Raw genomic sequence first — 57,671 nt, forward strand, 5'->3', positions numbered from 1 at the left:
GTGCACGTCGGCGCGGCCACACCGGGCGGACGGATGGCCTACCTGCTCGCCGGGCAGGGCAGCCAGCGACATGGCATGGGCCGGGAGCTCTACGAGACGTACCCCGTCTTCGCCGCAGCGATCGACGAGATCGACGCCTGGTTCGCGCCGCACCTGGACCGGCCGCTGCGGGAGGTGATGTTCGCCCCGCCCCGAGACCCGGTGGCGAGCCTGCTCAACCAGACCGGCTACACCCAGCCGGCGCTGTTCGCCTTCGAGGTGGCGCTCTTCCGGCTGCTGGAGTGGCACGGGCTGCGCCCCGACCACCTCATCGGGCATTCCATCGGCGAGCTCGTGGCGGCGCACCTCGCGGGCGTCTTCGACCTCGGCGACGCCTGCGCGTTGGTCGCCGCGCGCGCCCGCCTGATGCAGGCGATGCCCGCCGGTGGCGCCATGCTCTCGGTGCACCGGACCGCCGAGGAAATTGAGCCGCACCTGCGCGACCACGCCGGCCGGGTGACGATCGCCGCGATCAACGACCCGCGGTCCGTGGTGCTCTCCGGCGACGAGGAGGCGATCGCGTCGATCGGGCAGGCCCTGACCGACCTCGGGCACCGGACCCGCCGGCTCAACGTCAGCCACGCCTTCCACTCCCCGCACACCGACGGCATCCTCGACGATTTCGCAGCCGCGGTCGCCGCCACGCAACCGTCCGCACCCCGCATCCCGGTGATCTCGAACGTGACCGGCGAGCCGGCCACCGCCGAGCAACTGGCCTCGACGGAGTACTGGGTGCGGCACCTACGCGGCACGGTGCGCTTCCACGACGGGATACGGACGTTGCGGCAGCTCGGCGTGACGACGTACCTGGAGCTCGCGCCGACGCCGGCGCTGACGGTCCCGGCCGGGCTGAGCCTCGGTGAGGACGCCACCGTCGTCGCCGTCACGCCGTTCCGTCAGGCCGAAACGGCCGGCCTGACCGCCGCGCTGGCCCGCGCGCACGTCGCCGGCCACAGCCCCGACTGGAGCCGCCTGACTCCGGGCGCCCACCAGGTGCCGTTGCCGACATACCCGTTCCAGCACCGGCGGTTCTGGGCCGAGGCCCCCGGCGCACGCGACGACGAGGCGGCCGGCGACGCCGGCTTCTGGGCGGCGGTCGAGCGCGGCGACCTGGCCGAGCTCGCCAATTCGCTCGGCCTGGACGCCTCGCAGGCCGAGCTTTTCGGCGGCGTCCTACCGGCCCTGTCCACCTGGCGCCGGGCACGGCGCTGGTGGCATCGGATCAGCTGGAACCGGCCGCCGGCGAGCGGCGCCCCTCGCGGCCGTTGGCTGGTGGTCACGGACGGTGCGCCGGTCGGGCAGGTCGTCGCCGCCGCGCTCGACCGCGCCGGCGCCACCGCGGAGATCGTCGTCGTCGCCGGCGACGACGACGACGAGGCCGCCGACCGGCTCGTCCGGTCCCGGCCGGCCGGCATCATCGCCCTGGTCGGCCCGGCAGTCGCGCACCGGCTAGCCGACAAGGTACGGGCCACAGCCGCCGACACCACGCTGTGGTTCACCGGACCCGCCCGTTCCGGTGTATCGGAGCTGGTCGACGCGCTCCGCCGCGAGCGGAACGGCCGGACCGGCTACGCCGAACTGGCCCGGGACGCGGGCGCCGCGGAAGCCGCCCTGCTGGTGGGCGCGCTGACCGGAACCGCCGACCAGCTGTGGGTGCGAGCCGGCGAGGTGCTCAGCCGACGGGTGCTGCCGATGACGGCCCCGCGCGACGGCGACGGCTGGCGTCCGCGCGGGACCGTACTGGTCACCGACGTGAGCCACCGGATCGGCGCGGAGACCGCACGGTGGCTGGCCGACACCGGCGCGGAGCACGTCATCGTCGCGGGCACCGGCGACGCAACCGGGCTGGTCGCGGAACTGGGCGTACCCGCCACCGTCGCCGGCGACCTCACCGACCCGCAGGCGACGGCCGCGCTGATCGCCGCGGTACCGGCCGAACGTCCGCTGACCGCCGTCTTCCACACCACGGCCCTGCACGACGGCGGGACCGATCAGGCATGGGCAGTCACCGGCGTCCTGGACGAGGTGACGACCGCGACGGTCGTCGTCTTCTCCACGGCCGCAGGAGACGCCGGGACGCTGGCCGCGGCGCGCCGGGCCCGTGGTCTTCCCGCCGTGTCGGTGGCCTGGGCACCGGACGTCGCGCCGAGGCAGGCGTTGCCGGGAATGCCTGCGGCGATCGCGGCCGGCGGCGATTTCCTGGTCAGCGAGATCACCGACCGGCAGACCGCGGACGGCCCCGCGACGGCCGAGCCGAGCGGGTTGGACGCGCTGCTCGAACAGCTGGCCGGCGAAAACAGCGCCGAACGCGGCGCCACGGTGCTGGAGCTGGTGCGTAGCAGGGCCGCCCTGGTGCTCGGACTCCAGCCGCCCGCCACGATCCGGCCTGACGAAAAGTTCCTGGAGGCGGGATTCACCTCGCTGAGCGCGCTGGAGCTGCGTGACCAGGTGAGCCGGGCGACCGGGCTACCGCTGCCCGCCAGCTCGGTGTTCGACCTGCCGACGCCCGCCACGCTCGCCGCCCATCTGACGGCTGAGCTGGAGCGACTGCTCGCCAGTCCAGCCCTTTAGCGCCTGTGAAGGCCACGTTAAGCCGGGCTTCGGACGATGGCTGGCGTCGATCGCGGCCGTCCTGATCATCACGAACGCGGACAAGGACAAGGTGGAACATGGCGACAAGCGCGTCCGAGCACCTGCACCAGCCCACCAGCACCACCACCACCGCCGACGAGGCGATCGCGGTGACCGGACTGGCGTGCCGGCTGCCGTCCGCACCCAATCCCGCGTCGTTCTGGCAGCTGCTCCACGACGGCCGGGATGCCATCACCACACCCCCGACCGGCCGGTGGGAGGGCGTGCCGCAGGCGTACCGGCGCGGTGGGTTCGTCGACGGCGTGGACCGCTTCGACGCGGCGTTCTTCGGCATCTCGCCGCGCGAGGCGGCCATGATGGACCCGCAGCAGCGCCTCGTGCTGGAGCTGAGCTGGGAGGCGCTGGAGGACGCCCGGGTGGTGCCCGGCTCGCTGCGCGACAGCCGCACCAGCGTCTTCATCGGCGCGATCTGGGACGACTACGCCACGCTGCTGCACGGACGGAACCTCTCCGCGATCACCGCGCACACCCTCACCGGCCTGCACCGGTCGATCATCGCCAACCGGGTCTCGTACCTGCTGGGCCTGCACGGCCCCAGCCTCACGGTGGACGCCGGACAGTCCTCCTCGCTGATCTCGGTGCACCTGGCGTGCGAGAGCCTGCGGCGTGGCGAGTCGACGGTGGCGATCGCCGGGGGCGTCAACCTGAACCTCGCCCCGCAGAGCACCGTCGCCGCACACGAGTTCGGTGGACTGTCACCGGACGGGCGCTGCTTCACCTTCGACGCGCGCGCCAACGGCTTCGTCCGCGGCGAGGGCGGCGGCATCGTGGTTCTCAAACGGTTGTCACAGGCGGTGGCGGACGGCGACCACGTCTACTGCGTGGTGGCTGGCAGCGCGGTCAACAACGACGGCGCCACCGACGGCCTCACGGTCCCCGGTCAGGCGGCTCAGGAGGACGTGCTGCGCACCGCGTACCGGCGTGCCGGTCTCGCCCCCATCGCGGCCGACTACGTGGAGCTGCACGGCACCGGCACCCGGGTGGGCGACCCGATCGAGGCGGCTGCCCTCGGCGCAGTACTCGGCAGCGGGCGCAGCACGCCGCTGCTGGTCGGCTCGGTCAAGACGAACGTCGGGCACCTGGAGGGCGCGGCGGGCATCACCGGACTGCTGAAGGCGGCGCTGAGCCTCCACCACCGCCGGATCCCGGCCAGCCTCAACTTCGCCACGCCGAACCCGGCGATCCCGCTCAACGACCTGGGGTTGGAGGTCGCCCAGGCATCACGGCCGTGGCCGGAGCGTGGCGGTGTTGCCGTGGCCGGCGTCTCGTCGTTCGGCATGGGCGGCACCAACTGCCACGTCGTGATGACCGAGGCGCCGCCGAGCAGCGAAGAGCCGCAGCCGGAGCCCGACCGGGAGCGGCTCTGGGTGTTGTCCGGCCGCTCCGGCCCGGCGCTGCGGGCGCAGGCCGGCCGACTGCGGGAACACCTGGGCGAGACGGTCGACGCCGACCTCGCGGCCGTCGGGCGGACCCTGGCCGTCGGCCGGACCCACTTTCCGCACCGCGCGGCGATCGCCGCCGCCCCGGGCGAACTGGCCGCCGCCCTCGACGCGGTCGCCGCCGGTCTGCCCGCCGGAAACGTGTCGTACGGTCGGGCGCCCGGCCGGCCCCGCATCGTCTTCGTGTTTCCCGGCCAGGGCTCGCAGTGGGCCGGCATGGCCGGTGAGCTGCTCGAATCCTCGCCGCTCTTCCGGGAGGCGATCGCCCGGTGCGCGGCGGCGCTGCTGCCGCACACCGGCTGGTCCCTGCTCGACGTCCTCCGCGACCAGCCGGGGGCCCCGTCGCTGGAGCGGGTGGACGTCGTCCAGCCCGCACTGTTCGCGATGATGGTCGCGCTGGCCGACACCTGGCGTGGTCACGGGGTACGACCGGACGCGGTGGTCGGGCATTCCCAGGGTGAGATCGCCGCCGCGTACGTCGCCGGCGCGCTGACCCTGGCCGACGCGGCGCGCATCGTCGCCCTGCGGAGCCGGGCGATCAGCACGATCGCCGGCACCGGCGGCATGGTGTCGGTCGCGCTGCCGGTCGCGGCGGTCGAAGCACGGCTCGACGACTACAAAGGCGTGCACGTCGCGGCGGTCAACAGCCCCGGAACCACGGTCCTCGCGGGCGACGCGTCAGCCCTGGAACGGTTCGTGGCCGCCTGCACCGCGGACGGCGTACGCGCCCGCCGCATCGACGTGGACTACGCCTCGCACACCCCGCACGTCGACCCGCTGCGCGAGACCCTCCTCGAACAGCTGGCGGACGTCACCCCCACCGTCGGGTACACACCGTTCCACTCGACGGTGACCGGACAGGTGCTCGACGGGAACGAACTCGGCGCCGGCTACTGGTTCCAGAGCCTGCGCAGCCCGGTGCGGCTCCACGAGTCCGTCACGGCGCTCCTGGACGACGGGCACACCCTGTTCATCGAGGTCAGCCCGCACCCGGTGCTCACCACCCCGATCCAGGAGAGCATCGAGGCCGCCGGCCACACCGCCGCCGTTCAGGGGACGCTGCGGCGCGGTGAGGCGAGTCGCGCCCGGCTGCTGAGCGCGCTCGGCCACGCGCACGCCAACGGCGCGCTTCTCGACTGGGACGCGCTTCATCCGGCGGGCCGCATGACCGATCTGCCGACGTACGCGTTCCAGCGGCAGCGACACTGGCTCGACGAGGGGCCGGCCGCCGAGGCGCCGGCCGCCGTCCCGCCGGGCACCGACCGGGCACCCGAGCCGGCCACCGAGCAGCCCGGCGTCACCGAGGCCGACCTGGAGTCGATGGTTCTGGCGTACGCGGCCGCCGTGCTGGGGCACGCGTCGCCCGATGCCATCGATCCTTCGTCGACGTTCCGCGACCTCGGCTTCGACTCGTCGCTGGCCGTCGAGTTACGGAACCGGCTGAACGCGGCGACCGACGTGGTCCTGCCGACCAGCGCGCTGTTCGACCACCCGACCCCGCACGCCCTCGTCGCCCACCTCCGCGCCGAGCTGACCGGGACACACGCCACGGTGTCGGCCACCGGCACCCTGCTGGACGAGCCGATCGCGGTGGTGGCGATGGCCTGCCGCTACCCTGGCCAAGCGACCACCCCCGAACAGCTGTGGCGACTGCTGGCCGACGGCGTCGACGCGATCAGCGAGTTCCCCACCAACCGCGGCTGGGACCCCGACATCTACGACCCCGACCCGGGCCGGTCGGGCCGCACCTACACCCGGCACGGCGGGTTCCTGCACGACGCCGACCAGTTCGACCCCGAGTTCTTCGGCATCAGCCCGCGTGAAGCCACGGCTATGGACCCGCAGCAGCGGGTGTTGCTCGCCACGTCGTGGGAGGCGATGGAGTCCGCGGGCATCGATCCGGCGACGCTGCGCGGTGCCCGCACCGGAGTGTTCGTCGGCGCCATGTCGCAGGAGTACGGACCGCGTTTCAGCGAAGGGCTCGACGGATACGACGGCTATCTGCTGACCGGCAACACGGCGAGCGTGGCGTCGGGCCGGATCTCGTACGTCTTCGGTTTCGAGGGGCCCGCGCTGACCGTCGACACGGCGTGTTCGTCGTCGCTGGTGGCGGTGCATCTGGCCGCGCAGGCGCTGCGCAACGGTGAATGTTCCCTCGCCCTGGCCGGTGGGGTAGCGGTGATGTCCACCCCGGGGCTGTTCGTGGAGTTCGCGCAGCAGCGCGGGTTGTCGCCGGACGGACGCTGCAAATCGTTCGCCGACGGCGCTGACGGGACGGGCTGGGGTGAGGGCGCCGGGATGCTGCTGTTGGAGAAGCTGTCTGACGCCCGCCGTAACGGCCATCCCATCGTCGGGGTGATCCGGGGCAGCGCGGTCAACCAGGACGGTGCCTCCAACGGACTGACCGCACCCAACGGACCCGCCCAACAACGCGTCATCACCCAAGCCCTCGCCAACGCCCGACTCACCCCCGCCGACATCGACGCCGTCGAAGCCCACGGCACCGGCACCACCCTCGGCGACCCCATCGAAGCCCAAGCCATCCTCGCCACCTACGGCCAAAACCGTGACACCCCAGTCTGGCTCGGCTCCATCAAATCGAACATCGGCCACACCCAAGCCGCCGCCGGCGTCGCCGGCATCATCAAAATGCTCATGGCCATGCGCCACCAGCAGCTACCCCACACCCTGCACATCAACCAACCCAGCAGCCACATCGACTGGACCACCGGACACGTCGCGCTCCTCACCCAAGCCCAACCCTGGACGGCCGGGGAGCGGCCCCGCCGCGCCGCCGTGTCCTCCTTCGGAATCAGCGGCACCAACGCCCACCTCATCCTGGAAGAACCACCCGGATCTGACGCGGCCGCTCCCACCATCACCGACGGCCCGGTCACCGACAGCCCTGCCGGCCCGGTGCTGCTGCCACTGTCGGGTAAGACCCCGCAGGCCGTGCGGGACTACGCCACCCGCCTGCACCAGCACCTCACCGACCGGCCCGACCTGAACCTGCACCACGTCGCCCACACCCTGGCCGGGCGCACCCACTTCGCGCACCGCGCCGTCATCACCGCCTCACAGCTACCCGACCTGGCCGCGGGACAGTTGCCCATCACCCACGCGACCAGCGGTAAGACGGCGTTCCTCTACCCCGGACAAGGCGCCCAGCATCCGGGCATGGGCCAACGGCTCTACCAGCAGCACCCCGTGTTCGCCGACACCATCAACACCATCAGCGCCGAGCTCGGCCTGGACCTACCAGCGCTGATGTGGGGCGACCGCACCCACGAACTCGACCACACCATCAACACCCAACCCGTGCTCTTCGCCTACGAAACGGCTTTGCACCACCTCCTGACCCACCACGGTGTCACCCCGGACTTCCTGGCCGGCCACTCCATCGGTGAGATCACCGCAGCCCACACCAGCGGCATCCTGAGTTTGACCGACGCCTGCACCCTGATCACCGCCCGCGCCCAACTCATGAACAGCCTCCCCACCGGCGGAGCGATGCTCGCCGCCCACACCACCACCGACACGGTCACCGACTACCTCGACGACGTCACCATCGCCGCCATCAACTCCCCCACCTCACTCGTCCTAGCCGGCACCACCACCGCCATCGACGACGTCACCACCCGACTCACTCAAAACGGAATCCGCACCCAACGCCTCACCGTCAGCCACGCCTTCCACTCGCCCTTGATGAACCCCATCCTCGACGATTTTCGCGCCGCCATCGCCCACATCCACCACCACCCCGGCCGCATCCCGATCATCTCCACCCTGACCGGACAAACCCTGACCAACGTCACCGCCGACCACTGGGCCACACAACTACGCCACACCGTCAACTTCACCAACGCCATCACCACCCTGCAACAACACGACATCACCCACCACATCGAAATCGGACCCCACCCCACACTCACCCCCCACATCACCACGACCGCGACGATCGCCGCCACCGCGGTTCAGCACAAGAACCGCCACATCAACCTCACCGACGCCCTCGCCACCATCCACACCCACGGCACCACCATCAACTGGCACACCCTCCACCACAACCACCAGCACATCGCCCTACCCACCTACCCCTTCCAAGACCAGCGTTACTGGGTCATGCCGCGGCCGATCGCCGCACCGGCCACCGGACACGCGATCCTCAGCACGCACACGACGCTGGCGGAGACCGGCATCCACGTGCTGACCGGACGGGTGTCACGATCCGATCACCCCTGGCTCACCGATCACGAAATCGATGGCACGGTTCTGCTGCCCGGCACGGCCTTCGTGGACCTCGCGCTGTGCGCCGCGGACCGGGTGGGCGGGGCGATGCTGGCGGAGCTCATCCTCCAGGCGCCGCTCGTGCTCCCCGCATCAGCGGCGGTCACGTTGCAGGTCACGGTGGAGCCGAACGATGAGGACGAGCGGTACCGGTTCGCCATCCACTCGCAGCCGGCCACGGACACCGCCGGCGGGTGGACGCGGCACGCGACGGGCTTGCTCGCTTCGGCCGACCCGGCTCCGATGCACCTGCCGTGGAACGGTGACGGCGCGGAGGAGACCGATCCGGCGGACGCGTACGCGCGGCTGCACGACCGCGGCTACGGCTACGGTCCGGCGTTCCGGGGGCTGCGAGCACTGCGGCGGCGGGGTGACGACGTCGCTGCCTCGGTCTGCCTGCCGCAGGGCATCACGACCGCGGGCCACACACTGCACCCGGCGCTGCTCGACGCGGCGCTGCACCCCCTCGTGCTCCTCGGCGACGCGTTGCTCGTCCCGTACGCCTGGTCGGGTGTGCGTATCTTCGCGGCCGACGCGGTGGAGGTCGAGGTGCGTGCCGTCCCGATAGGGACGCACGCCTACCGGTTGTGGCTGACGGATCCGGCGGGCACGCCGGTCGCCACCATCGACGAGGTGGCGTTCCGGCCGCTCGCCCGGGACGCCATCGGATCGGCCACGGAAACGGACGGCCTGTACCGCCTGGAATGGGTCCCGGCGACCGACGCAGCCGTGCCGCGGACCGCGGAGACGTCGGAGGTCTCCGTCGCCCACTGTGCCGCCGAAGAGGGTGCCGACATGGTGGCGGCGGCACACGCGACCGCGCACCGAGCCCTCCGGCTGGTGCAGGACTGGCTGGCCGAGGACCGAACCGGGGCGCGGCTCGTGATCACCACCAGGCGTGCGGTCGCGGTGCGCGCCGAGGAGCGGATCGAGGATCTGGCGGCCTCGGCCGTCTGGGGACTGGTCCGCAGCGCTCAACGTGAGCACCCGGATCGTCTCGTCCTGATCGACCTGGACAGCGACCAGGCCACGCCCAGGATGCTGGCGGCCGCGCTCGCCACTGGCGCGCCTCAGCTCGCCTTGCGCGGCGAACAGCTGCTACGGCCCCGGCTCACCGGTGTGGCCGGCGCGGGCGGGCTCACTCTGCCGGCGGGCGACTCCTGGCGGCTGGCGGTGACCACCCGCGGAACGATCGAGGGCGTTTCCGTGGTGCCGCACGACGCGGTCGACCGGCCGCTGGGGCCGCAGGAGGTGCGCCTGTCGATCCGGGCAGCCGGGATGAACTTCCGGGACGTGCTGATCACGCTCGGCATGTACCCGGATCCCGAGGCGCCCCTGGGCTCGGAGGCGGCCGGCGACGTGCTGGAGGTCGGCGCGGACGTGACCGACCTGGCCCCGGGCGATCGGGTCTTCGGGTACGTGCCGGAGGCGTTCAGTCCGGTGGGGGTGACGGATCGGCGGCTGCTCGCCCCCATCCCCCACCACTGGACCTACCCCCAAGCCGCCGCCATCCCCGTCGCCTACCTCACCGCCTACTACGCCCTCACCCACCTCGCCAAACTCCAACCCGGCGAAAACATCCTCATCCACGCCGCCACCGGCGGCGTCGGCACCGCCGCCACCCAAATCGCCAAACACCTCGGCGCCACCATCTACGCCACCGCCCACCCCACCAAATGGCACACCCTCACCCCCCACCTACCACCCACCCACATCGCCAACTCCCGCACCCTCGACTACCAACACCAATTCCCCCACCAACACGTCATCCTCAACGCCCTCGCCGGACACCACACCGACACCAGCCTCAACCTCCTCCACCCCGGCGGCCGCTTCATCGAAATGGGCACCACCGACCTACGCCACAACACCCACCACACCCACCCCCACCTCACCTACCACCCCTTCCAACTCCCCCACACCCACCCCGACCACATCCACCACATGCTCACCACCCTGCTCAACCTCTTCCACCACAACCACCTCCACCACCCCCACACCACCACCCACCCCATCCACCACACCCACCACGCCCTACGCACCCTCCAACAAGCCACCCACACCGGAAAACTCGTCCTCACCCTCCCCACCCCACCCCACCCCAACGGCACCACCCTCATCACCGGCACCGGCACCCTCGCCACCCACCTCACCCACCACCTCACCACCACCGGACAAACCCGCCACCTCGTCCTCGCCAGCCGGCGCGGCGCCACCGCCGACACCGACCGGCTCCGCGACGACCTCGCCGCGCTGGGCGCCACGGTGACCATCGCCGCCTGCGACGCCGCCGACCCTCGCCAGGTCGCCGAGCTCATCGCCTCGATCCCCGCCGAGCACCCGCTCACCGCGGTCGTCCACACCGCCGGCGTGCTCGATGACGGCCTGGTCGGGGACATCGGGCCCGAGCAGCTCGACGCCGTGCTCAAGCCCAAGATCGACGCCGCCTGGAACCTGCACGAACAGACCCGGCACCTCAACCTCAGCGCCTTCGTCCTCTACTCCTCCATCAGCGGCACCCTCGGCGCACCCGGCCAAGCCAACTACGCCGCCGCCAACACCTTCCTCGACGCTCTCGCCCACCACCGCCACACCCAAGGCCTACCCGCCACCTCGCTCGCCTGGGGCCTCTGGGAAGAGACCAGCGGAATGGCCGGTGGCCTGTCCGCGGCGGACCTGGCGCGCATGCGGCGAAACGGCGTCCTGCCCATGTCCACCGAGCACGGCCTTGCGCTTTTCGACGCGGCAATGGCCGTCGGACACCCGCAGACCGTCGCGGCACGCCTGGACCGTTCCCTGTTGCGGAACACCGGACGGCCCGTGGCCGCAAGCGCGAGCACCCCGGCGAAGGACTGGGGTCAGCGCATCATCGCGCTGCCGGAGGTCGAGCGGCGCGAGGCAGTGTCCGCGCTGATCAGTGCACGGGTGACGGCGGTGCTGGGACATGGGCCGGCCGGCAGTGTCCATTCCGATCGGACCTTCAAGGACCTGGGACTCGACTCGCTGACCGGCGCCGAGTTGCGCAACGTGCTGAGCAGCGCGACGGGGATCCGCCTACCGGCGACGTTGATCTTCGACTTTCCGACCGTGGCCGCTCTCACCGATCATCTGCTCGCGGAGGTGTCCGGCGTCCGGCCAGCGGCGATCACGGCGACCCCGACCGCGGTGCGGTCCGACACCGAGCCGATCGCGGTGGTGGCGATGGCCTGCCGCTACCCCGGTCAAGCGTCGAGTCCGGAACAGCTGTGGCGACTACTGGCCGACGGCGTCGACGCGATCAGCGAGTTCCCCACCAACCGCGGCTGGGACCCCGACATCTACCACCCCGACCCCGAGCACACCGGCAAAACCTATGCACGCCACGGCGGGTTCCTGCACGACGCCGACCAGTTCGACCCCGACTTCTTCGGCATCAGCCCCCGCGAAGCCCTCGCCATGGACCCCCAGCAGCGCCTCCTCCTCGAAACCAGCTGGGAAACCTTCGAACAAGCCGGCATCCCCGCCGCAACACTGCGCGGCAGCAACACCGGCATCTTCACCGGCGTCATCACCCAGGAGTACGGGCCGCGGACGGCCGAGGGCGACGAGTCGCTGGACGGTTACCTCCTCACCGGGCTGACCAGCAGTGTCGCGTCGGGACGCCTCGCCTATGTCTTCGGGTTGGAGGGACCGGCGGTCACGATCGACACCGCGTGTTCGTCGTCGCTGGTCGCGGTGCATCTGGCCGCGCAGGCACTGCGCACCGGTGAATGTTCCCTCGCCCTGGCCGGCGGAGTGACCGTGATGGCCACACCCGGCATCTTCACCGAATTCAGCCGCCAGCGCGGGTTGTCGCCGGACGGGCGGTGCCGGTCGTTTGCCGACAACGCCGACGGCACCGGATTCTCCGACGGGGTCGGGATGCTGCTGCTGGAGAAGCTGTCTGACGCCCGCCGTAACGGCCATCCCATCGTCGGGGTGATCCGGGGCAGCGCGGTCAACCAGGACGGTGCCTCCAACGGACTGACCGCACCCAACGGACCCGCCCAACAACGCGTCATCACCCAAGCCCTCGCCAACGCCCGACTCACCCCCGCCGACATCGACGCCGTCGAAGCCCACGGCACCGGCACCACCCTCGGCGACCCCATCGAAGCCCAAGCCATCCTCGCCACCTACGGCCAAAACCGTGACACCCCAGTCTGGCTCGGCTCCATCAAATCGAACATCGGCCACACCCAAGCCGCCGCCGGCGTCGCCGGCATCATCAAAATGCTCATGGCCATGCGCCACCAGCAGCTACCCCACACCCTGCACATCAACCAACCCAGCAGCCACATCGACTGGACCACCGGACACGTCGCGCTCCTCACCCAAGCCCAACCCTGGACGGCCGGGGAGCGGCCCCGCCGCGCCGCCGTGTCCTCCTTCGGAATCAGCGGCACCAACGCCCACCTCATCCTCGAAGAACCACCCAGATCTAACCCAGCCCCTCCCAGCACCGACGGCCCTGCCACCGACGGACCTGCCACCGACGGACCTGCCACCGACAGCCCTGGCGTCGACAGCCCTGGCGTCGACAGCCCTGGCGTCGACAGCCCTGGCATCGACGGCCCCGCCGGCCCGGTGCTGCTGCCACTGTCGGGTAAGACCCCGCAGGCCGTGCGGGACTACGCCACCCGCCTGCACCAGCACCTCACCGACCGGCCCGACCTGAACCTGCACCACGTCGCCCACACCCTGGCCGGGCGCACCCACTTCGCGCACCGCGCCGTCATCACCGCCTCACAGCTACCCGACCTGGCCGCGGGACAGTTGCCCATCACCCACGCGACCAGCGGTAAGACGGCGTTCCTCTACCCCGGACAAGGCGCCCAGCATCCGGGCATGGGCCAACGGCTCTACCAGCAGCACCCCGTGTTCGCCGACACCATCAACACCATCAGCGCCGAGCTCGGCCTGGACCTACCAGCGCTGATGTGGGGCGACCGCACCCACGAACTCGACCACACCATCAACACCCAACCCGTGCTCTTCGCCTACGAAACGGCTTTGCACCACCTCCTGACCCACCACGGTGTCACCCCGGACTTCCTGGCCGGCCACTCCATCGGTGAGATCACCGCAGCCCACACCAGCGGCATCCTGAGTTTGACCGACGCCTGCACCCTGATCACCGCCCGCGCCCAACTCATGAACAGCCTCCCCACCGGCGGAGCGATGCTCGCCGCCCACACCACCACCGACACGGTCACCGACTACCTCGACGACGTCACCATCGCCGCCATCAACTCCCCCACCTCACTCGTCCTAGCCGGCACCACCACCGCCATCGACGACGTCACCACCCGACTCACTCAAAACGGAATCCGCACCCAACGCCTCACCGTCAGCCACGCCTTCCACTCGCCCTTGATGAACCCCATCCTCGACGATTTTCGCGCCGCCATCGCCCACATCCACCACCACCCCGGCCGCATCCCGATCATCTCCACCCTGACCGGACAAACCCTGACCAACGTCACCGCCGACCACTGGGCCACACAACTACGCCACACCGTCAACTTCACCAACGCCATCACCACCCTGCAACAACACGACATCACCCACCACATCGAAATCGGACCCCACCCCACACTCACCCCCCACATCACCACGACCGCCACCACCACCATCCAAAACAAGAACCGCGACATCAACCTCGCCGACGCCCTCGCCGCCATCCACACCCACGGCACCCCCATCAACTGGCACACCCTCCACCACAACCACCAGCACGTCGCGCTACCCACCTACCCCTTCCAACGCCATGCCTACTGGGCCTTGCCGCAACCCCGGAAGCAGGCCGAGGGCGCCGATCCGGACGGATTCTGGGAGGCCGTGGACCACGGCGACGTCTCCTCGCTCGCCGAGACCTTGGGCGCCGAGGTCGAACCGTTGGGCGCCGTGCTGCCCAGCCTCGCGGCTTGGCGCCGCCGGCGACGTACCGAGTCCGCCGTGAACGAGTGGTGCTACCGGACCGACTGGCAGCCGGCACGCGAGCCGGCCGTCCGCCCGGCCGTCCGCCGGCTGGTGATCGTGCCCAGCGGGTCCAGCAGCCCGTGGGTGAGTCCGCTCGCGGACGCGGAAACCCTCGTCACAGAGGAGGGCGAGGACCGGACGTCGCTCGCCGCCCGCCTCGCGGAGCTGCCACCGCTGGACAGCATCGTCGCGCTGGTCGCCGACGACGAGGACAGCGCCCTGGCTGGCTGCCTGGCACTCATTCAGGCTCTCGGCGACGCCGACGTGTCCGCGCCGCTCTGGTTCCTGACCTCCGGCGCGGTGAGCGCGGGCCGCTTCGACCCGATCCGGCGACCGGCGCAGGCAGCCGCGTGGGGCCTCGGGCGGGTGGCGGGACTCGAACATCCGGACCGCTGGGGCGGTCTCGTCGACGTGCCCGAGCAGCCGGACGACGCCGCAGTTCGGCGGGTGCTCGCTGCGGTCTCTGGCGACTGGCACGAGGACCAGGTGGCGGTACGCGACTCCGGGCTCTTCGTGCCCCGATTGGTGCGGGCGCCCCTGAACGGAACGCCGGCGCCCGGCTGGCGTACCAGCGGCACCGCGCTGATCACCGGTGGCACCGGCGCTCTGGGGGCGCAGGCCGCACGGTGGCTGGCCGGTCGCGGCGCCGAGCACCTGGTGCTGACGAGCAGGCGCGGCCTTCGTGCGCCGGGCGCGGCCGCGCTGGTGGCCGAGCTCACCGCGCTCGGTCCGTCGGTGACCGTGGAGGAGTGCGACGTCGCGGATCGAGCCGCCCTGTCCGCCCTGGTGTCCCGCGTGGAAGCCGAGGTCGGCGCGATCCGTACCGTGGTGCATGCCGCCGGGGTCAGCCAGCGGACGCCGATCTTCGAGACGACGCCCGCGGAGCGGGACCGGGTCGCCGCGAAGGCGGTGGCTGCGGCCCGGCTCGCGGAGCTCTTCGCCGACCGGCGCCTCGACGCGTTCGTTCTCTTCACCTCGATCGCCGGCGTGTGGGGCAGCGCCGGGCAGGGTGTCTACGGCGCTGCGAACGCCCACGCCGACGCTCTCGCCCAGCATCGGCGAAGCCACGGACTGCCCGCCGTCGCGGTTTCCTGGGGCCCATGGGCCGGAGGCGGTATGGCCGCGGAGGACGGGTTCGGCGAGCAGCTGCGGCAGCACGGCATCGCCATGATGCCGCCGGAATCCGCGGTCACCGCTCTCGCCGGTGCGCTCGACCGGGACGACACGCTGCTGACGGTCGCCGACGTCGACTGGACCCGGCTCGCGCCGGTGTTCGCCTCGGCACGACCGCGTCCGCTGCTCGACGGGATCCCGGAGGCCCGGGCGGCGATCGAGGCCACGCGGGCCGGCACGGTGAACGACGACGCGGCCGCATCGCTGCGCCGGGAGGTCCAAGCGCTGCCGGCCGGAGAACGGCAGGCTCACCTGCGGCGCCTCGTCGGCATGCACACCGCCGCCGTGCTGGGCCGCCTGTCCGGGGACGGGATGGACCTCACCCGGCCGTTCCGCGCGCACGGCTTCGACTCGATGACCGCGGTGGAGTTCCGCAACCGGCTGGCGGTGGTGACCGGGCTGGCACTGCCCACCACCCTGACCTTCGACCATCCGACGCCGGCGGCGGTCGCCGCGGTGCTGCACGCCGAGCTGACCGGCGACTCGACGCAGGACGCCGCACCGGTAGCCGGTCCCGCCACGACCGACGAGCCGATCGCGATAGTCGGGATGGCCTGCCGCTACCCGGGCGGGGTGGAGTCACCGGAGCAGCTGTGGCGGCTGACCATCGACGGAATCGACACGATCTCGGGGTTCCCGGGCGATCGCGGGTGGGACGTGGACGCGCTCTACCACCCGGACCCCGACCATCCCGGCACGACCTATGCCCGCGACGGCGGCTTCCTGAACGACGCCGCCGGCTTCGATCCGGAGTTCTTCGACATCAGTCCGCGTGAGGCACTCGCCATGGATCCGCAGCAGCGCGTGCTGCTGGAGGTCGCCTGGGAGGCGATCGAGGCGGCCGGCATCGACCCCGCGTCGCTGGGCGGCACCAGCACCGGGGTGTTCGCGGGCGCGTGGCCGCAGGAGTACGGCGGCGGCCTCAGCCGCCCGCGGGAGGAGATCGGCGGGTACGCGGCCACCGGCAACGCCGCCAGCGTGACGTCCGGCCGGATCTCGTACACGCTCGGCCTGCAGGGCCCCGCGGTCACCGTCGACACCGCCTGCTCATCCGCGCTGGTGGCGATCCACCTGGCCGCGCAGGCACTGCGCAGCGGGGAGTGCACCCTCGCCCTGGCGGGTGGGGTGACCGTCATGGCGCATCCCGGCGCTTTCTTGGAGTTCAGCCGCCAGCGTGGGTTGGCCCCGGACGGGCGCTGCAAGCCGTTCGCCGCGGCGGCCGACGGCACCGGCTGGGGCGAGGGCGCGGGCCTGATCCTGCTGGAGCGCGTGTCCGACGCCGAGCGCAACGGTCACCCGGTCCTCGCCCTCCTGCGCGGCTCCGCCGTCAACCAGGACGGCGCCAGCAACGGCCTCACCGCCCCGAACGGCCCCTCTCAGGAGCGGGTGATCCGCGCCGCGCTGGCCAGCGCACGACTCACTCCGTCCGACGTGGACGTGGTCGAGGCGCACGGCACCGGCACGACGCTGGGCGACCCGATCGAGGCACGGGCGTTGCTCGCCACGTACGGACAGCGGGGTCCGGAAGAGGATCCGTTGTGGCTCGGCTCGATCAAGTCGAACATCGGCCACACCCAGGCGGCGGCGGGCGTGGCCGGGGTCATCAAGATGGTCGAGGCGCTGAGGCGCGGCCGCCTGCCCCGGACGTTGCACATCGACGCGCTCACCCCGCACGTCGATTGGACGGCCGGACGGGTGGCCCTGCTCACCGAGGAGGCCGCCTGGGCAGACAAGGGGCGGCCGCGCCGGGCCGCGGTGTCGTCGTTCGGCATCAGCGGCACCAACGCGCACGTCATCCTGGAGCAGGCTGCGCCGGCCGGCGACGAACCCGGTGCGGGCGCCGGCGGGGACGGCGACGGCATGGTGCTCTGGCCAATCTCGGCCCGCACGCGGCCCGCCCTGCGCGCCCAGGCCCGCCGACTCGCGACCTGGCTCCGGGACCGCCCGGGCAGCTCGGCGGCCGAGGTCGGGCACGCGCTCGCCACGGCGCGGCATCCTTTCCCGCATCGCGCGGTGGTCTCCGGCCGCCGAATGCCGGAGCTTCTGGACGGTCTTGACCGGCTGGCCGAGAACGTCGAGCCGGAGCCCGCCGAGGTCCACCACACCGGGGGCACCGCGTTCCTGTTCACGGGGCAGGGCAGCCAGCGCCCCGGCATGGGGCGCGAGCTGTACGCGGCGGACCCGGACTTCGCCGCGGCGCTGGACGAGGTGTGCGCCCATCTCGACCCGCATCTCGACCTCCCGCTGCGCCGGGTGCTGTTCGCCGAGGACGGCGACGATCTGCACCGCACCGGGTACACGCAGCCGGCGCTGTTCGCCCTCGAGGTGGCTCTCTACCGCCTGCTGGAGCGGCACGGCGTACGCCCGGACTACCTGATCGGCCACTCGGTCGGCGAGATCGCCGCCGCGCACGTGTCCGGTCTGCTGACCCTGCCGGACGCGGCGGCCCTGGTCGCCGCGCGGGCGCGCCTCATGCAGGCGCTGCCGCCCGGCGGGGCGATGTTGTCCGTGCAGGCCACCGAGGAGGAGGTCCGTGCCGGCCTGGTCGGTGTGCCGGACGTGGACGTCGCGGCCGTGAACGGGCAGGACGCGATCGTGGTGTCCGGCGACCACGACCGACTTGAGGACCTTCGGACCAGCTGGCAGGCGCAGGAACGCAAGACGCGATGGCTGCCGGTCAGCCACGCGTTCCACTCCCCGCTGATCGAGCCGATGCTCGACGAGTTCCGCCGGGTCGTGGCCGGGATCGAGCCGGGGCGGCCGACCACACCGATCATCTCCAACGTGACCGGGCAGCCGGCGTCGGCGGACGAGCTCGCTTCGCCGGACTACTGGGTCCGGCACGCCCGCGCCGCGGTGCGTTTCCGCGACGGCGTCCACGCGCTGCACGAGCGAGGCGTCACGACGTACGTCGAACTCGGGCCGGACGCGGTGTTGAGCGCCCTGGTCCAGCGCAACCTGCCCGGCGGCACACCGGTCACCGTGCCGCTGCTGCGGGCCGGAACGGCGGAACCGGACAGTGTCGCCGCCGCCCTGGCCAAGGCGTACGTCGCCGGGCTGGACGTGGACTGGACCGGCGGGCGACCACGACCGGCGCCACGGCCGGTTCCGCTGCCCACCTACCCCTTCCAGCGGCGCCGGTTCTGGCTCGACTCCACCACCGAGCACACCGGGCGGGCGAGCACCACCGGGCATCCTCTGCTCACCGCGCGGGTCGACCTCGACGACGGCGGCGTGCTGTTCACCGGCCGAGTGTCCCGGCGGACCCAACCGTGGATCTCCGATCACCTGGTCCTCGGCACGGTGGTGGTGCCCGGCACCACCTGGGTTGAGGCGACCGCGTGGGCGGCGCGGACCGCCGGCGCCGCGCTGATCGCCGAACTGACCCACGAGTCGCCGCTGGTGCTCGCCGATGACCGGCCGCACGACCTGCAGCTGCGCCTCGGGCCGGCGGAGCACGACGGGCGCCGCACGATGAACCTGCGCTGCCGCCCGGCCGCCGGCGACGGCCCCTGGGTGGTACTGGCCCACGGCGCCGTCGCGGACCAGGGGTCGGAGCCCGTGCTGCCGCCACAGCTGCGGTCCTGGCCTCCACACGACGCGCAGGCCCTGGAGACCGACCGGTTCTACGCCTCCTACAACGATCGCGGGCACTACACGTGGGGCCCGGCGTTCCGTTCCCTGCGCGCGGCGTGGCGGCGCGGCGACGACCTCTTCGCCGAGCTGCGGCTCGCCGAGTCGACACCGTCCGGCGGCTTCGACCTGCACCCCGCACTGCTGGACGCGGCGTTGCACGCGCTCGGGGCGCCCGGCATCCCGGCCGGGTTGACCACGCTGGTGGCCGATCCGGAGGACGGCAGCGAACGGCCGCACATCCCCTTCTCCTGGCGTGACGTCCGGCTGGACCCGGACGGCGCGCGCGTGCTGCGCGTGTGGCTGTCCCGCTCCGACGACGACCGGATCGCGGTGCGGATCGCCGACGAGTCGGGCCGGCTGGTCGGGTCTGTCGAGTCGGTGCTGATCCTGCCGGTCTCCGGCAAGCAGCTGAGAAACGCACTCACCGCACCCCGGCACGAGTCGCTCTACCGGGTCGAATGGTCCGAGCTGCCGTTCGACGTGACCGAGGCGACCGACCGCTGGGCGACGCTGGGCGAGCCGGCCGAGCTGACCGGGCTGCGCAGCTACCCGGACGTCCACGCGATCGAAGGCAACGGGTGGGCGCCGGAGATCGTGTTCGCGGCGGCCCGCGCCACCGGCCCGGACGTGCTCTCCGGCGTGCACGACGTCACCGGCGACATGCTGCGGCTCGTGCAGTCCTGGCTCTCGATCGACCGCGGCAGCCACCTGGTGGTGCTGACCCGTTCGGCGGTCGGCGCGCTGCCCGGCGACACGGTGCCGGGGTTGTCCCAGGCGGCCTGCTGGGGGCTGCTGCGCTCGGCCCAGTCCGAGCACCCGGGCCGGTTCACGGTGATCGACATCGACGACGACGAGGCCTCGGGCCGGGCCCTGCCCGGGGTCGCCGCCACCGCGGTACGCCAGGCACGTGGGCAGGTCGCGATCCGCGCCGGGCGGGCGTACACGCCGAGTCTGACGCACGCGCCCGCGGTGGCCGCCGGCCCGGCCGGCTGGAACACCGACGGCACGGTCCTGATCACCGGCGGCGTTGGCGCGCTCGGCGGCCTGCTCGCCCGGCACCTCGTCGCCGGCCACGGCGTACGGCACCTGGTGCTGACCGGCCGACGGGGACCGGACACCCCGGGCGCGCCCGAGCTGCGGGAGCAACTGACCGCCCTCGGCGCCGAGGTCACGGTCGCGGCGTGCGACGTCGCGGATCCCGCCCAGGTGGCCGGTGTCCTGGCGGCGATTCCTGCCGAACATCCACTCACCGCGGTGGTCCACGCCGCCGGTGTGGTGGACGACGGCCTGGTGGACGGCCTCACCCAGGAGCAGATCGACCGCGTCCTGCGGCCCAAGGCGGACGCGGCCTGGCACCTGCACGAGCAGACCCGCGATCTCGGCCTGGCCGGATTCGTGCTGTTCTCGTCGGCCTCCGGCCTGCTGGGTGCGGCGGGACAGGCGAACTACGCGGCGGCCAACGCGTTCCTCGATGCCCTGGCCCACCACCGGCACGCCGCCGGGCTGCCCGCCACCGCCCTCGACTGGGGGCTGTGGGACCGGTCCGAGGGCATGGCGGGCGCGCTCACCGACGACGACCGCAGCCGCCTGCGCCGCACCGGTGTCCTGCCGCTGCCCGTACCGGAGGCACTCGCTCTCTTCGACGCCGCCGTCGCCGAACCCAGCGCCCAGCTCGTACCGATCCGCCTCGATCCGGCCGCGCTGCCGGACGGGGAGGCGACCCCCGTCGTGCTGCGGCGCCTGCGGCGCGGCACGACGGCACCGGTGAGACCGACCGCGACCGCCGCGGCGCTGGCCCCGCTCGACGGGCTGCCCGCCGAGGAACAGCAAGCGGAACTGCTGCGGCTGGTCACCAAGCAGATCGCGGCCATCAGCGACCACCACGCCGCGCTGATCGACCCGGCCCGCCCGTTCCGCGAGCTCGGCTTCGACTCGCTGATGACGGTGGAGCTGCGCAACCGGCTTGCCACGGCCACCGGGCTCACCCTGCCGGCGACGCTCGTCTTCGACCATCCGACGCCGGCCGCCCTCTCCGGTCACCTGCACGATCTGCTGGCGCCCGCTGCCGGCGAAGGGGCGCACACCGACGAGGCCGATGTCCGGCGGGCGCTGTCCACGATCCCGCTGGACCGCCTGCACCGGGCCGGACTGCTCGACGCGCTGCTGAGCCTGGCGCAGGCCACAGCCAACGGGGGCGACCCGCGCGAACCGGGTGCCGCCGGCGAGATCGACACCATCGACGACATGACGCCCGAGGACCTGATCCGCCTGGCCCTGATGGACGAGCGCACCGAGAACGACTCCTGATCGCGACTGATGGGACTCTCCATGCCGAACAATGACGACCAGCTGGTCCGGGCGCTGCGGGCGTCGCTGAAGGACAACGAGCGCCTGCGCCAGACGAACCTGGAGCTCACCGCCGCGCAGACCGAGCCGATCGCCGTCATCGGGATGGGCTGCCGGTATCCGGGTGGGGCGAACTCGCCGGAGGCGCTCTGGCAGCTGGTGCGGGACGGCGTCGACGCGACCTCGTCGTTTCCCACCGACCGTGGTTGGGACCCGGACCTCTACGACCCCGACCCCGAACAGGCCGGCCGGTCCTACGTGTCCCGCGGCGGCTTCCTGCACGACGCCGCCGAGTTCGACCCGGAGTTTTTCGGCATCAGTCCCCGCGAGGCGCTCGGCATCGACCCGCAGCAGCGGCTGCTGCTGGAGGTGGCCTGGGAGACGATCGAACGAGCCGGGATCGCACCCGGTTCGTTGCGCGGCAGCAGCACCGGTGTCTTCGCCGGCGTCATGTACGACGACTACGGCTCCCGCCTGACACCGGCGCCCCCGGCGTACGAGGGCCATCTCGGCATCGGAAGCGCGGGCAGCGTCGCCTCCGGCCGGGTGGCCTATACGCTGGGCCTGGAGGGACCGGCGGTCAGCGTCGACACCGCCTGCTCCTCGTCACTGGTGGCGCTGCACCTGGCCGCCCACGCACTGCGCCGCGGCGAGTGCGAGCTGGCGCTGGCCGGTGGCGTCACGGTGATGGCGACGCCGAGCGTGTTCCTGCAGTTCAGCCGGCAGCGCGGGCTGGCACCTGACGGCCGGTGCAAGCCGTTCTCGGCCGACGCCGACGGTCTCGGTTGGGCCGAGGGCGCCGGGCTGGTCCTGCTGGAGCGGCTGTCGGACGCCCGCCGCAACGGCCACCAGATCCTCGCGGTGCTGCGGGGCAGCGCCGCCAACCAGGACGGCGCCAGTCACGGCCTCACCGCGCCCAACGGACCGTCCCAGGAGCGCGTCATCCGGCAGGCGCTGACGAACGCCGAGCTGACCACCGCCGACGTCGACGTGGTCGAGGCGCACGGGACGGGTACACCGCTCGGCGACCCGATCGAGGCCCAGGCGCTGCTCGCGACCTACGGCCGGAACCGCGCCGCAGACCGGCCCTTCTGGCTCGGCTCGGTGAAGTCCAACATCGGCCACACCCAGGCGGCCGCCGGCGTCGCCGGCGTCATCAAGATGATCATGGCGCTGCGCCACCGGGTGCTCCCCCGCAGCCTGCACGCGGACCGATCCAGCACCCAGGTCGACTGGTCGGCCGGCGAGGTCCGGCTGCTCACCAGCGAGCAGCCCTGGCCGGGCGACGGGGCACCCCGCCGGGCCGGGGTCTCGTCGTTCGGGATCAGCGGCACCAACGCCCACGTCATCCTGGAAGAGCCGCCGGCCGCCGACCCCGCGCCGGAACCCGCCGGCGGACCGGTCGCCTGGGTGCTCTCCGGCCGTACCGATGCGGCACTGCGGGACCAGGCGGCCCGACTTGATCGGGTACTCGACCAGACGCCGGACGTCGCCGCGGCCGGCGCGGCGCTCGCGCTCACCCGCACCCACTTCGCGCGGCGAGCCGGCATCGTCGGCCACAACCCCGACGAGATGCGTACCGCCCTGCGCGCGCTCGCCGTCGGTGAGCCGGCCCCGAACCTGGTGGAGTCTCAGTCGCGCGGCGCCCCCGGCGTCGTGTTCGTCTTCCCCGGCCAGGGCTCCCAGTGGGCGGGCATGGCGAGCCGGCTGCTGGACGAGTCCCCGGTGTTCCGCGAGCACCTCACCGCCTGCGCCGAGGCCTTGCAGCCGTACACCGGCTGGTCGCTCATCGACGTGCTGCGCGGCGACCCGGCGGCGCCCTCCATCGATCGCGTCGACGTCGTGCAGCCGGCCCTGTTCGCGATGATGGTGGCGCTGTCGCAGTTGTGGCGTCACCACGGCGTACGTCCCGACGCGGTGGTCGGCCACTCGCAGGGCGAGATCGCCGCCGCCCACATCGCCGGCGCCCTCAGCCTGCCGGATGCCGCCCGCATCGTGGCACTGCGCAGCCGGGCGATCACGTCGATCGCCGGCACCGGTGGCATGGTCTCCGTGCCGAAGCCGGCCGACCAGGTCGAACCCGACCTGACCCGCTATTCCGACCTGCACATCGCCGCGATCAACGGCCCCGGCGCCACCGTCGTCGCCGGCGCCGCCGCATCCCTGGAAGCACTGCTCGCCGACTACCACGACCAGGACGTACGGGCCCGGCGCATCGACGTCGACTACGCCTCGCACACTCCGGACATCGAGGCCCTGCGCGAGCGGATCGGCGAGGCGCTCGCGCCCGTTCAGGCCCGGCCGCCCCGCGTCGCGATGTACTCCACGGTCACCGGACACCGGCTCGCCGACAGCGACCGGGTGACCGGCGACTACTGGTATCGCAACCTCCGCAGCACCGTCCGCTTCGACGCCGCGGTGCGGGCGCTGCTCGACGACGGCCACACGCTTTTCATCGAGGTGAGCCCGCACCCAGTGCTGACCACACCGGTGCAGGAGGCGATCGACGCCGCCGGGCTGCCCGCCACCGCCCATGGGACGCTGCGCCGTGACCAGGGCGGCCGCGCCCAGCTGCTGACCGCTCTGGCCCGCGCGCACGGCCATGGCGCGCCCGTCGACTGGGCCAGCGTCTATCCCGGCCCGCATCAGCACGTCGAGCTACCGACATATCCGTTCCAGCGGCAGCACTACTGGCTGGACGCGCCGGGCGACGCCGACGTCGGCGCGGCCGGCCTGGAGCAGGTCGACCACCCGCTGCTCGGCGCGCTGCTGCAACTCGCCGACGAGCAGGGCCGGGTGTTCAGCGGCCGTCTCTCGGTGCAGACCCAGGCCTGGCTGGCCGACCATGCGGTCGCCGGCACGGTCGTGGTGCCCGGCGCCGCGCTGGTGGACCTGGCGCTGTGGGCCGGCGACCGCGTCGGCCGGGCACACCTCGACGAGCTGACGCTGGAGGCGCCGCTCGTGCTGCCGGCCACCGGCGGCGTAGTGATCCAGCTGATCGTCAGCGGGCCGGAGGACGAGCCGGCTCGGCGGGTGGCCGTCTACTCGCGCAGCGACCGCGAGCCGGACCTGCCGTGGACCCGGCATTCCACCGGTGTGCTGGCCACCGGTGGCGCCCCGCCGGCGCAGGCCGGTACCGCGCCGTGGCCGCCCGCCGGCGCCCAGCCGGTCGACCTGGCCGACGCGTACCCGCGACTGGCCGAACGCGGCTACGAGTACGGGCCCGTCTTCCAGGGGCTGCGCGCGGTCTGGCGGGCCGGTGCCGACATCTGCGCCGAGGTCCGGCTGGACCCGGAGACACCGGTGGCCGGTTTCGGCATCCATCCGGCACTGCTGGACGCCGCCCTGCACGCCGTCCTGGTCACTGCGGACGGCGACAGCCTCGAGCTGCCGTACTCGTGGAGCGGCGTACGGCTGCACGCTGTCGAGGCGCGGACGCTGCGGGTGCGGATCACCCCGGTGGGCAACGGCTACCGGATCGTCGCCGACGACGCGGGCGGCGCGCCGGTGGCAGCGGTCGACGCGTTGACGACCCGCCCGGTCAGCACCGCTCAGCTGGGCCCGGCCCGGCGGCGGGCACTCCATGCGCTCTCCTGGCCGGTGCTGGCGGCCGCCGCGGGCGAGGACACCGACGGTGGCGCGTTCCTCGACGCTTCGGCCGGCGCCGACCTCGCGCCGGTTCCCGAAGCCGTGCACGCCGTCACCGCACGGGTGCTCGCCGAGCTGCAGGCCTGGCTAGCCGCCGACCGTCCGGACGCCGGGCCGTTCGTCGTGGTGACGCGCCGGGCGGTCGCGGTCGACGACGGCGAAGAGGTCGATCTGGCACAGGCCGCCGTGTGGGGCCTGGTCCGGTCGGCACAGCACGAGCACCCCGGCCGGATCGTTTTGATCGACACGGACACCGAAACGGGCGGCGAACCCGGCGACGACGCCGACGTCCGGCGAGCGCTCGGCACCGCAGAGCCGCAGGCGGCCGTCCGCCGCGGCGAGATCCGCGTCCCCCGGCTGATTCCGGCGGCCGGCGCCCCAGAGGCTGCCGCCCCGAAGGCCAGCGTCTTCGCGCCGTCGGGCACGGTCCTGGTCACCGGTGGCACGGGCACCCTGGGCGCCATCGTGACGCGCCACCTCGTCACCGTCCACCGGGTACGGCACCTGCTGCTCACCAGCCGCAGCGGTCTCCGCTCGCCCGGCGCCGAGCAGCTCCGCGACGAACTGGTCGCGCTCGGCGCCACGGTCACCATTGCCGCCTGCGACGCCGCCGACCCGGACCAGCTCGCCGCTCTGCTCGCCGCGATCCCGGCAGAGCATCCGCTCACAGCCGTCATCCACGCCGCCGGCGTACTCGAGGACTCGATCATCGAGCGGCTGACCCCGGAGAGCCTCGCGGCCGCGCTGCGGCCGAAGGCCGACGCGGCCTGGCATCTCCACCAGCAGACCAGCGAGCACGACCTCGCCGCGTTCGTCTTGTTCTCCTCCGCAGCCGGCGTGCTCGGCTCCGCCGGGCAGGCGAACTACGCCGCGGCGAACACGTTCCTCGACGCGCTCGCACACCACCGGCGGGCACGGGGCCTGGCCGCCACCTCACTGTCCTGGGGCCTGTGGGAGCAGAGCAGCGGAATGACCGGCACGCTCAGCCACGCGGACCTCGAGCGCATCCGCCGCACCGGCATCAGCCCGCTGCCGACCGCGGAGGCGTTGGAAATGTTCGACGCCGGGCTCTCAGCCGATCGCCCGCACCTCGTCGCCGCCCGGATCAGTCGCAACGCCACAGGCGTGCAGTCGCCGGTGCTGCGCGACCACCTCCGGGTACGCCGGGTCGCCGACAACACCGAGCAGTCCCGGGACTGGCTGCACCGTCTGGCGACGATGCCGGAGGGCAAACGGCGCGACAGCACGATCGACCTGGTCCGGGTGAACGTCGCCGCGGTCCTCGGGCACGCCCAGCCGGCCACGATCGACCCCGCCCGGACCATGCGCGACCTCGGCTTCGACTCACTGACCGCCGTCGAGCTGCGCAACCGGCTCGCCGCCACCACCGGTCTGCGGTTGCCGGCCACACTGATCTTCGATCATCCCACGATCGTGGCCATCGCCGAGCACCTGCTGCGGCTGGCCGCCGACGACCCGGCCGTACCGGACGGCACGGTCGCCACCGGAGCCGAGGACGAGCCGATCGCCGTCATCGGCATGGGCTGCCGGTTCCCCGGCGGCGCCGCCACGCCGGAGCAGCTGTGGCACCTGGTGGCGGCCGGCACCGACGCGATATCCGCGTTCCCCGTCGACCGCGGCTGGGAGACGGACGCCGCGCAGACCTACACCAGCGAAGGCGGCATCCTCTACGACGCGGCCGAGTTCGACCCGGCCTTCTTCGGGATCAGCCCGCGCGAGGCGCAGGCGATGGACCCCCAGCAGCGGTTGATGCTGGAGGTGTCGTGGGAGGCGATGGAGCGGGCCGGGATCGTCCCGGAGACGCTGCGGGGTAGCCGCACCGGCGTCTTCACCGGCGTCATGTACCACGACTATGCCGGCGGCAGCGCGGGCAGCATCGCCTCCGGCCGGGTCGCGTACACGTTCGGCCTGGAAGGTCCCGCCATCACGGTGGACACCGCGTGCTCCTCGTCGCTGGTCGCCCTGCACCTGGCCGCGCAGGCGCTGCGCCTGGGCGAATGCACCATGGCGCTGGCCGGCGGCGTGTCCGTCATGGCCACCCCCTCGGTCTTCACCGAGATCGGCGAGCAGGGCGGCGTGGCCCCCGACGGCCGGTGCAAGTCGTTCTCCGCCCGGGCCGACGGCACCGGTTTCTCCGACGGAGCGGGAGTCCTCCTGCTGGAACGGCTCTCGGACGCGCAGCGCAACGGGCGGACCATCCTCGGCGTCATCCGGGGCAGCGCGGTCAACCAGGACGGCGCGTCCAACGGCCTGACCGCACCGAACGGTCCCGCCCAGGAGCGGGTCATCCGGCAGGCCCTGGGCGCCGCCCAGCTCAGCCCGGCGGACGTGGACGCGGTCGAGGCGCACGGGACCGGGACCAGGCTGGGCGACCCGATCGAGGCTCAGGCGCTGCTCGCCACCTACGGCCGGCAACGGCCGGCGGATCGGCCGCTCCAGCTCGGCTCGATCAAATCGAACATCGGGCACACCCAGGCCGCCGCCGGCATTGCCGGCGTCATCAAGATGCTCATGGCGATGCGGTACGGGGTCCTGCCGCCCACCCTGCACGCGGAGGAGCCCAGCCCGCACATCGACTGGACGGCCGGAGCGGTCCAGCTGCTCACCGAGGCGCAGCCGTGGCAGGCGGACGACCGACCGCTGCGGGCCGGCGTCTCCTCGTTCGGCATCAGCGGCACCAACGCGCACGTCATCCTCGAACAGCCGCCCGCTGCCGCGGCGCCGCGATCCACCGACACCGCCGCCCGGCCGGTGCCGCTGATCCTGTCCGGCCGCAGCCCGCAGGCGCTGCGCGCGCAGGCAGAACGGTTGCGGAAATGGCTCGACACCGAACCTGAGCGGGACCTGGTCGCGGTCGCGTATGCCCTGGCGACCACACGCACCCACTTCGAGCACCGCGCCGTAGCGGTGGTGGCCGACCGGGCCGAGGCCGACGAGGCGCTCCGGGCCGTCGCCGACGACCGGCCGGTGCCCGGCCTGGTGGTGGACCACGCTCCGAGGGCGCGCCGACCGGTGTTCGTCTTCCCCGGGCAGGGATCGCAGTGGGCCGAGATGGCCCGAGAGCTGCTCGACGCCTCACCGCCGTTCGCCGCCTCCGTCCGCGAGTGCGCGGAGGCACTGCAACCGCATCTGCGGTGGTCGGTGCTCGACGTGCTGACCGGCGCCCCTGACGCGCCCCCGCTGTCGCGGGTCGACGTGGTGCAGCCGGTGCTGTTCACGATGATGATCGCGCTCACCCGGACCTGGCAGGCGATGGGCGTCGAGCCGGAGGCGGTGGTCGGTCACTCGCAGGGCGAGATCGCCGCCGCCCACATCGCCGGCGCACTCACCCTGCCGGACGCCGCCCGCATCGTCGCCCTGCGCAGCCAGGCGATCACCGCCATCGCCGGGACCGGCGGCATGGCATCGGTGCCGCAGCCAGCCGCAGACGTCGAACTGCGCCTCAGCGACCATCCCGACCTGCACATCGCCGCCATCAACGGTCCCAACACCACGGTCGTCGCCGGCCACCCCGGCTCCCTCGACGCGCTGCTCGCCGACTACCACGCCCACGGCGTACGAGCCCGCCGCATCGACGTCGACTACGCCTCACACACCCCACACATCGAGACCCTGCGCGAACGGATCCTGGCCGAACTCGCCGGCGTACGACCCCAGCCCTCGATCATGCCGCTGCAGTCCACGGTGACCGGCGCGGAGCTTGACGGCCACGAGATGGGCGCGGATCACTGGTACCGCAGCCTGCGCGAGCCGGTGCTGTTCGAGCAGGCCATCCGGGCACTGGCCGGGCAGGGCCGGGAGGCCTTCATCGAGGTGAGTGCGCACCCGGTGCTCACGACGAGCATCCAGGACACCGTGGACTCGGTCGACGCCCGGGCCGTGGTCGTCGGGACGCTGCGGCGCGACGAGGGCGGCCGGCGGCGGCTGCTCACCTCGGCGGCCCAGGCCTTCGCCCAGGGCGTACCTGTCGACTGGGCCACCCTGTTCGATGACGCGGGCAGCGGCCCGACGGACTCCGCGGACCTGCCGACGTACGCGTTCCAGCGCGCGCGGTACTGGGCGGCGGCGCCGCGGACCACAGATCTGAGCGGCATCGGCCAGCAACTGCCCGACCATCCGTTCCTGTCCGCGGCAGTGGAGCTGGCCGAATCGGGCACGCTGCTGCTGACCGGCCGGGTCTCCCCGGCGACGCATCCCTGGCTCGCCGATCACGCCCTCCCGGGGACGGTGTTGCTGCCCGGTGCCGCGTTCCTGGAGATGGCCGTCCAGGTAGGTGACCGGCTCGACTGCGATCTGGTGGAGGAGCTGACCCTCGAAAGCCCGCTGATCCTGCACGGCGACGAGCCGGTCGGTCTGCAACTCAAGGCGGAGGCGCCGGACGAGAACGGGCGCCGGACCCTGACCATCCACTCGCGGCGTCCGGAGGAGGGGACGTGGCGCCGGCATGCCACCGCCACGTTGGCCACCGACGCGTCCCCGGCGTCCGTCGAGCAACTCACCGCCTGGCCGCCCGCCGACGCTCAGCGGGTCGACCTGACCGATGCCTATTCGCGGCTGGCCGCCGCGGGCTACGAGTACGGCCCGGCGTTCCAGGGGCTGGGCGCGGCCTGGCGCAACGGCGCCGAACTCCACGCGGAGGTACGCCTGCCCGACGGCGTCGCCACGGACGGGTTCGCCATCCACCCGGCGCTGCTGGACTCCGCGCTGCACGCGCTGGTGCTGGAGGCCACTGGGGCCGATCCCGGCACGATGGGTCTGCCCTTCGCCTGGACCGGTGTCCGGTTGCAGGCCGTGGGTGCCACCGCCCTTCGGGTCCGCATCACGCCGACGGCGAGCGGCGCCTATCGCCTGCTGCTGGCCGACCCGACCGGCGAACCGGTGGCCTCGATCGAGTCGCTTGTCACCCGTCCCGTCTCACTCGACCAGCTCGGCGGCGCCCGCTCGGCAGCGGACTCGCTGTACCGGCTGCGCTGGGAGCCGCTTACCGTGCCGGCCGCCGAGGCGGACGCGGACACGTGGGCCGTGCTGGGGGCGGACGACGCGGGCCTGACGGGCGTACGAATCCTGCCCGACCTGCCGGCGCTCGCCGCCGCCGAGCCCGCACCGGCCAACGTCCTGTTCTATCCGGTCGCGGCCGCCGGCGACGGCGTCGCCGAGACGACCCGGGCCACCCTGGCCGGAACGCTGGAGATGGTGCAGAGCTGGCTCGCGGATGACCAGCAGGGCGACAGCGTCCTGGTGGTCGCGACTCGCGGCGCCGTGGCGGTGACCGACGAGGAGGACCTCGACCTACGCCTGGCACCGGTATGGGGTCTGCTGCGCAGTGCACAACGCGAACATCCCGGCAGGTTCGTGCTGGTCGACGTGGACGAGCCCGTCGACCTGCCCACCATCGCGGCCGCCGTGGCGACCGCACAGCCGCAACTCGCGCTGCGGGACGGGCGAGTCCTCGCGCCGCGGCTGGTGAGCGCCGCGTCGGACATGCTGATTCCGCCAGCGGGCGACTCGTGGCGGCTCGGCGTGGTGAACCGCGGGACCATCGAAGGGGTGGGCTTCGTACCGAACCCGGACGCGGAGCGCACGCTCGGAGAGGGCGAGGTCCGGGTGGCCATCCGGGCGGCCGGCATGAACTTCCGGGACGTGCTGATCACGCTCGGCATGTATCCCGATCCCCATGCCCTGATCGGCTCGGACGGCGCCGGCGTGGTGCTCGAGGTCGGCTCCGACGTCACCGACATGGCGCCCGGTGACCGGGTCTTCGGCCTGCTGCCGGGCACGATGGCGCCCGTCGGGGTGACGGATCGGCGGCTGCTCGCCCCCATCCCCCACCACTGGACCTACCCCCAAGCCGCCGCCATCCCCGTCGCCTACCTCACCGCCTACTACGCCCTCACCCACCTCGCCAAACTCCAACCCGGCGAAAACATCCTCATCCACGCCGCCACCGGCGGCGTCGGCACCGCCGCCACCCAAATCGCCAAACACCTCGGCGCCACCATCTACGCCACCGCCCACCCCACCAAATGGCACACCCTCACCCCCCACCTACCACCCACCCACATCGCCAACTCCCGCACCCTCGACTACCAACACCAATTCCCCCACCAACACGTCATCCTCAACGCCCTCGCCGGACACCACACCGACACCAGCCTCAACCTCCTCCACCCCGGCGGCCGCTTCATCGAAATGGGCACCACCGACCTACGCCACAACACCCACCACACCCACCCCCACCTCACCTACCACCCCTTCCAACTCCCCCACACCCACCCCGACCACATCCACCACATGCTCACCACCCTGCTCAACCTCTTCCACCACAACCACCTCCACCACCCCCACACCACCACCCACCCCATCCACCACACCCACCACGCCCTACGCACCCTCCAACAAGCCACCCACACCGGAAAACTCGTCCTCACCCTCCCCACCCCACCCCACCCCAACGGCACCACCCTCATCACCGGCACCGGCACCCTCGCCACCCACCTCACCCACCACCTCACCACCACCGGCGCGGCCAATCTGGTCATCGCGAGCCGTCAGGGACCGAACTCTCCCCACGCGGACGAGCTGCGCCGGGCGGCCACCGAACACGGCGCGTCCGTCACCCTGGTGGCCTGCGACATCAGCGACGCTCAACAGGTCGCCGACCTGCTCGCCGGCATCCCCGCCGAACATCCGCTGACCACCGTCGTCCACACCGCCGCGGTTCTCGAAGACACGCCGATCGCGTCGTTGACACCCGAGCAGCTCGACGCCGTGCTCAAACCCAAAATCGACGCCGCCTGGAACCTGCACGAACAGACCCGGCACCTCAACCTCAGCGCCTTCGTCCTCTACTCCTCCATCAGCGGCACCCTCGGCGCACCCGGCCAAGCCAACTACGCCGCCGCCAACACCTTCCTCGACGCCCTCGCCCACCACCGCCACACCCAAGGCCTACCCGCCACCTCCCTCGCCTGGGGCCTCTGGGAAGAGACCAGCGCGGCGACGGAGCGGCTCACCAGGGCCGACCTGGCCCGGATGCGGCGCAGTGGTGTCCTGCCCCTGAGCACGCAGGAGGGACTTGCCCTCTTCGACGCGGCCGTCGGTCTGCCCAGTCCCTCCCTGGTCGCGGCGCGGCTGGACCCGAGGGCGGTCAACGGAACGACGCGGTCCCGCCGTACCGCGTCGGGCGGCACCTCGGCCTCGCTGCTCCAGCGTCTGACCGCGTTGTCCGAGCCGGAACGCCACGACGCGGCGGTCGAGCTGGTCCGGGCGCACGTCGGAACCGTGCTCGGGCACGACGGCGCCGAGGCTGTGGCGGCCGACCGTCCGCTCAAGGAACTCGGTTTCGACTCGCTGACCGCGGTCGAGCTGCGGAACCGCTTAAACGCGGCGACCGGCCTGCGCCTGCCGACGACGGTCGTCTTCGACCACCCGACGGTCATCGCGCTCGCGGAGTTCCTGCTCCGCGAGATATTCGACGCCCCCGCGTCGGCGGTCCACGCCGTTCCGGTTGTCGCAGCGGCGGTCGGCTCGGACACCGAGCCGATCGCGGTGGTGGCGATGGCCTGCCGCTACCCCGGCCAGGCGACCAGTCCCGAACAGCTGTGGCGGCTGCTGGCCGACGGTGTCGACGCGATCACCGAGTTCCCCACCAACCGCGGCTGGGACCCCGACATCCACCACCCCGACCCCGAACGCACCGGCAAAACCTACGCACGCCACGGCGGGTTCCTGCACGACGCCGACCAGTTCGACCCCGACTTCTTCGGCATCAGCCCCCGCGAAGCCCTCGCCATGGACCCCCAGCAACGCCTGCTGCTCGAAACCAGCTGGGAAACCTTCGAACAGGCCGGCATACCCGCCGAAACCCTGCGCGGCAGCGACACCGGCATCTTCACCGGCGTCATCACCCAGGGATACGGCGACATGCGTCGACCACCAGAAGACCTCGAAGGCTATTTCCTCACCGGAACCACAACCAGCGTCGCCTCAGGCCGGATCGCCTATACCTTCGGCTTGGAGGGGCCGGCGGTCACCGTGGACACCGCGTGTTCGTCATCCCTGGTCGCGGTGCACCTGGCCGCGCAGGCCCTGCGCAGCGGCGAGTGTTCCCTCGCCCTGGCCGGTGGAGTGACCGTGATGGCCACACCCGGCATCTTCACCGAATTCAGCCGCCAACGCGGACTGTCGCCGGACGGACGCTGCAAATCATTCGCCGACAACGCCGACGGCACCGGATTCTCCGACGGCGCCGGCATGCTGCTGTTGGAGAAGCTGTCCGACGCCCGCCGCAACGGCCACCCCATCGTCGGGGTGATCCGGGGCAGCGCCGTCAACCAGGACGGTGCTTCCAACGGACTGACCGCACCCAACGGACCCGCCCAACAACGCGTCATCACCCAAGCCCTCGCCAACGCCCGCCTCACCCCCACAGACATCGACGCCATCGAAGCCCACGGCACCGGCACCCGACTCGGCGACCCCATCGAAGCCCAAGCCATCCTCGCCACCTACGGCCAAAACCGTGACACCCCGCTCTGGCTCGGCTCCATCAAATCCAACATCGGGCACACCCAAGCCGCCGCCGGCGTCGCCGGGATCATCAAAATGCTCATGGCCATGCGCCACCAGCAACTCCCCCACACCCTGCACGTCGACCAACCCAGCAGCCACGTCGACTGGGACAGCGGACACGTCGCCCTGCTCACCCAAGCCCAACCCTGGACGGCCGGGGACCGGCCCCGCCGCGCCGCCGTGTCCTCCTTCGGCATCAGCGGCACCAACGCCCACCTCATCCTCGAAGAACCACCCACCTCTGAAGCAGTAGCCTCCGCCAGCGACGGCGGCCCGGTGCTGCTGCCCCTGTCCGGCAAAACCCCACAGGCCGTGCGCGACTTCGCCGCCCGCCTCCACCAGCACCTCACCGCCCGGCCAGACCTGAACCTGCACCAGGTCGCCCACACCCTGGCCAGGCGCACCCACTTCGAACACCGCGCCGTCATCACCGCATCCCAGCTGCCCGAGCTGGCCGCCGGCGAACTGCCCATCACCCACACGACCAGCGGCAAGACCGCCTTCCTCTACGCCGGGCAAGGGGCCCAGCACGCGGGCATGGGCCGCCACCTCTACCAGCAGCAACCGGTGTTCGCCGAGACGATCAACACCATCGGCGCCGAGCTGGGATTGGATCTGCCGGCACTGATGTGGGGCAACCGCACCGACGAACTCGACCACACCATCAACACCCAACCGGTGCTGTTCGCCTACGAAACCGCCCTGCACCAGCTCCTGACCCACCACGGCGTCACCCCCGACTACCTGGCCGGACACTCCATCGGCGAGATCACCGCAGCCCACGTCTCCGGCATCCTGACCCTGACCGACGCCTGCACCCTGGTAACCGCCCGCGCCCGACTCATGAACAGCCTCCCGCCCGGCGGGGCCATGCTCGCCGCCCACACCAACCGCGACGCCATCACCGACCACCACCTCAATAACGTCACCATCGCCGCCATCAACTCCCCCACCTCCCTGGTGCTGGCCGGCACCACCGCAGCCATCGACCAGGTCAACACCCGACTGACCGAGCAAGGAATCCGCACCCAACGACTCACCGTCAGCCACGCCTTCCACTCACCCCTGATGAACCCCATCATCGACGAGTTCCGCGCCGCGATCACCCACATCCAGCACCAGCCAGGCCGCATCCCCGTCATCTCCACCCTGACCGGCCAGGCCCTGACCGACGTCACCGCCGACCACTGGGCCGAACAACTACGCAACACCGTCGCCTTCGCCGACGCCGTCACCACCCTCAAAACCCACGGCGTCACCCACCACATCGAAATCAGCCCCCACCCCACCCTCATCCCGCACATCAGCGACACCGCCACCACCGCCGTCCAGAACAAAAACCGGCATATCGACCTCGCCGACGCCCTCGCCACCATCCACACCCACGGCACCACCATCAACTGGCACACCCTCCACAACGACCACCAGCACATCGCCCTGCCCACCTATCCCTTCCAACACCGCAGCTTTTGGCTCGACCCGGCACCCACCGCCGACCTGGCTGCCAGTGGTCTGACACCTAGCGGACATCCCCTCCTCGGCCTCCTCGTCGGACTCGACCGGGACGGCCTGCTGCTCAGCGGCCGACTCTCCCTGTCCGCCCAGCCTTGGCTGGCCGACCACACCGTCGCGGGAAGGGCTCTCCTGCCGGCCACGGCGTTCCTGGACCTGGCCCTGCACGCCGCGGAGCTGCTCGACTGCGACGTCATCGAGGAGCTGACCCTCGAAGCTCCGCTGGTCATCGACGCGACCGCGCCCGTGCCCGTGCCCGTGCAACTCACCGTCGACCCACCGGACGATGACGGCCGTCGAACGCTGACCATCAGGTCGCTTCCGCCGGGCGGCGACCGGGCCGGGCTGCGGCACGCGACAGGCGTGCTCGCCCCGGCCGGCGAAACCGAAGACCACCCGGCGGTCGGACCCTGGCCGCCTGCCGCGGACCCGGTCGACCTGACCGACGCGTACGAACGGCTCGGCGACCGCGGCTACGACTACGGGCCCACTTTCCAAGGTTTGCGTACCGCGTTCCGCCACGACAACGGCCTGCACGCCGAGGCGGTCCTGCCGGACACCGTCACCGGCTCCGAATATGCAGTGCACCCCGCACTCCTCGATGCCGCCATGCACGCGGCGGTGCTCACCGCGCGCGACGGTGATGAGGTCGAGCTGCCGTTCTCCTGGGCCGGAGTCCGCCTGCACGCCCGCGGGGCGCGTACGCTGCGTGTCCGCCTGGACCGGACCGGTCCGCACTCGGCGAGCCTCACCGGCGTCGACGACACCGGCATGCCCGTGCTGAGCATCGACGGCCTGACTACCCGCCCGCTCCGGCTCTCCGGAACCGGCGAGGCTGGGCGCTCCCTGTTCCGGCTCGCCTGGGTGAAGGGCCCGCGCCCGGCCGGCCCGCCGGTGAGCGTGTCAGCCGAGTACGACCTAGGCACGGCCGATCCCGCAGCTGTCCGCGACTCGGCCGGTCCGGACGCCGTAGTCGTGCGCGTCGCCGCGCACGGGGACGACATGGCCGCCGAGACGCATCGGCTGACCGCGGCCGCGCTGGACCTGATCCAGGAGTGGCTTTCCGCCGAGGTACCGGCCGACGGCCGGCTCGTGTTCGTAAGCCGGGGCGCGATCACGGGTGCGGATCTGGCCGCCGCCGCGGTGAACGGGCTCGTTCGGTCCGCGCAGAGCGAGCACCCGGACCGCTTCGTGCTCGTGGACACCGATGGCACCGCAGACCTCGGCGCGGCGCTCGCCACCGGGCAGGCAGAACTCGCGCTGAAGGACGGCGCAATGCTGGTGCCGCGGCTCACGGTGGCCTCGGCCGGGTCGAGGGCCTCGTTCGACCCGGACGGCACCGTTCTGATCACTGGCGGCACCGGTGCGCTGGGCGCGATCGTTGCCCGGCACCTCGCGGTGGCCTCGGGCGTACGCCGGCTGGTCCTGGCCGGCCGGCGTGGTCCCGACGCGCCGGGCGTCGCCGAGCTGGCCCGGGATCTGCGCGACCTGGGGGTGGCGGTGACGGTCGCCGCGTGCGACGCGGCCGACCCGCAACAGCTGGCGGCGCTGCTCGATGCGATCCCGGAAGATCACCCGCTGACGGCAGTGGTGCATACGGCGGGCGTGCTCGACGATGCGGTGATCACTGAGCTGTCCCGGCCCGGCCTGGACGCGGTGCTGCGCGCCAAGGTGGACGCCTCCTGGAACCTGCACCGGCAGACCCGCCATCTCGACCTGGCCGCGTTCGTTCTCTTCTCCTCGGCCGCGGGCACGCTGGGAGCGCCCGGCCAAGCGAACTACGCTGCCGCCAACACCTTCCTGGACGCGCTGGCCCAGCATCGGCAGGCTCTCGGCCTGCCGGCCGTCTCGCTGGCGTGGGGCTGGTGGCAGCAGGAGGGCGGAATGACCGGCGGACTCGGCGACGCCGACCGCGACCGGTTGCGCCGTAGCGGTCTGGAGGCGTTGCCGACCGCCGAGGCGCTCTCGCTCTTCGATGCGGTGACCGGTGAGCAGGGGCATCTCGTTCCGGCGCGGTTCGACCGTGCCGCCCTGCGTGCTCAGTCGGAGTCGGGCGTGCTGCCGGCGCTTCTGAGCGAGCTGGTCCCACTGTCGGGCCGGCGCCGGCGGCAGGATGGCGGCGGCCAGGGCTGGCGGCGCAGGATGGCCCCGCTCGGTACCGACGAGCGCCGGATCGCCGTGCATGCGTTCGTACGCGGACAGGTGGCGACGATCCTCGGCCATGCTGCCCCGGAAGCCGTGGATCCGGAACGGGCCCTGAACGAGCTCGGTCTGGACTCACTGACCGCGGTCGAACTGCGGAACCGGCTCAGCGCGGCGACCGGCCTGCGGCTGCCCTCCACGCTCGCCTTCGACTACCCGAGCGTGTCGGCGCTCGGTGAACTGCTGCTCGGCATGGTCGGCGACACCGCCGCCCCGGTCGAGCCGCGTGCCGTCGCGCGAACGGCGGCGTCGGACGAGCCGATCGCGGTGGTGGCGATGGCCTGCCGCTACCCCGGCCAGGCGACCAGTCCCGAACAGCTGTGGCGGCTGCTGGCCGACGGTGTCGACGCGATCACCGAGTTCCCCACCAACCGCGGCTGGGACCCCGACATCCACCACCCCGACCCCGAACGCACCGGCAAAACCTACGCACGCCACGGCGGGTTCCTGCACGACGCCGACCAGTTCGACCCCGACTTCTTCGGCATCAGCCCCCGCGAAGCCCTCGCCATGGACCCCCAGCAACGCCTGCTGCTCGAAACCAGCTGGGAAACCTTCGAACAGGCCGGCATACCCGCCGAAACCCTGCGCGGCAGCGACACCGGCATCTTCACCGGCGTGATGTACGACGACTACGGCACCCGCCTGGGACGGGCGCCCGACGGGTTCGAGGGCCACCTGGCCACGGGGAGTGCGAGCAGCGTCGCCTCAGGTCGGGTCGCCTACACCTACGGCCTGGAGGGGCCCGCGGTGACGATCGACACGGCGTGTTCGTCGTCGCTGGTGGCGGTGCACCTGGCCGCGCAGGCTCTCCGCAGTGGCGAGTGTTCCCTCGCCCTGGCCGGTGGAGTGACCGTGATGGCCACACCCGGCATCTTTGTGGAGTTCAGCCGCCAGCGCGGGTTGTCGCCGGATGGGCGGTGCCGGTCGTTCGCCGACGGCGCCGACGGGACGGGCTGGGGTGAGGGCGCCGGCATGCTCCTGTTGGAGAAGCTGTCCGACGCCCGCCGCAACGGCCACCCCATCGTCGGGGTGATCCGGGGCAGCGCCGTCAACCAGGACGGTGCTTCCAACGGACTGACCGCACCCAACGGACCCGCCCAACAACGCGTCATCACCCAAGCCCTCGCCAACGCCCGCCTCACCCCCACAGACATCGACGCCATCGAAGCCCACGGCACCGGCACCCGACTCGGCGACCCCATCGAAGCCCAAGCCATCCTCGCCACCTACGGCCAAAACCGTGACACCCCGCTCTGGCTCGGCTCCATCAAATCCAACATCGGGCACACCCAAGCCGCCGCCGGCGTCGCCGGGATCATCAAAATGCTCATGGCCATGCGCCACCAGCAACTCCCCCACACCCTGCACGTCGACCAACCCAGCAGCCACGTCGACTGGGACAGCGGACACGTCGCCCTGCTCACCCAAGCCCAACCCTGGACGGCCGGGGACCGGCCCCGCCGCGCCGCCGTGTCCTCCTTCGGCATCAGCGGCACCAACGCCCACCTCATCCTCGAAGAACCACCCCAACCTGAACCAGCCGCACCCGCCACCGACAGCCCCACCACCGACCGACAAGTTCTGCTACCGCTGTCGGGCAAAACCCCGCAAGCGGTACGCGACTATGCCGCCCGCCTACACGAGCACCTCACTCATCGACCCGACCTGAGCCTGCACCAGGTCGCGCACACCCTGGCCGGCCGCACCCACTTCGAACACCGCGCTGTCATCACCGTCTCGCAGCTCCCCGACCTGGCCGCGGGGCGACTGCCCATCGTCCACGCGACCAGCGGCAAGACCGCGTTCCTCTACCCCGGGCAAGGGGCCCAGCACCCCGGCATGGGCCAGCACCTCTACCAACACCATGCCGTGTTCGCCGACACCATCAACACCATCAGCGCCGAGATGAACCTCGACCTGCCAGCACTGATGTGGGGCGACCGCACCCACGAACTCGACCACACCATCAACACCCAACCCGTCCTGTTCGCCTACGAAACCGCGTTGCACCACCTTCTGACCCACCACGGTGTCACCCCGGACTACCTCGTCGGACATTCCATCGGCGAGATCACCGCCGCCCACATCAGCGGCATCCTGAACCTGGCCGACGCCTGCACCCTGGTAACCGCCCGCGCCCGACTCATGAACAGCCTCCCGCCCGGCGGGGCCATGCTCGCCGCCCACACCAGCACCGACACCATCACCGACTACCTCGACGACGTCACCATCGCCGCGATCAACTCACCCACGTCACTCGTCCTGGCCGGCACCACCACCGCCATCGACGATGTCAACACCCGGCTGACCGAAGCAGGAATCCGCACCCAACGACTCACCGTCAGCCACGCCTTCCACTCACCCCTGATGAACCCCATCATCGACGAATTCCACGCCGCCATCGCCCACATCCACCACCAACCCGGCCGCATCCCCATCATCTCCACCCTCACCGGGCAGGCCCTGACCGACGTCACCGCCGACCACTGGGCCACACAACTGCGCCACACCGTCACCTTCACCGACGCCATCACCACCCTGAACAAGCACGGCGTCACCCACCACATCGAAATCGGACCCCACCCCACCCTCATCCCCCACATCACCGACACCGCCACCACCGCCGTCCAGAACAAAAACCGGCATATCGACCTCGCCGACGCCCTCGCCACCATCCACACCCACGGCACCACCATCAACTGGCACACCCTCCACAACGACCACCAGCACATCGCCCTGCCCACCTACCCCTTCCAACACCAGCCCTATTGGCTGCACCCGAGGGTTCGCGCCGATCTCGCCTCCACCGGCCTGACCGCCACCGCGCACCCGTTGCTGACCGCACTCGTGGAACCCGCGGGCGCTGCGGACAGCGTGATCCTCACTGGCCGGATCTCCACCGCGACCCACCCGTGGCTGGCGGACCACGCTGTCTTCGGCACCGTCGTCCTGCCCGGCACCGCATTCCTCGACATGGCGATGCACGCCGCGGAACAGGTCCACTGCACCGAGATCGAGGAACTGACGGTGCAGGCCCCGCTCGTGTTGCCGCCCAGCGGTACGGTGCGGACCCAGGTCGCGGTCGGCGCGCCCGACGAGACGGGCCGGCGAACCGTCACGATCCACTCACGCGACGGCGACGCGACCGACGCGGAGTGGACCCGCAACGCCGAGGGGACCTTCGCCTCCGGCGATCACACCAGCGCCACCGAGCCGCCGGTCGGCCTCGCCACGTGGCCGCCGCCCGGCGCAGCGGAGCTGGACCTGACGGACGCCTACGCCGAGCTGACCGAACTCGGGTACGGGTACGGCACCGCCTTCCAGGGTCTGCGCAGCGCCTACCGAGCGCCGGACGGTCTGTATGCCGAGACCGAGTTGGCCGTCGGCCTGACCACCGGCGGGCACACGATCCATCCCGCGCTGTTCGACTCCGTCATGCACGCGCACGTGGTCGCGGTCTCCGACGGCGGCGCCGAGGTCGGTGTGCCGTTCGCCTGGCGCGGCGTCCGCTGGTACGCGACCGGACCGTCCGCGCTGCGGGCGCGCCTGTCCTCCACCGGCTCGGACTCGTTCCGCCTCGACCTGGCCGCGGACGACGGTTCACCCGTGGCCACCGTGGATTCGGTGCTCACGAGGCCGGTCAGCACCGAACAATTCGCGCTGTCCGGCCGACCGGCCAGGGACACCCTCTTCGAGCTGCGGTGGGACGCCGTGCCCGGACCGAGCGGGCCTTCCCGTTCCGGCAGCGTCGTCCTGCGTTGCCGTCCGCAGGAGACCGTGGATGTCGCCGGTTCCGCGCACGCTGCCGCGCAGCGGGTCCTGGCCGCTGTGCAGGACTGGCTGGTCGCCCCCCATGCCGCTGACGACCGGCTGGTGATCGTCACCTCCGGCGCGGTGGCGGTCGACGACCGCGAGCAGGTCGACCCGGCGCAGGCGACGGTCTGGGGACTCGTGCGATCCGCGCAGAACGAGCATCCGGACCAGTTCGTGCTGGTCGACTCCGACGGTGCGGACGAGGAACTCGTCGCCGCTACGGCGGCCGGTGGGGAGCAGCAGGTGGCGATCCGCGACGGCCGGATCCTCATCCCCGCGCTGGTCCCGGCGGCGCAGCTCGCCGCGGACGCCGCCGCCCCGAATCCCGAGGGCACCGTCCTGATCACCGGAGGGACGGGCGCCCTGGGGGCGTCGCTGGCCCGGCATCTGGTCGCCGAGCACGGCGTGCGGCACCTGCTGCTGGTCAGCCGGCGCGGGCCGGCCGCCGACAACGCCGCGGAGCTGACCGCGCTGCCGGCCGAGGTGAGGATCCTGGCCTGCGACGTCGCGGACAGTGGCCATCTCCGCGACCTGCTGGCAGGCATACCGGCCGCGCATCCGCTGACCGCGGTGATCCACACCGCGGGTGTGCTGGACGACGTGGTGGTCACCGATCTGACGGCGGAGCGGCTGGACGCCGTACTGCGGCCCAAGGTGGACGCGGCATGGAACCTGCACGAACAGACCCGCGATCTCGACCTCGCGGCGTTCGTGCTGTTCTCGTCGCTGTCCGGAGTGCAGGGCGGCGCGGGACAGGCGAGCTACGCGGCCGGCAACACGTTCCTCGATGCGCTGGCACAGCACCGCAGGGCGCGGGGCCTGCCGGGCACGGCACTCGCCTGGGGTCTCTGGGAGCAGGCTTCCGAGCTGACGGGCGGACTCGGCGGTGCGGAGATCGCTCGAATCCGTGCCGGCGGTGTCGTACCGCTGGCAACGGGCGAGGCGCTGGCACTGTTCGACGCGGCGCTCGCGTCCGGCCGCGCGCACCTGGTGCCCGCTCGCCTGGATCGGACGGTGCTCACCGCCCGGGCGGCCGCGGGTGCTCTTCCGCAGCTGCTGCGGCGGTTGATCCGCACCGGGAGCAGGCAGCCGGCCGGCGACGTCAGCCGGGCGTGGCTGCGTCAGCTGTCCGGCATGCCGCACGACAGCCGGTACGAGGCCGTGCTCGACCTCGTGCGCCGACGGGCCGCCGAGACGCTGGCGCATCCGACGCCGGAGACTCTCGACCCGGACCGCGGCTTCCTCGAACTGGGATTCGACTCGCTGACCGCCGTGGAGCTGCGCAACCAGCTCAGCGCCGTGACCGGGCTGCGGTTGGGCACGACGCTGGTGTTCGACCACCCGACGATCGCGTCGCTGTCGCGCTACCTGCACGAGGAGCTGCGGCCGGCCGAGACGGCCGCTGATGGTGGCGGTGCGGTACTGGCCGAACTGGATCGGCTGGAGGCGGCGATCGCGGCGTTGGACGGATCGGACGTCAGGAGGGCGATCGCCGAACGGCTTCACGATCTTGGCGCGCGCCTCGCCCAGCGTGGCACGGGCGCCGACCCGGCCCCCGATCGGCTGGACTCCGCGAGCGACGAGGAAATCTTCGACTTCATCGACAGTCAACTATGACCAGAGGCCGACGTGAACTTCGTCGTCACAGGACGGTTACCTGCCCGAAACGTGACAATTGCGTTGTCCAAGTGACGACACTGTTATGTTATAAGCTTCGATGCAACGGGGAGCACGACTGCGTTGGGGCACGAGCTGGCCCGGTGGCAGGATTGCGGGGCGAGTTTGACTACTCGAGATGCCGGTCGAGACGGCGAAACGGTCCGCCGACGCGAGATCCGAGTGTTACTCACCACACTGCACGCCGTGCGAGCCGAGCGATCCGGGCGCGTGATCGAACTCGTCGGCGAGCCGGGCTCGGGAAAGAGCCGGCTGATCGCGATCGCGGCCCGGGAGGCGGCCCGTTCGGGCATCCGGTCGCTGAACGCGCGATGCACCGAGGCCGACCGCGGCAAACCACTGCTGCCCCTCCTCCATGTGCTGATCAGTCAGGGCATCTCCGTCTCCAGCCTCGACACCGAGCCCACGGCGGCCTCGCCCGACGGCTGGCACCAGCCCCTGGGTGTCTACGCCGAGATCCGCCAGGCCCTGGCCGAACTGGCCCGTGACGGAGCGCTGCTCGCCCTGGACGACTTCCACTTCGCCGACGACGACTCGGTCCGGCTGGTCGAAAACCTGGTGCGCACTCCCGTACCCGGACTGCTCCTGGTCGTGGCCCTCCGGGCCCGACAGGCGTCGGCCCAGCTGCTGGAGGTCCTGGCGCACGGCGCAGAACTCGGCTCGGTACGCAGGCTGCACCTCGACGCGCTCTCGGTGAAGCAGGCGGCCGGACTGCTCGGTCTCCCGCCGGAGGACGAACGCCTGCGCCACCTGCACGCCGAGAGCGGAGGCGTTCCCGCCTACCTGCTGGAGCTGGCACACGGCTCGACCGGCGTGACCCCGGCCCGGCAGCAACGGTCGACCACCCTGCTCGCGGAGATGTCCGAGCTGAACGCGGACGAGCGGGTCACCATCTCGGCCGCCGCGGTGCTCGGCGGCGTGTTCGACCTGGAACTGCTCAGCCACGTCGCCGGACTCCCGCACGCCAGGACCTGGGCGGCCATGACCGGGTTGCGACGGCGCGACCTCGTCCGCCCGGTGGACCACCCGGCGGGCTACGCGTTGCGTCATCGGGTGGTGCGGGACTTCGTCTACGCGGGCGCCGATCCCACGTGGCGCACGATCGCCCACCGCAAGGCGCTGGAGCTGCTCACGGACCGCCGGGTGCCGGTGGCCGACCGGGCCGGGCACATCGAACAGCTCCTCACGCAACCGCAACCGCAACCGGCCAGCCCTCTGCTCCTCGCCCAGGCCGGCGAAGACGCCCTCATGGAGGATCCCGAGGCGGCCGCGCGCTGGTTGCGTGCCGCCCTTCGACCGGCGCCCGGTGCCCGACCGAACGACACGGTGCGGCTGCGGCTCAGCCTGGCCTACGCCCGGGCACTGATCGCCATCGACGAGCCGGCCGAGGCCCGCCGCGTCCTCAGGGAGCTGCTCGCGTCGACGCCGGGCGGGCCGCCCGACCTGCGCAGCGCCGCGGTCGCCGTCTGCGCACAACTGGACTGGCTGCTCGGCCTGCACGCCGAGGCCGGCAGCCTGATCCGCGCGGAGCTGGGCCGCTCTGCGGCTCGCCCGCCGCTGCACGCCATACCGATGGTGGTGACCGACCAGTTCGTTCAGGGCCGGCAGGGCAACCGCGCGGCGATGAAGCAGGCGGCATGGTGCGTCCGGACCGCCCGCGAGCAGGGCGACCGGGTGGGCGAGGTCGGCGCGCTCACCCTGGCCGCGACGCACCAGATGGCCACCGGAGACCTCCTCGGGGCACAGCTGACGCTGCGCCAGTGCGGTGCCATCGCCGACCAGATCGCCGACAGCGACCTGACCGGCGCGGTGGAATATCTGGCGATCCTGGGCTGGGCCGAACATGCCGTCGACAGCTTCGCCGACGCCCGCCGGCACCTGCGCCGCAGCGCCCACATCGCCCGCCGCGGTGGCCAGCGGCATCTGCTGCCGTTCATCCTGGTCGGTCTGAGCAGGACATACCTGGCAATGGGACCGATCGACAAGGCGCAGCGGGCCTCCAGGGAGGCCCGAGACCTCGCCGAGCCGGTCGGCTTCGTGTCGATAGGCAGTGTGGCGCAGGTCATGGAGGCGTGCAGCGCGCTCGAACTCGGGCTCGACGCCGCGGAGGCGATCGAACTGGCCGAGGAGGCGGCGAGCGCGCTACCGATCGACGAGTCGTGGTGGCGCACCGACCTGACCATCTCGCTCGCCGAGGCGGTGCTCACCGCCGGCGACGCGCAGCGGTGCGTGACGCTGCTGATAGAAACCGGCGGCCCCCGGCTGGACCGTCTCCCCCTGGCCAAACGATCCGCCTGTTTCGAGCTGATAGCGCAGGCGGCAGCCGACCTGGGCGATCCCGTCACCGCGGGTGAGTGCGCCCGCCTCGCCGAGGACATCGCCAGCACGACCTTGCTGCCGTCGCATCTGGCACAGGCCCGAGCCGCCCACGCGCACGAGCACCGGGCCCGCCGGCAGCCGGACGAGGCGTGGCCGCTCTACCGGCAGGCGGCGGACTCGTTCGCCGAAGCCGGCATGACCCGCGCCCAGGCCCGCATGCTGACGACGGGTGTGTCCTGCATGCCCGGCGATCCCGAGACGGCGCGCCCGGCCACGTCGATGCTGTCCCTCAGCCGGGAGCTGGCCCGGCGTTCGGCCGCCTGGCGGCTGTACCGGCAGGCGGAGGCGCTGCAACAGCACCTCGAGGTCGCCGGCAGGCAGGACGAGCCGGCCCGGGAGGAGGACCCGTTGCGCGAGACGCTGACCGCGCGGGAGTACCAGGTCGCGCGGATCGCCGCGGACGGAAAGCGGACCAAGGAGATCGCCGAACAGCTGCGGCTCAGCTCGCGCACGGTCGAGGCCCACCTGTCGAACATCTACCGCAAGCTCGAGGTCAATTCCCGCGCGGCGCTGGCCAGCAAGGTAGCCCGGGCGTCCTGACGGATGGATGGCGTGCCAGGCGCCGGGGCGTCGCCGACCGTGTCAGACCTGGCGGCCGAACCACCGGGCCAGGGCGGTCCGCAGGTCCTCCGGGGACTGCTCCGGAGTGGCCACCCATGCCACGTGGCCGTCCGGGCGCACCAGCAGCGCACCGGCACCCGTGTCGTCCTCCGCTCGCGCCGCGACCGTCCGGACCCGATCAGCCCAGCCCGTGGTCGCACCGTCCCACGTACCCGATTCGGTCAGGTCGGCCAGGATCGGACGGCCGGCCCGCATGGCCTGCTCGAGGGCGCCGTCCGTGCTCTTGAGCAGACCCGGTGGCAGGATCGCGCCCTGCAACGGATGCTCCGCCGGGCCGGTGCCCATGTCGTAACGGACGTCGTTCCCGCTGAGCATCCCCGCCAGATGCTGAGACACCTCGTCGAGGGCCAGCAGCTCGGTGAACAACCCTCGCAGCCCGCCGGCCTCCGTTTCGGCGTGACAGAGGCGGACCTGCGCATCCACGGCGCGCACCACCCGGTCCTGCGCCGGGCCACGCTCGGTGGCGTAGGTGTCCAGGAGCCCGGACGGAGCCCAGCCCGCGATCACGGCGCCGAGCTTCCAGCCCAAATTCGCCGCGTCGTGCAGGGCGTTGTTCAGAGCCAGCCCGTTGAGCGGGAAGATCAGCGTCGCCGCGTCGCCGGCGAGGAACACGTTGCCGTGCCGGTGGCTGTCCGCACGCACCAGGCGGCAGCCGGTGCGCTCCAACCAGCGCGGCCTCGCCGCACCCAGCGCACCGCCGGTGAGCCGCGCAACGGCGGACCGCAGTTCGTCCATGGTCACCGGGGCGGCCGCGTCATCGGGTTCGATGCCGAACTCGGAGGTCGTGATGCGGAAGACGTCCGGCCCCACGGGCAGGCACATCCACTGGCCGCCGGCCGGGAAATAGGCTCCGCCGATCGGCAGCCCGACCAGGTCCGCGAAACTCACCTCGACCTCGCCGGTGATCCCCCGGAAGGGCACCGAGGCGGACGTCGCTCCTATTCCGGCCCGGCGCCGCACGGTGCTGTCGGCACCATCGCACCCCACCAGGAACCGAAAGCGCTCCTGTCGGCTCTCACCGGCGGCACTCAGGCCGACGGTGACCCCGTCGTCGTCCTGCGCCACGCTGGTCACCTCGTGCTGGCGCCGGATCTCGGCACCCAGTTCCAGGGCGCGGGCCTGCAGCGCCGCCTCCAGATGGGACTGGAGCAGCACCACCGGCTGATCCCGTTCCGGGTACCTCGTGTTGTCCAGCATCATCATGGCGAACTGTAGGACCGGCAGCGGCATGACGTGCTCACGCAGCGTGTCCAGCAGCCCGCGCCGCGCCAGCAGTTCGACCGAGGCGGCATTGAGCCCGATGCCGGGCGGATGCGGCCGCCGGTCCGGCAGCCGGTCGAACACCACGGTCTCCACACCAGCGAGCCGCAGTTCACAGGCGAGCATGAGCCCGGCCGGGCCGGCCCCGGCGACCGCCACCCGCGCACTCATTCGGCGACCGCCCGAAGCCGGCATCGTGACTGCATGATCATTTCTACCCTTTCGGCATGCCGCATCGCCAAACGGACCGGGCCACGAATGCTACGGGCGGTCACTAAGGCTCGCCTAAAAGCAGCGCGGGCAATGATCAACGACCGGCGGGCGCTCCCCACCGAGCGTGTCCACGATGGAGGATCGGCAGGTCGCGGCGTGCTGACTCGTGCCTGATCAGGCCATTCCGAATCCATGCCCGACACGGCTAGGTAGTTTCCCCGATGTGGCCCGACCCGGCTCATGCCAACATGTCGAGGATCATGCGGCAATCCTATTCGGAGTGCGATCGACGGGGGAAACATGAAATACCGGATTCTCGGGAATTTGCGTGTCGCCGACGGCAACTCGATTATCCTGATCAACGCCGTTAAAATGAAGACGCTACTCGCCGCACTATTGCTGCGATCGAACCGCGTGGTGCCATTCGAGCAGATCGTGACGGAGCTGTGGGGCGACAACCCCCCGCGCCGGGCCAGCGCCGCGGTGCACGTCTACGTCTCGCAGCTGCGCAAGCTCCTGAAGGGCTCCGGCCAGCGCAAGAGCCCCATCCTGACCCAGCCGCCGGGCTACCTCATCCGCATCGAGGAGGGCGAGCTCGACCTCGACGTCTTCCTGAGGCTCACCGAGGAATGCCGCCGCCACCAGCGCGACGGGCACCACCAGCAGATCGTCGACCTCGCCACCAGAGCGCTGGACATGTGGCAGGAGCCGATCCTGAGCGACCTGCACGAGAGCGACGCGGTGAACCGCTTCTCGATCTGGTTGGAGGAGCTGCGGGTCGAGCTCATCGAGATGGTGGTGGATGCCCACCTCGCCCTCGGCCGGCACCGCGAGTCCGTCAGCTACATCTATTCGCTGCTTCAGGACTACCCGCTGCACGAGACGTTCCACCGGCAGCTGATGCTGGCGCTCTACAACAGCGGGCGGACCGGCGACGCGCTTCTGGCCTACCGCTCGGCCCGGGATTCACTGCAACGCGAGTTGGGCCTGGAGCCCAACCGGTCGTTGCAGGACCTCCAGCAGCTCATCCTGCAATCCAACGGCAGCCGCTCCGGCATCTCCCTGGACCGGGATCCGAGGTCGTCGCATATTCGCTGGCCACGTAGCGCATAGGGTGCGCGCCGCCGTCGTGCCGGTATCCTCCAGGCAGTACAACAGCGACGAAAGAGGCGCGATGTCACCTGAGATCCACGAATGGTCCGTCCGATTGCGGATTCGGGGACGGCTGATCGGCCGCGGCATACTTGTCGACAATAGTCATGTCATTACCTGCGCCCACATATTCGGCGCTGCGGCACACCGCCCCGCACATCCCGTTTCCGTCGACTTCACGATTGCTGGCTCGCGCGTCTCGGTGAACGCGGTGATCCGTGCCGACGGGTGGATTTTCGGTCCCGGCGACGATTCCGGCGAACCGCCACGCGACCTCGCCGTACTCACCCTGGAAACCGACGCACCGGGCGCACCCGCACCGGCGCGGGTGCGCTCGACGTCACGTGGCCACCGGTTCCGCACCTTCCAGCTTCGCGGCGCTGTCGGACGGCCGGACGGCGCCGAGGAGGAGTTGCTTCTGCTGGTGCCGGATGAGCTGGCACCAGCGGCCGATCGGCACACCTGGTGCGGTGAGCCGGTATGGGACGAGAGCATGGGTGCCGTCGCCGGCCTGGCCGTGCGCTGCGGGACCGACGGACAGGTCAGGATGGTGCCGCTGCAATCGCTGGCCGCGCTCTGGCCGCCCCTTGCCGACCGGACCCGCTCCTGGTGGCCGAGCCTCACCGATCCCCACACCACCGACCACTGGCTGCCGTCCGCCCAGCGCCCGGACGACGGACTGCCGGCACGGGCGAGCGTGTCGGAACGGTTGACCGGCTGGCTCACCGACCCGGCCGCCCCGCGCACCGCGGTGGTGACCGGCTCGCCGGGCACCGGCAGGTCTACCGCGCTGGCCCGCCTCCTGGTCGGCACCGACCCGCGGCTGAGCACCGCAATCGACGGACCGCACCCGGCCCCGCCGCTGTCACCGTTCCATCTGGCGATCGATGTCCAGAGCGGCACCGCAGCCGACGTCATCGCCGCATTCGCGGCCGCCGCGGACGTTCCCGCCGAGACGCCGGACGAGCTGGTCGCCGCGCTCGCCCGCCGGCCCGGATCGTTCCCCGCCCTCGTCGACTCCGTCGACGAGGCCTTCTCGCCGCACGACGCCGAAGCGATCACCACGCTGCTGCTGCGGATCGCCGCCGAATGTCCGTCCGTCCGGCTGCTGTGGGCGACCCGCGACTGCGCTCCGGGTCCCGATCGGTTGATCATCAACCTCGACGCGGCGACCGGGCGCCCCGGCGGGCTCCTCATCGACCACCTCACCGGCGCCGCACCGCAGCGGGTGCCGCCCATCACGACCGTCGGCGAGGCCGTGGACGCGATGCTGGACAGCGCCGACAAGCCGGCCCGCGATCTGCTGCTGCTCCTCGCCTTCGGGTACGGCGACGGTCTGTCCCCATCGCTGCTGGCCACCGCCGCGAGGGCGATGCGGCAGACGCCGAAGGACCAGTCGAACCGGTACGACGCGGCAATCGCCGCGCTGGCCGACAGCCCGCTCGTCCAGCGGATCACCGGCGGACGATTGCGCATCGTGCACCCCGCAGTCGCCGCCCACCTGCGGTCCACGCCGTCCCCCCACGAGCCCGAGCAGGCCGTCACCGCGGCGTTGCTCGCCGCCGTACCGCAGCACGGCGGCCGACGCGCCTGGGGTGGCACCGACCCCTACCTGCGCCGGCATCTCACCCGGCGTCTGCGCCGTTCCGGTTCACTGGACGAGCTGATCACGGACGCCGAGTTCCTCGCGCACGCCGCGGAGACCAACCTGCCCCACCTCGATGCCGTGGCCACGGTCGACGGCTTCCTGGCCGCCGCGGCCTACCGGGTAACCCTCCCCCGTCTGCGCGCCCTGCCACCGGACCAACGCCGGCACCTGCTGGCCGTCGAGGCACTGCGGGCCGGCGCCGGTGAGCTCGCCGCCAGCGCGCGCCACCACCTGGCGACGGCGCCGCTGCGGCCCGGCTGGGTCGGCTCCATCGATCCTCCCGCCGAACTGACCGCGGCCGGAGGCACCGACTGGGTGCGGGCGGTCACGGTGGGCAGCGACGGACACCGCGACCTGGTCGTCGCGGGAGGCGCCGACGGCCGGGTCCGCGTCTGGGATCCGGTTGCGAACCAGCTGCTCGCCACGCTCCGACAGGACGGACCGGCCTGGATCAACGCCGCCGCGCTCACCACGATCGATGACGTCCCGGCGGTGGTCACCGCGGGCGCCGACGGCCTGCTGCGGGTGTGGGACCTGCGGTCGCTCAGCGCGATGGGCGACCCGGTCGAGGGCGACGTCTGGCCGGTGCTGGCGCTGGCGACGGCGGAGGTCGACGGCACCCCCGTCGCCGTTCTCAGCGGCGGCGACGAGCGCCTGCACGTGTGGGACCTGCGCGGGCGCGCCCAGCTCGGCGACCCGCTCGAGGGACACGCCTACCCGGTCAGCGCGATCACGGTGGGTGAGGTCGGCGGCCGGCCGGTGATCGCCTCGGCCGCGCAGGACGGGTCCATCCGCCTCTGGGACCTCACCGCGCGTACCCCACTCGGCGGCCCGCTCGAAGGCCACACCCACCCCGTCAGTGCTCTCGCCATCGGCCGCCTGGACGACCGGGCGGTGATCGCCTCGGCAGCGCAGAACGGCTCCATCCACCTCTGGGACCTCACCGCGCGTACCCCGATCGGCGATCCGCTCGAAGGCCACACCCACTCCGTCACCGCCCTGGCTGTCGGCCGCCTCGGCTACGAGCCGGTGATCGTCTCCGGCGGCGAGGACGCCACGGTACGGGTCTGGAGCCTGCGGGACCGGACACCACTGGCCGTCGTCGCCGTACCCGCGCCGGTGACCGCGCTGGCGATGTCGGCCGGCACGGTGGTCGCCGGTTTCGGCGCGCACGTCGTCGCGCTCCGGCCGCCCACCGATGACGACCTGACCGGCAGGCCGGACGCCGGCGACCAGGCCACGGCAGCGGAGGGGCGCCGCTGACCGTGCGGCCCGCTCACAGCGGGATGTTGTCGTGCCGGCCGCGTGCCGGCGCGGCGGCGGCGAACGCCTCCACCAGGCGCCGTCTGGTGGAGGCCGGGTCGATGACCTCGTCGACCGCACCCAGGTCCGCGGCGCGGTCCACCCCACCGGAGACGGCGCGGAACTCCTGCTCCAGTCGAGCGCGCAGCCGCGGCAGCTCCTGCGCGGTGGCGCCCGCCAGTTGATCGCGGTGCAGCACGCCGACCGCCGCCTCCGCACCCATGACAGCGATCTCCGCCGAGGGCCACGCGAACACGGTCGCCGCACCGAGCGACCGCGAGTTCATCGCGATGTAGGCGCCGCCGTACGACTTACGGGTCACCAGCGTGACCCGGGGAACCACCGCGCCGGCGAACGCGTGCAGCAGCTTGGCGCCGCGCCGGATGACCCCGCCCCATTCCTGGTCGACACCGGGCAGATAGCCGGGAACATCGACGATGACCAGCAGCGGGATCCCGAACGCGTCGCACATCCGCACGAACCTGGCGGCCTTCTCACTGGCCAGCGAGTCGAGGCAGCCGCCCTTGCGCAGCGGGTTGTTGGCCAGCACCCCGACCGATCCGCCGCCCAGCCGGCCCAACCCGATCACCAGGTTCGGTGCCCAGCGGGGTTGCAACTCGTCGAAGCGCAGACGACCCGCCTCGACGTCGAACAGCGCATGCACGAGCGGGCGGACGTCGTAGGCACGGCGAGCGCTCTCCGGAAGCAGGGACCGCAGATCCCGGCCCTGCCCCTCGTCCGGAGTGAAGTGTCCCCGGTGGCTGAGGTACCCGGTGAGCCGGCGGGCCGCGTCGAGCGCGTGTCCCTCATCCGGTACGGCCAGGTGCACGACGCCCGACCTGCTTCCGTGCGCCTCCGCGCCGCCCAGTCCGTCCAGATCGATCTCCTCGCCCGTCACGCTGCGCACCACCTGCGGTCCGGTGATGAACATCTTCCCGGCTCTGGACATGATGACGATGTCGGTGAGGCCCGGGCCGTAGGCGGCCGCCCCGGCAGCCGGCCCGAGCACCACCGAGATCTGCGGGATGCGGCCCGACGCTTCGGTCATGGCCGAGAACATCCGGCCGACGCCCTCCATGGATTCGACCCCGTCCGTGAGCGCCGCGCCACCGGAGTGCCAGAGGCCGATCACCGGACAGTCCCACCGCCTCGCGTAGAAGATGGCGTGCACGATCCGGTCGGCATCCGGGGCGGCGAGAGCGCCGCCCTTGCGGCGCGGATCCGTGCCGTACACGACGACCTCGACACCGTCGATGCGGCCACGTGCCGTTCGCACGCTGCTGTCGGAACCCGAGTCCATCACCACCATCGACCCGTCGTCGAGCAGCCGCGCCATCCTCCCGAGCGGCGCCCGCGGATCGTCCGGTGTCCGAGAGGCACGCGGATCAACCGAGATCAACGACATCTGTCTTCCTCACGCAGGGGAAACCCACGCTAGGAAGAGCGGCTAAAGAGCCGCTAACCCCAACCGCAGGGGTACGGCGAAAGCTTGGTCACCGTGCCTCCGCGGCGGCGACGGTGACAGCCGTCACGACGAGTCCCCGATCGACGAGCCACCGACCAGTGAAGCCGGTGAGCGGCCGGCCTCCCGGCAACACCGGCCCCGCGACGAGCAGCTCGGCGTGGAACGTGCCGTGCCGTTCGGCGGCCGGCAGCACGCTGATCCGGGCCTCGGTGAAATCGAGCCAGCGGCCGGCCAACGGGAACCACGCCTTGTAGACCGACTCCTTGGCACTGAACAACAGCCGATCCCAGCTGACCGACGGGTGCGAGCGGCCCAGCTCGGCGACCCAGACCCGCTCCTGCGGCAGGCTGATCGCGTCGAGGACGCCCTCGGGCATCGCCTCGTTCGGCTCCGCGTCGATACCGCAGGTCACCATCTCGGTCGTCCGAGCCACCACGGCGGCGCGGTATCCGGTGCAGTGCGTGATGGCGCCGACGATGCCGGCTGGCCAGACAGGCGCACCCTGCTTGCCGGGGACGAGCAGCCCTGGCGGCACGCCGAGCTCAGCCAGCGCCCGCCGCGCACACGATCGCCCGGTGACGAACTCACGGCGCCGCTTTTCCACGGCTCGCGCGATCACCGCATCTTCTTCCGGAAAGAGAACACAGTGCTCGTCGGTGAACGTGTCGGCGCAGGCCGTGCCAGCCGGCAGCAGTCGCTCTAACAATTGTTGCCCACTCCACCGCCCGGAGGCCGCACGCGGCAACGACATCGTGGTGATGGGAGCCGGCCCGTCCCGACCGGCGCGCTCGGTCCACTCATCGTCGCCATCGTAACGGCGGCCCGACCGGCACGTCGAGACGCTTCGGCACCGGACGGCGCAGAGTGGCCGTCAGGCGTCTCCGCCCAGCCGGCGAGCGGGTGGGAACGGCGACTACAGCGCGTACGGCCGGCCCCGGATGCTGTCCGGTCTACAAGAAGCGCTCAGGGTCGAAGCTTTCGAGGTCGATGATGCGAACCCGGGGAAGGACGTTGGTGAAGCAGCCCGCATCCTCCTCGATGTCGAATACCTGCAGGCCCGGCAGGTCGGCGAAGCCGAGGCTCTCGCCGCCGGCACCCAGCAACCCGCCGTCATGGGTGCCATAGGCAAGCTCAGCGCCGCCAAGCAGAAGTTCGGTGAAGGCGCCGGTCTGATCCAGGCCGCATCCGCCCAGACCGACAAGTACAACGCCGTCCTCTGACACTGAATCCCGGAAGGTTCCCTCGATGCCCACCGTCATTGTTCCTGTCGGCCTCAACCTCGGCCCCTCCTACCGGTACGTGACCCCACCCGACCCCACGCCCGAATACTGGGAGGTCCGGCTCGGCAACGACTCTGAGGAACTGACGGACGAGGAGTTCCAGGTGTGGGGGCGCGCGTTTCTCGACCCCGAGCGTCACGCCCGCCTCGAGATCAGCCGTGAGACTCTCCGGCGAGACGCGCTACAGAGGTTGAAAGTTTGATGTCTGTCGGCGTGGCGGCGTGATTTGGGTCGATGGGTTCGGTAGGTCGGGGTGATGAGGTATCCGGCTGGTGGTGGGATGAGCACGGCGGCCAGGGCTCGGCGCGAAGCGGTCCGGGGACAAGCCGCTGGCATGTTCGAGGAGTGCAGGTCGACCGCGCAGATTGCTTCTGAGCTGCGGGTTTCAGAGAAGTCTGTGCGGGAGTGGCGGCGGCGGTGGACCGCTGGTGGGACGTTGGCTCTGGCGTCAGCGGGGCCTGGCGGTGCGGACTGCAAACTCGACGGTGAGCAGCGTAAACAGTTGGCCGTCGTGCTGGACGACGGCCCGGTGGCTCAGGGCTGGGCTGATGCCCGCTGGACCCTGACCCGGGTCGCTGAGGTGATCGAGCGCCGCTTCGGCGTCGGCTACACGCTGCGCGGGGTGTCCTATTTGCTGCACCGGATGGGCTACAGCCTGCAGGTTCCCGCTCGGCGCGCCGTTGAGCGTGACCCGGAGGCGATCGAGGGCTGGCAGCGCAGGCGGTGGCCGGCGGTAAAGGCTAGCGGCGGCGCGGGGCGCCTGGATCTGTTTCCAGGACGAGGCGGGTCAGACCCTGCGACCGTCGAAGAGCAAGACCTGGGCACGTCGGGAGCGCACCCCGGTGGTCACGGTGTCGGGCAAGGGCTCCGGTCGAGTCTCGATCGCCGGGCTCGTCTGTCTCAGACCGGGTGAGCGTGGGCGGCTGATGTGGCGCACCCGACTGCACCGCGGTCGCGCCGGGGAGCGGGGCAGTTTCAGCGAGGACGACTACATCGCGTTCCTGGATCAGGCCCACCAACGGCTGGGCGCGCCGATCGTGCTGGTCTGGGACAACCTCAACACCCACGTCAGCGTCCGGATGCGCACGCTGATCGCGTCCCGGGACTGGCTGACCGTGGTGCGGTTGCCGACCTACGTACCCGATCTCAACCCCGCCGAGGGCGCCTGGGCGTGGATGAAACGCGGCATCACCAACATCGCCGTTCACGGCGTCGACCACCTCGCCCACCTGGTCAGACAGCGGCTACGCGCCTGCCAGAACCAGACCGACCTCATCGCTGGCTTCCTCGCCCAGACCGGCATGACCCTCGACCCCGAACCACCCTGACCAAACAGACGTCAGCCTTTCAACCTCTGTAGCCGCAGAGAGCTGTACGACGTGGTCTCTGTCTGCAGTCGCGAGAAGCCGTCAAGATCGACATGATCCCATCGGCCATGGGGAGGGTCCGGATTGAACGGCCGGCGGTGACTGTGGTGCACAGGCCCCGCCCGGACGGGCCATCCGAGTGAGGGATTGGGCGTGTCTTGGTGCACATGGACGCAGAGCTGACCGGCCAACCTGCGGCCTGTCGAGCATGTCAGCTACGTAACGGTGCGAATGGCGGCAAGCGGGTGGGGTTGGCCGGTGAGGGCAGCCAGCGCGACGGCGACGGCGTGCAGATCGGCTTTGATGTAGGTGGTGGTAGCGGGTCCGCTGCTGTCGGTGTGCCCGGCGTAGGCGCGGGCGACGGCGTAGCCGAAGTGCCGCTCGACCCAGGTGAGGGTGGTGTGGCGCAGCCAATGGATGGAGATGCCTTGGACGGCGACCCACGGCAACTGCCGGCCGATGCGTTTCCACATCAGGTCGTAGCGCCGATAAGTGGCAGGTTGGCCGTTGCGGTAGCGCAGCAGCGCATCGGTCGGGAGGACGGCGCCGCGGGCTCGGGCGTGGTCGTTCAGTCGGCTGGCGAACATCGGTGTGTTGGGCTGCCAGCGTTGCGTGCCGCCCTTCTCGCGCAGCCGGATGAGCGCATGGTCGGTGTCCAGGTCGGTCAGTCGTAGCGCGAGGGCGCCGCCACGTCGGCAGGCCGTTTCGGTGTGCAGGCGCAGCAGTAGAGCGTCGAGCACGATGTCTTTGCCGCCGTTGCGGGCGGCGGCGTTGATGTCGGACAGTTCGTCGGGGGTGAGGGCGCGGCGGGTGTTGGGCAGTCGGCGGGGTTTGGGGACCTTGTGGGCGGGGCTGTCCACGATGGTCAGGTAGCCGTCGGCGATGGCGCGGTTGTAGAAGGCGCGGGCGGCGGCGATGAGATGCTCACCGGCGTGCCGACCATGGCGCGAGTTTCGGCGAGGGCGGGCGCCGGCGGCGGCCTGTCGCATGAGGGCTTCGATGTCGCTGGCCCGCACTGCGTCGATGCGCCGATCGCCGTAGGCGGCAGCCATTCGTCGCCAAGAGCTGCCGTAGGTGCGTCGGGTGGCCGGGCTCGCCGCCGCGACAACAGTAGGAAGGTACTCGGCGACTGTCGGCACGGCGGGTTGGTAACTGTCGGTGAGGTCGGCGGCAGTAACGTCCAGGTGCTTGAGCAGCGCCCGGGCGGTGGCGACACGATCGGGATCCGTGGTCATGAGGGCTCTCCAAGGATGCGGGCGTGCAGGTCGGCCAGGACCGCCGTGATGGTGTTTGAGGGGTGCACGACAATGCGGTTCTGGCGTGGCAGGGCGGCTTGGAGCACGGGTTCGCCGGTGGCGATGCCGCACAGGTGTCGGGCGGCGGCCGGTAGGGGCAGCTCCTCGCGGGTGCCCACGGCGTGCGCGCCATCGGCGGCCGGGGTGATCAGGATTGCGCCGGTCACGGCGTCGACGTGCAGGGTGAGGCCTGGCGTCCAGCCCAAGGCTCGCAGCAATGCGCGAGCGGTCACGCGGCCGGCGGCGTCGGGGCGCGCCACGTCGAACAGCAGGCGGCCATCGCCACTGCGGGCGACGGGCGCGGGCAATGTCGGCAGCGGTGCCGGCTCCGGTACCGCGACGGGCAGCGGGGTTGGCACGAGGGCCTCGACGAGCTGTTCGTCGGGCTGGCGGGGACGCGGGCGGCCGGAACTCACCTAGGCCCCCGCCAAGGCGGACACAGCGGTGTCAGCGCAGGGAGAAGCCACTCCCGGCGTCTAGGTGCACAGATGCCACGTACCGGTTCTCGCCCCCACGCGAGGGGAGTTGATCTCGCGTGGATATCCACGAGAAGTGGTGTCCGAGGGGCGACACGACCCATTGCCCCACCGCCGATGACGCTCAGCGCAACTCTGAGGCTCGCGCAAGCCTAGCTGTCTGTGGTGACCTCTTCGGGCTCGCCAAAGAGGTC

Annotated in this window: 13 protein-coding genes and 2 pseudogenes (1 of these 15 only partly in view); 9 read left to right on the forward strand and 6 right to left on the reverse strand. The window is 71.7% G+C overall.

Annotation, left to right across the window (positions count from 1 at the left end; translation table 11 throughout):
• From CLT68_RS27540 to CLT68_RS27580, 4 genes and pseudogenes are all read left to right on the forward strand, one after another.
• A pseudogene (locus tag CLT68_RS27540) lies at positions 1-2,556 on the forward strand (SDR family NAD(P)-dependent oxidoreductase) (its annotated part extends 6,780 nt beyond the left edge of the window); the annotation flags it as partial.
• A 152-nt stretch (positions 2,557-2,708) separates the two neighbouring features.
• On the forward strand, positions 2,709-21,533 hold the full coding sequence (locus tag CLT68_RS27545) for a type I polyketide synthase (protein ID WP_099855297.1): 18,825 nt from the start codon (positions 2,709-2,711) through the stop codon (positions 21,531-21,533).
• A gap of 21 nt (positions 21,534-21,554) precedes the next feature.
• On the forward strand, positions 21,555-42,959 hold the full coding sequence (locus tag CLT68_RS33985) for an SDR family NAD(P)-dependent oxidoreductase (RefSeq protein WP_486482340.1): 21,405 nt from the start codon (positions 21,555-21,557) through the stop codon (positions 42,957-42,959).
• Positions 42,960-43,124: 165 nt separating this feature from the next.
• Positions 43,125-45,938 (forward strand): helix-turn-helix transcriptional regulator, encoded by a 2,814-nt coding sequence (locus CLT68_RS27580; protein ID WP_371409294.1) that lies wholly within the window; start codon positions 43,125-43,127, stop codon positions 45,936-45,938.
• A gap of 42 nt (positions 45,939-45,980) precedes the next feature.
• Here the strand turns inward: CLT68_RS27580 and CLT68_RS27585 are convergent, their stop codons facing one another.
• Positions 45,981-47,450: an FAD-dependent monooxygenase gene (locus tag CLT68_RS27585; RefSeq protein WP_158240948.1), complete on the reverse strand. Its 1,470-nt coding sequence runs from the start codon at positions 47,448-47,450 to the stop codon at positions 45,981-45,983.
• 342 nt (positions 47,451-47,792) lie between these two features.
• Between CLT68_RS27585 and CLT68_RS27590 the strand changes: the two genes are divergently transcribed.
• On the forward strand, positions 47,793-48,605 hold the full coding sequence (locus CLT68_RS27590; protein ID WP_158240949.1) for an AfsR/SARP family transcriptional regulator: 813 nt from the start codon (positions 47,793-47,795) through the stop codon (positions 48,603-48,605).
• A 250-nt stretch (positions 48,606-48,855) separates the two neighbouring features.
• Positions 48,856-51,555, forward strand: coding sequence for a WD40 repeat domain-containing protein (locus CLT68_RS27595; protein WP_143743270.1), 2,700 nt, complete (start codon positions 48,856-48,858; stop codon positions 51,553-51,555).
• 13 nt (positions 51,556-51,568) lie between these two features.
• Here the strand turns inward: CLT68_RS27595 and CLT68_RS27600 are convergent, their stop codons facing one another.
• From CLT68_RS27600 to CLT68_RS33550, 3 genes are all read right to left on the reverse strand, one after another.
• On the reverse strand, positions 51,569-52,999 hold the full coding sequence (locus CLT68_RS27600; RefSeq protein WP_099855309.1) for an acyl-CoA carboxylase subunit beta: 1,431 nt from the start codon (positions 52,997-52,999) through the stop codon (positions 51,569-51,571).
• A gap of 88 nt (positions 53,000-53,087) precedes the next feature.
• Positions 53,088-53,810, reverse strand: coding sequence for a 4'-phosphopantetheinyl transferase family protein (locus CLT68_RS27605; RefSeq protein ID WP_328533852.1), 723 nt, complete (start codon positions 53,808-53,810; stop codon positions 53,088-53,090).
• Between the two features lie 199 nt (positions 53,811-54,009).
• Positions 54,010-54,312 carry a hypothetical protein gene (locus CLT68_RS33550; protein WP_199177298.1) on the reverse strand — a complete coding sequence of 101 codons (303 nt, stop codon included), beginning with the start codon at positions 54,310-54,312 and terminating at the stop codon, positions 54,010-54,012.
• Here CLT68_RS33550 and CLT68_RS27615 point away from each other — a divergent pair.
• The 3 genes and pseudogenes from CLT68_RS27615 to CLT68_RS27625 form a co-directional block, all read left to right on the forward strand.
• A pseudogene (locus CLT68_RS27615) lies at positions 54,305-54,523 on the forward strand (hypothetical protein); the annotation flags it as partial. The gene CLT68_RS33550 and the pseudogene CLT68_RS27615 sit on opposite strands and share 8 nt — an antisense overlap.
• A gap of 96 nt (positions 54,524-54,619) precedes the next feature.
• On the forward strand, positions 54,620-55,252 hold the full coding sequence (locus CLT68_RS33990; protein WP_486482341.1) for a winged helix-turn-helix domain-containing protein: 633 nt from the start codon (positions 54,620-54,622) through the stop codon (positions 55,250-55,252).
• Positions 55,134-55,667, forward strand: a complete 534-nt coding sequence (locus CLT68_RS27625) for a transposase (RefSeq protein WP_328534956.1) — start codon at positions 55,134-55,136, stop codon at positions 55,665-55,667. The genes CLT68_RS33990 and CLT68_RS27625 overlap by 119 nt, the downstream gene beginning before the upstream one ends.
• A gap of 254 nt (positions 55,668-55,921) precedes the next feature.
• On the opposite strand, the gene CLT68_RS27630 is transcribed toward CLT68_RS27625, so the two are convergent.
• Together CLT68_RS27630 and CLT68_RS27635 are read right to left on the reverse strand one after the other, a co-directional pair.
• A complete protein-coding gene (locus CLT68_RS27630) occupies positions 55,922-56,941 on the reverse strand; it encodes a site-specific integrase (protein WP_099855316.1) in 1,020 nt (339 codons plus the stop codon).
• Positions 56,938-57,417 (reverse strand): hypothetical protein, encoded by a 480-nt coding sequence (locus tag CLT68_RS27635; RefSeq protein WP_099855318.1) that lies wholly within the window; start codon positions 57,415-57,417, stop codon positions 56,938-56,940. The genes CLT68_RS27630 and CLT68_RS27635 overlap by 4 nt, the downstream gene beginning before the upstream one ends.
• Between the last annotated feature and the right edge of the window lie 254 nt (positions 57,418-57,671).

Source organism: Micromonospora sp. CNZ299 (genome assembly GCF_002754415.1).

Bases quoted from the DNA above. Each gene is read 5' to 3' on its own strand.
- CLT68_RS27545 (WP_099855297.1), top strand. From the start codon at position 2,709: ATGGCGACAAGCGCGTCCGAGCACCTGCACCAGCCCACCAGCACCACC.
- CLT68_RS33985 (WP_486482340.1), top strand. From the start codon at position 21,555: ATGCCGAACAATGACGACCAGCTGGTCCGGGCGCTGCGGGCGTCGCTG.
- CLT68_RS27585 (WP_158240948.1), bottom strand. From the start codon at position 47,450: ATGAGTGCGCGGGTGGCGGTCGCCGGGGCCGGCCCGGCCGGGCTCATG.
- CLT68_RS27590 (WP_158240949.1), top strand. From the start codon at position 47,793: ATGAAATACCGGATTCTCGGGAATTTGCGTGTCGCCGACGGCAACTCG.
- CLT68_RS27600 (WP_099855309.1), bottom strand. From the start codon at position 52,999: ATGTCGTTGATCTCGGTTGATCCGCGTGCCTCTCGGACACCGGACGAT.
- CLT68_RS27605 (WP_328533852.1), bottom strand. From the start codon at position 53,810: ATGTCGTTGCCGCGTGCGGCCTCCGGGCGGTGGAGTGGGCAACAATTG.
- CLT68_RS33990 (WP_486482341.1), top strand. From the start codon at position 54,620: ATGAGCACGGCGGCCAGGGCTCGGCGCGAAGCGGTCCGGGGACAAGCC.
- CLT68_RS27630 (WP_099855316.1), bottom strand. From the start codon at position 56,941: ATGACCACGGATCCCGATCGTGTCGCCACCGCCCGGGCGCTGCTCAAG.